The sequence below is a fragment of the Streptomyces sp. NBC_00457 genome (assembly GCF_036014015.1).
Classification (GTDB): domain Bacteria; phylum Actinomycetota; class Actinomycetes; order Streptomycetales; family Streptomycetaceae; genus Streptomyces.
In genome coordinates this window covers 8691657-8748515 of record NZ_CP107905.1, presented here as the reverse complement: position 1 = coordinate 8748515, position 56859 = coordinate 8691657, and the positions used below count along the sequence as shown (strand labels likewise).

Annotated in this window: 50 protein-coding genes and 7 tRNA genes (1 of these 57 cut by a window edge); 14 read left to right on the top strand and 43 right to left on the bottom strand. The window is 70.7% G+C overall.

All coding sequences use genetic code 11. From position 1 onward, the window contains the following. Positions 1-17: 17 nt before the first annotated feature. From OG828_RS40005 to pgsA, 15 genes are all read right to left on the bottom strand, one after another. Positions 18-2558, bottom strand: coding sequence for a RelA/SpoT family protein (locus tag OG828_RS40005; RefSeq protein ID WP_328368118.1), 2541 nt, complete (start codon positions 2556-2558; stop codon positions 18-20). Positions 2559-2876: 318 nt separating this feature from the next. Continuing rightward, complete coding sequence (locus OG828_RS40000; protein ID WP_328503912.1) at positions 2877-3425, bottom strand: adenine phosphoribosyltransferase; 549 nt, start codon at positions 3423-3425, stop codon at positions 2877-2879. Further along, positions 3422-4552, bottom strand: a complete 1131-nt coding sequence (gene secF / locus OG828_RS39995; RefSeq protein ID WP_328503911.1) for a protein translocase subunit SecF — start codon at positions 4550-4552, stop codon at positions 3422-3424. The genes OG828_RS40000 and secF overlap by 4 nt, the downstream gene beginning before the upstream one ends. A gap of 1 nt (position 4553) precedes the next feature. Continuing rightward, the gene (secD, locus tag OG828_RS39990) at positions 4554-6317 is read right to left on the bottom strand and encodes a protein translocase subunit SecD (protein ID WP_328503910.1); all 1764 of its coding nucleotides are present in this window, start codon (positions 6315-6317) and stop codon (positions 4554-4556) included. Positions 6318-6449: 132 nt separating this feature from the next. Next, entirely contained in the window at positions 6450-6941 is a 492-nt protein-coding gene (gene yajC / locus OG828_RS39985; protein ID WP_328441542.1) for a preprotein translocase subunit YajC, read from the bottom strand. 175 nt (positions 6942-7116) lie between these two features. Next, positions 7117-8187 carry a Holliday junction branch migration DNA helicase RuvB gene (gene ruvB / locus OG828_RS39980; RefSeq protein WP_210580457.1) on the bottom strand — a complete coding sequence of 357 codons (1071 nt, stop codon included), beginning with the start codon at positions 8185-8187 and terminating at the stop codon, positions 7117-7119. Positions 8188-8211: 24 nt separating this feature from the next. Beyond that, entirely contained in the window at positions 8212-8817 is a 606-nt protein-coding gene (gene ruvA, locus OG828_RS39975) for a Holliday junction branch migration protein RuvA (RefSeq protein ID WP_328441541.1), read from the bottom strand. After that, entirely contained in the window at positions 8814-9359 is a 546-nt protein-coding gene (gene ruvC, locus OG828_RS39970) for a crossover junction endodeoxyribonuclease RuvC (protein WP_328368106.1), read from the bottom strand. The genes ruvA and ruvC overlap by 4 nt, the downstream gene beginning before the upstream one ends. A gap of 120 nt (positions 9360-9479) precedes the next feature. Then, entirely contained in the window at positions 9480-10232 is a 753-nt protein-coding gene (locus tag OG828_RS39965; RefSeq protein ID WP_210580532.1) for a YebC/PmpR family DNA-binding transcriptional regulator, read from the bottom strand. Between the two features lie 75 nt (positions 10233-10307). Continuing rightward, positions 10308-10913: a pyridoxal 5'-phosphate synthase glutaminase subunit PdxT gene (gene pdxT / locus OG828_RS39960; RefSeq protein ID WP_328441540.1), complete on the bottom strand. Its 606-nt coding sequence runs from the start codon at positions 10911-10913 to the stop codon at positions 10308-10310. Further along, positions 10913-11827, bottom strand: a complete 915-nt coding sequence (pdxS, locus tag OG828_RS39955; RefSeq protein WP_328441539.1) for a pyridoxal 5'-phosphate synthase lyase subunit PdxS — start codon at positions 11825-11827, stop codon at positions 10913-10915. The genes pdxT and pdxS overlap by 1 nt, the downstream gene beginning before the upstream one ends. A gap of 114 nt (positions 11828-11941) precedes the next feature. Further along, on the bottom strand, positions 11942-12484 hold the full coding sequence (locus OG828_RS39950; RefSeq protein WP_328503909.1) for a hypothetical protein: 543 nt from the start codon (positions 12482-12484) through the stop codon (positions 11942-11944). 77 nt (positions 12485-12561) lie between these two features. Further along, on the bottom strand, positions 12562-13728 hold the full coding sequence (locus OG828_RS39945; RefSeq protein WP_328368094.1) for a glycosyltransferase family 4 protein: 1167 nt from the start codon (positions 13726-13728) through the stop codon (positions 12562-12564). Further along, the gene (locus tag OG828_RS39940) at positions 13725-14642 is read right to left on the bottom strand and encodes a phosphatidylinositol mannoside acyltransferase (RefSeq protein ID WP_328503908.1); all 918 of its coding nucleotides are present in this window, start codon (positions 14640-14642) and stop codon (positions 13725-13727) included. The genes OG828_RS39945 and OG828_RS39940 overlap by 4 nt, the downstream gene beginning before the upstream one ends. Then, complete coding sequence (gene pgsA, locus OG828_RS39935; RefSeq protein WP_328503907.1) at positions 14639-15316, bottom strand: phosphatidylinositol phosphate synthase; 678 nt, start codon at positions 15314-15316, stop codon at positions 14639-14641. The genes OG828_RS39940 and pgsA overlap by 4 nt, the downstream gene beginning before the upstream one ends. Positions 15317-15587: 271 nt before the next feature. Here pgsA and OG828_RS39930 point away from each other — a divergent pair, with 271 nt between their 5' ends. Together OG828_RS39930 and OG828_RS39925 are read left to right on the top strand one after the other, a co-directional pair. Further along, positions 15588-17786, top strand: coding sequence for an elongation factor G-like protein EF-G2 (locus OG828_RS39930; protein ID WP_328505020.1), 2199 nt, complete (start codon positions 15588-15590; stop codon positions 17784-17786). A 299-nt stretch (positions 17787-18085) separates the two neighbouring features. Then, positions 18086-19747: a hypothetical protein gene (locus OG828_RS39925; RefSeq protein ID WP_328368086.1), complete on the top strand. Its 1662-nt coding sequence runs from the start codon at positions 18086-18088 to the stop codon at positions 19745-19747. A 112-nt stretch (positions 19748-19859) separates the two neighbouring features. Here OG828_RS39925 and OG828_RS39920 read toward each other — a convergent pair whose 3' ends face one another. Beyond that, complete coding sequence (locus OG828_RS39920; protein ID WP_210580517.1) at positions 19860-20420, bottom strand: HIT family protein; 561 nt, start codon at positions 20418-20420, stop codon at positions 19860-19862. 67 nt (positions 20421-20487) lie between these two features. Here OG828_RS39920 and OG828_RS39915 point away from each other — a divergent pair, with 67 nt between their 5' ends. Then, positions 20488-21150, top strand: a complete 663-nt coding sequence (locus OG828_RS39915) for a potassium channel family protein (protein WP_328441536.1) — start codon at positions 20488-20490, stop codon at positions 21148-21150. Positions 21151-21179: 29 nt separating this feature from the next. On the opposite strand, the gene thrS is transcribed toward OG828_RS39915, so the two are convergent. From thrS to OG828_RS39900, 3 genes are all read right to left on the bottom strand, one after another. Further along, complete coding sequence (gene thrS, locus OG828_RS39910; protein WP_328441535.1) at positions 21180-23156, bottom strand: threonine--tRNA ligase; 1977 nt, start codon at positions 23154-23156, stop codon at positions 21180-21182. A gap of 91 nt (positions 23157-23247) precedes the next feature. Beyond that, entirely contained in the window at positions 23248-24501 is a 1254-nt protein-coding gene (locus tag OG828_RS39905) for a hypothetical protein (protein WP_328503906.1), read from the bottom strand. Further along, positions 24498-25064, bottom strand: coding sequence for a DUF4365 domain-containing protein (locus OG828_RS39900; RefSeq protein ID WP_328503905.1), 567 nt, complete (start codon positions 25062-25064; stop codon positions 24498-24500). The genes OG828_RS39905 and OG828_RS39900 overlap by 4 nt, the downstream gene beginning before the upstream one ends. Before the next feature lie 170 nt (positions 25065-25234). On the opposite strand from OG828_RS39900, the gene OG828_RS39895 reads away from it, so the two are divergent. Next, entirely contained in the window at positions 25235-25960 is a 726-nt protein-coding gene (locus tag OG828_RS39895; protein WP_210580506.1) for a 3'-5' exonuclease, read from the top strand. A gap of 57 nt (positions 25961-26017) precedes the next feature. Here OG828_RS39895 and OG828_RS39890 read toward each other — a convergent pair. After that, positions 26018-26089: transfer RNA gene (locus tag OG828_RS39890), tRNA-Val, on the bottom strand. 39 nt (positions 26090-26128) lie between these two features. After that, a complete protein-coding gene (locus OG828_RS39885; RefSeq protein ID WP_328503904.1) occupies positions 26129-26575 on the bottom strand; it encodes an SRPBCC family protein in 447 nt (148 codons plus the stop codon). 68 nt (positions 26576-26643) lie between these two features. On the opposite strand from OG828_RS39885, the gene OG828_RS39880 reads away from it, so the two are divergent. Then, positions 26644-28998, top strand: coding sequence for an SCO7613 C-terminal domain-containing membrane protein (locus tag OG828_RS39880; RefSeq protein ID WP_443062471.1), 2355 nt, complete (start codon positions 26644-26646; stop codon positions 28996-28998). Between the two features lie 101 nt (positions 28999-29099). Here OG828_RS39880 and OG828_RS39875 read toward each other — a convergent pair whose 3' ends face one another. The 7 genes from OG828_RS39875 to OG828_RS39845 form a co-directional block, all read right to left on the bottom strand. Further along, positions 29100-31838, bottom strand: coding sequence for an exo-rhamnogalacturonan lyase family protein (locus OG828_RS39875; protein WP_328503902.1), 2739 nt, complete (start codon positions 31836-31838; stop codon positions 29100-29102). Positions 31839-31942: 104 nt separating this feature from the next. Further along, the gene (locus OG828_RS39870) at positions 31943-32533 is read right to left on the bottom strand and encodes a hypothetical protein (RefSeq protein WP_328503901.1); all 591 of its coding nucleotides are present in this window, start codon (positions 32531-32533) and stop codon (positions 31943-31945) included. A 10-nt stretch (positions 32534-32543) separates the two neighbouring features. Continuing rightward, positions 32544-33437, bottom strand: coding sequence for a carbohydrate ABC transporter permease (locus tag OG828_RS39865; protein WP_210580497.1), 894 nt, complete (start codon positions 33435-33437; stop codon positions 32544-32546). Beyond that, positions 33434-34435, bottom strand: coding sequence for a carbohydrate ABC transporter permease (locus OG828_RS39860; protein ID WP_328368060.1), 1002 nt, complete (start codon positions 34433-34435; stop codon positions 33434-33436). Before OG828_RS39860 ends, OG828_RS39865 begins: the two co-directional genes overlap by 4 nt. Beyond that, positions 34435-35724, bottom strand: coding sequence for an ABC transporter substrate-binding protein (locus OG828_RS39855; protein WP_328503900.1), 1290 nt, complete (start codon positions 35722-35724; stop codon positions 34435-34437). Before OG828_RS39855 ends, OG828_RS39860 begins: the two co-directional genes overlap by 1 nt. A 382-nt stretch (positions 35725-36106) precedes the next feature. After that, positions 36107-36178 (bottom strand) — tRNA-Val (locus OG828_RS39850). A gap of 78 nt (positions 36179-36256) precedes the next feature. Then, complete coding sequence (locus OG828_RS39845) at positions 36257-36709, bottom strand: TIGR02611 family protein (protein WP_210580491.1); 453 nt, start codon at positions 36707-36709, stop codon at positions 36257-36259. Between the two features lie 191 nt (positions 36710-36900). Between OG828_RS39845 and OG828_RS39840 the strand changes: the two genes are divergently transcribed. Further along, positions 36901-37314, top strand: a complete 414-nt coding sequence (locus tag OG828_RS39840; protein WP_004002642.1) for an SsgA family sporulation/cell division regulator — start codon at positions 36901-36903, stop codon at positions 37312-37314. Between the two features lie 240 nt (positions 37315-37554). Further along, complete coding sequence (locus OG828_RS39835; protein ID WP_210580489.1) at positions 37555-38115, top strand: CGNR zinc finger domain-containing protein; 561 nt, start codon at positions 37555-37557, stop codon at positions 38113-38115. 60 nt (positions 38116-38175) lie between these two features. On the opposite strand, the gene OG828_RS39830 is transcribed toward OG828_RS39835, so the two are convergent. Together OG828_RS39830 and OG828_RS39825 are read right to left on the bottom strand one after the other, a co-directional pair. Continuing rightward, positions 38176-38328: a hypothetical protein gene (locus tag OG828_RS39830; protein ID WP_004002639.1), complete on the bottom strand. Its 153-nt coding sequence runs from the start codon at positions 38326-38328 to the stop codon at positions 38176-38178. A gap of 153 nt (positions 38329-38481) precedes the next feature. Next, positions 38482-38925: a hypothetical protein gene (locus OG828_RS39825; protein ID WP_328442573.1), complete on the bottom strand. Its 444-nt coding sequence runs from the start codon at positions 38923-38925 to the stop codon at positions 38482-38484. Between the two features lie 189 nt (positions 38926-39114). Here OG828_RS39825 and OG828_RS39820 point away from each other — a divergent pair, with 189 nt between their 5' ends. Then, the gene (locus OG828_RS39820) at positions 39115-39630 is read left to right on the top strand and encodes a DsbA family protein (RefSeq protein WP_328503899.1); all 516 of its coding nucleotides are present in this window, start codon (positions 39115-39117) and stop codon (positions 39628-39630) included. Between the two features lie 3 nt (positions 39631-39633). On the opposite strand, the gene OG828_RS39815 is transcribed toward OG828_RS39820, so the two are convergent. From OG828_RS39815 to OG828_RS39805, 3 genes are read right to left on the bottom strand one after another with little or no spacing between them, the layout of a single operon-like run. Continuing rightward, positions 39634-40458, bottom strand: a complete 825-nt coding sequence (locus tag OG828_RS39815) for a GNAT family N-acetyltransferase (RefSeq protein ID WP_328503898.1) — start codon at positions 40456-40458, stop codon at positions 39634-39636. A 37-nt stretch (positions 40459-40495) separates the two neighbouring features. After that, a complete protein-coding gene (locus tag OG828_RS39810) occupies positions 40496-41326 on the bottom strand; it encodes an aminotransferase class IV (protein WP_328503897.1) in 831 nt (276 codons plus the stop codon). A gap of 52 nt (positions 41327-41378) precedes the next feature. Next, positions 41379-42419 carry a chorismate-binding protein gene (locus tag OG828_RS39805; RefSeq protein WP_328441527.1) on the bottom strand — a complete coding sequence of 347 codons (1041 nt, stop codon included), beginning with the start codon at positions 42417-42419 and terminating at the stop codon, positions 41379-41381. A gap of 178 nt (positions 42420-42597) precedes the next feature. Between OG828_RS39805 and OG828_RS39800 the strand changes: the two genes are divergently transcribed. From OG828_RS39800 to OG828_RS39780, 5 genes are all read left to right on the top strand, one after another. Next, positions 42598-42670, top strand: a tRNA-Gly gene (locus OG828_RS39800). A gap of 40 nt (positions 42671-42710) precedes the next feature. Then, positions 42711-42784, top strand: a tRNA-Cys gene (locus OG828_RS39795). 1 nt (position 42785) lies between these two features. Further along, positions 42786-42857, top strand: a tRNA-Val gene (locus tag OG828_RS39790). Between the two features lie 34 nt (positions 42858-42891). Beyond that, positions 42892-42963, top strand: a tRNA-Val gene (locus tag OG828_RS39785). Between the two features lie 34 nt (positions 42964-42997). Next, positions 42998-43069 (top strand) — tRNA-Val (locus OG828_RS39780). A 53-nt stretch (positions 43070-43122) separates the two neighbouring features. Here OG828_RS39780 and OG828_RS39775 read toward each other — a convergent pair. From OG828_RS39775 to OG828_RS39760, 4 genes are all read right to left on the bottom strand, one after another. Beyond that, positions 43123-43422 carry a TFIIB-type zinc ribbon-containing protein gene (locus OG828_RS39775; protein ID WP_210580475.1) on the bottom strand — a complete coding sequence of 100 codons (300 nt, stop codon included), beginning with the start codon at positions 43420-43422 and terminating at the stop codon, positions 43123-43125. An 80-nt stretch (positions 43423-43502) separates the two neighbouring features. After that, positions 43503-44441: a phosphotransferase family protein gene (locus OG828_RS39770; protein WP_328503896.1), complete on the bottom strand. Its 939-nt coding sequence runs from the start codon at positions 44439-44441 to the stop codon at positions 43503-43505. 631 nt (positions 44442-45072) lie between these two features. Continuing rightward, entirely contained in the window at positions 45073-45282 is a 210-nt protein-coding gene (locus OG828_RS39765; protein WP_328368037.1) for a hypothetical protein, read from the bottom strand. A 198-nt stretch (positions 45283-45480) separates the two neighbouring features. Then, positions 45481-45756 carry a hypothetical protein gene (locus OG828_RS39760; RefSeq protein ID WP_301978390.1) on the bottom strand — a complete coding sequence of 92 codons (276 nt, stop codon included), beginning with the start codon at positions 45754-45756 and terminating at the stop codon, positions 45481-45483. Positions 45757-45952: 196 nt separating this feature from the next. Here OG828_RS39760 and OG828_RS39755 point away from each other — a divergent pair, with 196 nt between their 5' ends. After that, positions 45953-47407 carry a serine/threonine-protein kinase gene (locus OG828_RS39755; protein WP_328505019.1) on the top strand — a complete coding sequence of 485 codons (1455 nt, stop codon included), beginning with the start codon at positions 45953-45955 and terminating at the stop codon, positions 47405-47407. A 146-nt stretch (positions 47408-47553) separates the two neighbouring features. On the opposite strand, the gene OG828_RS39750 is transcribed toward OG828_RS39755, so the two are convergent. The 6 genes from OG828_RS39750 to OG828_RS39725 form a co-directional block, all read right to left on the bottom strand. Continuing rightward, positions 47554-48372, bottom strand: a complete 819-nt coding sequence (locus OG828_RS39750) for a TrmH family RNA methyltransferase (RefSeq protein ID WP_328368029.1) — start codon at positions 48370-48372, stop codon at positions 47554-47556. Positions 48373-48436: 64 nt separating this feature from the next. Continuing rightward, positions 48437-49669: a uroporphyrinogen-III C-methyltransferase gene (gene cobA, locus OG828_RS39745; RefSeq protein ID WP_328368026.1), complete on the bottom strand. Its 1233-nt coding sequence runs from the start codon at positions 49667-49669 to the stop codon at positions 48437-48439. A gap of 224 nt (positions 49670-49893) precedes the next feature. After that, positions 49894-54270, bottom strand: a complete 4377-nt coding sequence (cobT, locus tag OG828_RS39740) for a nicotinate-nucleotide--dimethylbenzimidazole phosphoribosyltransferase (protein WP_328503895.1) — start codon at positions 54268-54270, stop codon at positions 49894-49896. Positions 54271-54637: 367 nt separating this feature from the next. Further along, positions 54638-55846, bottom strand: coding sequence for a precorrin-6y C5,15-methyltransferase (decarboxylating) subunit CbiE (gene cbiE, locus OG828_RS39735; RefSeq protein WP_328368020.1), 1209 nt, complete (start codon positions 55844-55846; stop codon positions 54638-54640). 115 nt (positions 55847-55961) lie between these two features. After that, a complete protein-coding gene (locus OG828_RS39730) occupies positions 55962-56585 on the bottom strand; it encodes a GNAT family N-acetyltransferase (RefSeq protein WP_210575020.1) in 624 nt (207 codons plus the stop codon). A 142-nt stretch (positions 56586-56727) separates the two neighbouring features. Beyond that, on the bottom strand, positions 56728-56859 hold the 3' end of the coding sequence (locus OG828_RS39725) for a MetQ/NlpA family ABC transporter substrate-binding protein (protein WP_328368017.1). The gene runs 699 nt beyond the window's last position; the window shows 132 of its 831 coding nt (coding positions 700-831); its start codon lies off the right edge, out of view; the stop codon is at positions 56728-56730.

The window sequence follows — 56859 nt, the reverse complement described above, 5'->3', positions numbered from 1 at the left end:
TCGTGCTCGTACGGCGGTTACGCCCGGCTGCGCGCCGACGTCACCCGGTACACGTCGTACACGCCTTCCACTCCCCTGACCGCCTTCAGGACGTGGCCGAGATGCTTCGGGTCGCCCATCTCGAAGGTGAAGCGGGAGGTGGCGACGCGGTCGCGGGAGGTCTGGACGGCCGCGGAGAGGATGTTGACGTGCTGGTCGGACAGGACCCGGGTCACGTCCGACAGCAGCCGGGAGCGGTCGAGGGCCTCGACCTGGATGGCGACCAGGAAGACCGAGGACTGCGTGGGCGCCCACTCGACGTCGAGGATGCGCTCGGGCTCACGGGACAGCGAGTCGACGTTCACACAGTCGGTGCGGTGAACCGATACGCCACTGCCGCGCGTGACGAAGCCCATGATGGGGTCGCCGGGGACCGGCGTACAACAGCGGGCGAGCTTGACCCAGACGTCGTCGACGCCCTTGACCACCACACCGGGGTCCTGGCTGCTGCGCCGCTTGCGGCCGCGACCTCGGGGGGACGGTACCGCCTCGTCCATCTCCTCGGTGGCGGCCTCCTCCCCGCCGAGGGCCTGAACGAGCTTCTGTACGACGTTCTGCGCGGCGACATGTCCCTCGCCGATCGCGGCGTACAGCGAGGAGATGTCGGGGTAGCGCATCTCGTGCGCCAGGGTGACGAGGGAGTCGCCCGTGAGGATGCGCTGGATCGGCAGGTTCTGTTTGCGCATCGCGCGTGCGATGGCGTCCTTGCCCTGTTCGATGGCCTCGTCCCGGCGTTCCTTGGAGAACCAGGCCCGGATCTTGTTGCGGGCGCGCGGCGACTTGACGAAGCCGAGCCAGTCGCGGGACGGTCCGGCGCCGGCCGCCTTGGAGGTGAAGACCTCCACCAAGTCGCCGTTGTCCAGGGTGGATTCGAGCGGTACGAGACGGCCGTTGACCCGTGCCCCTATGGTGCGGTGGCCGACTTCGGTGTGGACCGCGTACGCGAAGTCGACGGGCGTCGCACCGGCCGGGAGCGCTATGACGTCGCCCTTCGGCGTGAAGACGAAGACCTCGTTGCGCGACAGGTCGAAGCGCAGCGACTCCAGGAACTCGCCCGGGTCCTCGGTCTCCTTCTGCCAGTCGAGCAGTTGGCGCAGCCACGCCATGTCGTTGAGATGGTCGTCCTTGCCCTTGCCGGACGACTTGGGCACATCGGTACGGATCTTGGAGGCGCCCGCGACGGCCTCCTGCTTGTACTTCCAGTGCGCGGCGATGCCGTACTCGGCGCGGCGGTGCATGTCGAACGTACGGATCTGGAGTTCGACCGGCTTGCCGTTGGGCCCGATCACCGTCGTGTGCAGCGACTGGTACATGTTGAACTTGGGCATCGCGATGTAGTCCTTGAACCGGCCGGGGACCGGGTTCCATCGCGCGTGCACGGTGCCGAGGGCGGCGTAGCAGTCGCGGACGGTGTCCACGAGGACGCGGATGCCCACCAGGTCGTAGATCTCCGCGAAGTCACGGCCGCGGACGATCATCTTCTGGTAGACGCTGTAGTAGTGCTTCGGGCGTCCGGTGACGGTCGCCTTGATGCGGGCCGCGCGCAGGTCCTGCTGGACCTCGTCGGTCACTATGGCCAGATACTCGTCACGCTTCGGTGCCCGCTCGGCCACCAGCCGTACGATCTCGTCGTACATCTTGGGGTAGAGGATCGCGAAGGCGAGGTCCTCCAGTTCCCACTTGATGGTGTTCATGCCGAGGCGATGGGCGAGCGGCGCGTAGATCTCGAGGGTCTCGCGCGCCTTCTTCTCCTGCTTCTCGCGCTTGAGATAGCGCATGGTGCGCATGTTGTGCAGGCGGTCGGCGAGCTTGATGACCAGGACGCGGGGGTCCTTGGCCATGGCTACGACCATCTTGCGCACCGTCTCGGCCTGCGCGGCCTCGCCGAACTTGACCTTGTCCAGCTTGGTGACGCCGTCGACGAGCAGGGCGACGGAGTCGCCGAAGTCGCGGCGGAGCTGGTCGAGGCCGTACTCGGTGTCCTCGACGGTGTCGTGCAGCAGGCCCGCCATCAGCGTGGCCGGATCCATGCCCAGCTCGGCGAGGATCGTGGTGACGGCGAGGGGGTGCGTGATGTACGGGTCGCCGCTCTTGCGCTTCTGGCCGCGGTGCCAGCGCTCGGCGACCTGGTAGGCCTTCTCGATCTGGCGGAGCGTGGCCGTCTCGATCTTCGGGTCGTTGCTGCGGACTATGCGCAGCAGCGGTTCCAGGACCGGGTTGTACGGGTTGGAGCGCTGGACGCCGAGGCGGGCGAGGCGGGCGCGGACGCGGTTGGAGGAGCCGGAGCGGGCGGGCTGGCCGGTGTTCGGGCGGACCGCAGGTGTGGCCGGGCTCTCGGACGGGGCGGGCTTGGGGCGCGACTGCTCGGCCGACTTGTCGACGGGCGCGGACTGGGCATGCTCGACCGGCCCGCGGGTGTCGTTCTTCGCGTTCGACTCGGTCGGCGCGGGCGGCTTCGCCGCGGGCGCCGAGGCGGGCTCGGGCTTGGCGGCGGTGAGTGGCTGGGCCTCGTCTGGCAAGAGGGCTCCTCGTGCGCGATCCGGGTCCCCCGGTCAGGCTCCGGAGATCCCATGGTAGCGAGCCTCAGCGGCGGGATCGCCGTCCGGACGATGTGACGGCCGTCAACCGGGGGCTGCCGCCGGCATTCCGGGAGGTGACGTGAGGGTGATTCGGGGGTGGCCAGTGAGTGTTTTCGGGGCCTGTGCGGGGGTGGCAGGGTGGATTGCCGACTGCCGGTCCGTTGTGGTTGATCGCGCAGTTCCCCGCGCCCCTGTCGGGGCGCGAAACGGCCGGCCCGGATGTAACCGGGCCGGCCGTTTGTGTGTAGTGCCTGCGCCTCAGACCTTTAGCAGCGCCTCGAGCGGTGCCCCGTCCAGTGTCGGTTCCAGGCGGGCGCGGCCGCCCAGGAAGCCGAGTTCCATGAGGACCGCGACGCCCGCGACCTCGGCGCCCGCGCTGCGGATCAGCTTCAGGGAGGCCTCGGCGGTGCCGCCGGTGGCGAGGACGTCGTCGACGATCAGCACGCGGTCGTCGGCGGCCAGGTCCTCGGCGTGGACCTCGATCTCGGCGGAGCCGTACTCCAGGTCGTACGCCTGGCTGAGGGTGGCTCCGGGGAGCTTGCCTGCCTTGCGTACGGGGATGAAGCCGAGGCCGGCGCGGACGGCGACCGGGGCGCCGAGGATGAAGCCGCGGGCCTCCAGGCCGACGACCTTCGTCGCGTTCGTCCGCTCGGCGACCCTGGCGAGGGCGTCGGTGAGGGCGGTGAACGCCGCCGGGTCCGCCAGGAGCGGGGTGATGTCCTTGAACATCACGCCCGGCTCCGGGTAGTCGGCCACATCGCGGATGCGGCTGAGCAGCAGCGCGCTGATGTCGGTGAGCTCGGTCATCGGCGCTTCCCCGACGGTCGGCCCCGGCCGCGGCCGCGGGAGGCGGGCTGGCTGCGGACCGCCTGGCCCTGCGGGCCGACGACCGCGGGAGCGGCATCCGCGGGCTCGGCTCCGAACGGCTCCCCGACGGCCTGGTCCTCCGCGGCCTCGCCCTGTGCGCCTGCCTGCGCCCGCTTGGCGAGGACGCGCTTCCTGAGCGCCTTCATCTGCGGCTCGCGCTCCTTGAGGTCGGCGACGAGCGGGGTGGCGATGAAGATCGAGGAGTACGCACCGGCCGCGAGGCCGACGAACAGCGACAGCGAGATGTCGTTGAGCATGCCCGCGCCGAGGAAACCGCCGCCGATGAACAGCAGTCCGGCGACCGGGAGCAGCGCGACCACCGTGGTGTTGATGGAACGCATCAGGGTGCTGTTGATCGAGTTGTTGGCGACGTCGCTGTACGTCAGACGGGTCTGCTTGGTGATGTCCTTCGCCTGCTCCTTGAGGCTGTCGAAGACGACGACCGTGTCATAGAGCGAGTAACCGAGGATGGTCAGCAGACCGATCACCGTGCCCGGTGTCACTTCGAAGCCGACGAGGGCGTAGATGCCGACCGTGATGGTGATGTCGTGGATCAGAGCGACCAATGCGGCCGCGGCCATGCGCCATTCGAACGCGATCGCCAGGTAGATCACGACGAGCACCATGAAGATCGCCAGACCCTGCCAGGCCTTGTTGGCGATCTGTTCACCCCAACTGGGGCCGACGAGCTCGGCGTTGATCTTCTCCGAGTCGACGCTCAGGTCCTTGGAGAGATCGGCCTTGATCTGGTCGGCCTTGGCGGTGTCGATACCGGCGATCTGGATGCGCAGGCCGCCGCTGCCGAGCTCCTGGACGATCGCGTCGTGGCCGGACGCGGTTTCCGCGTACTCCTCGGCCTGGGAGACCGAGACGCTGGACTTCGGGGTGGTGAAGACCGCGCCGCCCTGGAACTCGATGCCCATGTTCAGGCCGCGCACCGCCAGGCCGGCGATGGCCACGATGGTGATCAGGATCGAGACGCCGTACCAGATCTTGCGGTTGCGGACGAAGTCGTAGCCGACCTCGCCACGGTGCAGTCGGGCGCCGAGGTTGCCGAGCTTCGACATCTCACGCCTCCTTCGGGTCGACAGGGCCGGCGGTGGGGCGGACGGGACGGCGGGTACGGCGCAGCGGAGGTTTGGCGCCCAGGCCCTTCGGGTCGAGGCCGGACCACTTGTGGCCGTTCGCGAAGAACTTCTTGCGGGCGAGGATCGTCATCAGCGGCTTGGTGAAGAAGAAGACGACGACCACGTCGAGCACGGTCGTCAGACCGAGGGTGAACGCGAAGCCCTGGACCTTGCCGACGGTGACGATGAACAGGACCGCGGCGGCGAGGAACGACACGAAGTCGGAGACCAGGATGGTGCGCCGGGCGCGCGGCCAGCCCCGCTCCACGGCGGGGCGCAGCGTGCGGCCCTCGCGGATCTCGTCCCGGATCCGTTCGAAGAACACGATGAACGAGTCCGCTGTGATGCCGATCGCGACGATGGCACCGCACACGGCCGGCAGGTTCAGCGCGAAGCCGATGGTCGGGCCGAGCAGCGACATGATCACGTAGGTGAGGATCGCGGAGACCAGCAGCGAGGGGATGGCGATGATCGACAGGCCGCGGTAGAAGGCCAGCAGGTAGATGATGACCAGGGCGAGACCGATCGCGCCCGCGATCAGGCCGGCCTGCAGCTGCTCGCCGCCGAGGGCCGCGGTCACCGTGGTGACGCTGTCCTCCTTGAAGGTCAGCGGCAGGGCGCCGTACGACAGCATGTTGGAGAGGCTCTGGGCCGACTCCTGGTTGAAGTTGCCGGAGATCTCGGCGTTGCCGCCGGTCAGCGCCTGGCGGACGTACGGGTCGGAGACGACCTCGCCGTCCAGGACGATGGCGAACTGGTTCTGCGGGGACTGGTTCTGGGCCAGCTTGCCGGTGATCGCGGCGAACTTCTTGGTGCCGGCGGACGTGAAGTCCATCGTGACGGTCCAGCCCGCGCCGGTCTGGGTGTTGAAGACGGCCTGGGCCTTGTCGACGTCGGTGCCGTCGACCTCGGCGGGGCCGAGGATGTACTTCTGCCACTGGCCCTGCGCGTTCTGGCCGCAGGCGACCGTCGGCGCGGTGGGCTTCGAGCCCTCGCCGGCCGTGGCGCGGACCGCCTTCTTGGTGCAGTCGAGCGCGGCGTACTGCGCCTGGAGCTTGCTGGTGGCGTCGTCCGGGGCGCTGCCGCTCGGAGAGGGGGAGGCGCTGGCGGAGGGCGAGGCGGAACCGCTCGGGGTGGCGTCGGCCTTGAGCGCGTCGGTGACCGCGCGTCCCTGCGTGGTGGCGGTCGCCGAGGGAGTGCCGGACGGGGACGAGGACGAGGTCGCCTTGTCCTTGTCGGCGTCGCCCGAGGCGCTGCTGGAGGCGCTGGGCGACGGAGTGGCCCCGGCTCCGGCGCCGGCGACCTCGGTGGTGAGGACGGGACGGAAGTAGAGCTTGGCGGTGGTGCCGACCTGCTTCCGGGCCTCCTCGGAGTTCGTGCCCTTGGGGATGTTGACGATGATGTTGCGATCGCCCTGGGTCTGGACCTCTGCCTCGGAGACACCGAGACCGTTGACACGGCGGTTCATGATGTCGACCGCGGTGTCCATGTTCTTCTTGTTGATCGCGGACTGGTCGCCGTCCTCGGGCTCCGCGCGGAGCGTGATGCTCGTACCGCCGGCCAGGTCGATGCCGAGACGCGGAGTGGTGTGTCCGGAGGCGAACATTCCCCCGGTGAGCGCCACGATGGCGATCAGGATCAGGACCAGCGAGCGCCCTGGCTTGCTCTGGGCGCTCGCGCTCCGGCCCTTCTTAGGTGCTGCCACCTTCTCGTACTCCCTCTCGGGCCGCCTCGCGCCCGTGCGGCGGGCGGGCGGCCATGACATGGTGTCGGGATCCCCGTCGAGCTTCGCATGTTCCGGGGCGCGCGGGAGCGGCCCGCGCACCCGGGTGCATGACTACTTCGCGTCGGAGTCGCCGTCGGTCTTCTTCGGCTCGTCGTCAGCCTTCGCCTCGGCGGCCGCGGGCTCGTCGGCCGGCTCCTCGTCAGCGTCCTTCTTGCCCAGGTCGACCGGCGTGTCGTCGGAGTCGGCGGCGGTCGCGCCGGACTCCGGCTCGGTGAGGGAGGAGGCGTCGTCCGGGACGACGTCGCTCTTCAGGTCGTGCTCGACGCCGTGGACGATGCGGTTGTACTCGTCGTCGGTCAGGACGGCACCGATCGCGTTCTTGGCGAAGAGGAGGTCGACACCCGGGCCTGCGTCGAGGAGGACCGTGTCCTCGTTGACCTCTTTGACCGTGGCGTACATGCCCCCGATCGTGCGGACGCCGCTGCCGGGCTGCATTTCGTTCCGCATGTTCGCGGCCTGCTGCTGCTTCTTCTTGGCCGAGCGGGTCATCAGGAACATGGCCCCGATGAGCACGATGAACGGGAGGAGGGTCACGAGACTCACGGGTCGGTACTTCCTTCACGCGACCGCGATGGTGAGCGGCCTGATGGTTGGGGGTATGTGTGCCGCCGACAAAGGCGGCATCGGCGGAGTCTAAGCGAGTCCGCGCGCAAGGAACAACGCTCAGCATGGCACCGGGGTTCCTGGTCCGGTCAATGCCCTCGCCGTCGGGCCTCCCTCACGTCCCGAACAGGTCCTGTTGTCCGTTTCCGGCACCGGACGAGCGGGGCGGGGTGAGGCCGAGATGTGCCCATGCGGCGGGCGTGGCCACCCGGCCGCGCGGGGTGCGGGCCAGCAGCCCCTCCCGTACGAGGAACGGCTCGGCGACCTCTTCCACGGTCTCCCGCTCCTCCCCCACCGCGACGGCGAGCGTCGACAGTCCGACCGGACCGCCGCCGAAGAGCTTGAGCAGGGCTTCGAGGACGCCCCGGTCGAGCCGGTCGAGCCCGCGGGCGTCGACTTCGTACACCTTCAGTGCCGCCGACGCGATGTCGCGGGTGATGATCCCGTCGGCCTTGACCTGCGCGTAGTCGCGGACGCGGCGCAGCAGGCGGTTGGCGATACGGGGTGTGCCGCGGGAGCGGCCGGCGATCTCGGCGGCGCCGTCGGCCCCGATCTCGACGTCGAGGAGGTGCGCGGAGCGGTGGATGACGCGCTCCAGCTCGGCGGGCTCGTAGAACTCCATGTGCGCGGTGAAGCCGAAGCGGTCGCGCAGCGGGGGCGGCAGCAGGCCCGCGCGCGTGGTGGCGCCGACCAGGGTGAAGGGCGGAAGTTCGAGCGGGATGGCGGTGGCGCCCGGGCCCTTGCCGACGATGACGTCGACGCGGTAGTCCTCCATCGCCATGTAGAGCATCTCCTCGGCGGGCCGGGACATGCGGTGGATCTCGTCGAGGAAGAGGACCTCGCCCTCCTGGAGCGAGGACAGGATCGCGGCGAGGTCGCCGGCGTGCTGGATGGCGGGGCCGCTGGTGATGCGGATCGGGGCGCCCATCTCGGCCGCGATGATCATCGAGAGGGTGGTCTTGCCGAGGCCGGGGGCGCCGGAGAGCAGCACATGGTCGGCGGTGGCGCCACGCGCGCGTGCGGCCCGCAGGACGAGGTCGAGTTGCTCGCGGACCTTCTCCTGGCCGATGAACTCGTCCAGGTCCTTGGGGCGCAGGGCGGCCTCGACGGCCTGGTCCTCACGGTCGGCGACCGACCCCACCAGCCGCTCGGCGGCGGGGGTGTCGGTCGGGTCGTCCCAGTTCATTGCGTATGCCTCGAGGTCGGGGGGTCAGCGGGCGCGGTTGAGGGTCTGGAGAGCGGCCTTCAGCAGCTGGCCCACTGGCGGGGTGCCCTCTGCCGCCTCGGCCTGCGGGGCCACGGCGGCCACGGCCTCTTCGGCTTCGCGGGTGGCGTAGCCCAGTCCGATCAGCGCGGCGTGCAGTTGGTCTCGCCAGCCGCTGCTGATCGCCGTTCCCATCGCGGGGGCGCCGATCGGCTCGCCGAGGCGGTCCTTCAGCTCCAGCAGCAGCTTCTGGGCGCCCTTCTTGCCGATGCCGGGGACGGCGGTGAGTGCCTTCTCGTCGGCTGTCGTGACGGCTCGGCGCAGGGCGTCCGGGCTGTGTACGGCGAGCATGGCCTGGGCCAGGCGGGGGCCGACTCCGCTGGCGGTCTGGAGCAGTTCGAAGGTCTGCCGTTCGTCGTCGTCCGCGAAGCCGTACAGGGTGAGCGAGTCCTCTCGGACCACGAGCGAGGTGTGCAGCTTGGCGGGCTGACCGAGCCGGAGCGTGGACAGGGTGTTCGGCGTGCACTGGACGGCCATGCCGACACCGCCGACCTCGACCACCGCAGCGTCGGGGGCGAGGGCGGCGACCGTGCCGCTGACGAAGGCGATCATGCCGGGCGACCTTTCGATGCGGTTGTTTTTGCCGCGTGCAGGGCGACAGCCTGCTGGAGGCGGTTCTGGGCGGGGGCCCGCCAGATGTGGCAGATGGCGAGCGCGAGCGCGTCGGCGGCGTCGGCGGGCTTGGGGGGCGCGTCGAGCCGCAGCAGTCGGGTGACCATCGCGCCGACCTGCGCCTTGTCCGCGCGGCCGCTGCCGGTGACGGCGGCCTTGACCTCGCTGGGGGTGTGCAGGGCGACGGGGATGCCTCGGCGGGCGGCGCAGAGCATGGCCACGGCGCTGGCCTGGGCCGTGCCCATCACCGTCCGCACGTTGTGCTGGCTGAACACCCGCTCCACGGCGACGAATTCGGGCCGGTGTTCGTCCAGCCACTGCTCGATGCCCTGCTCGATGGCGACGAGACGGTGCCCCAGGTCCGCGTCCGCGGGCGTGCGGACGACTCCGACGCCGAGCATGGTGAGGGGCCGGCCCGCGACACCTTCGACCACGCCGACACCGCACCGCGTCAGCCCCGGGTCCACCCCCAGTACGCGCAACCCCGCACCGTCCCTTCGATCGCCTGTTTGTGCAGGCTATCGGGTACCACTGACAACAACGGCGGGCCGGGTGGGACGTGTCCCACCCGGCCCGCCGAATCCGCTCGGCTCGCGGCAGCGTTACGCGTCGACCTTCTCCATGATCTCGTCGCTCACATCGAAGTTGGCGAAGACGTTCTGGACGTCGTCGCTGTCCTCGAGCGCGTCGATCAGCTTGAAGATCTTCTTGGCGCCCTCCTCGTCCAGTTCGACCTGCATGGTCGGGACGAAGTTCGCGTCGGCGGACTCGTAGTCGATGCCGGCGTCCTGGAGGGCCGTGCGGACGGCGACCAGGTCGGTGGCCTCGCTGATGACCTCGAAGTTCTCGCCGAGGTCATTGACCTCCTCGGCGCCCGCGTCGAGCACGGCACCGAGGACATCGTCCTCGGTCAGCTCGCCCTTGGGGACGATCACGACGCCCTTGCGGTTGAAGAGGTACGACACGGAGCCGGGGTCGGCCATGGAGCCGCCGTTGCGGGTCATGGCGACGCGGACGTCCGAGGCGGCGCGGTTGCGGTTGTCGGTGAGGCACTCGATGAGCACGGCGACGCCATTCGGGCCGTAGCCCTCGTACATGATCGTCTCGTAGTCGGCGCCACCGGCCTCCAGGCCGGCGCCGCGCTTGACCGCGGAGTCGATGTTCTTGTTCGGGACCGACGACTTCTTCGCCTTCTGGATGGCGTCGTACAGCGTCGGGTTGCCATCGGGGTCGGCGCCACCGGTGCGGGCCGCGACCTCGATGTTCTTGATCAGCTTCGCGAAGAGCTTGCCGCGCTTGGCATCGATCACGGCCTTCTTGTGCTTCGTCGTGGCCCATTTAGAGTGGCCGGACATCTGCCTGTCTCCTTCGCGTAACCCATCTCCGAACGAACTCCCCCAGATCTTAAGGGCCTGGGAGACCTCCAGATCCTACAAGGACTCCGTCGTCCGGTACGCGCGCACCATGTCGACGAACAGGCCGTGCACGCGGTGGTCGCCGGTCAGTTCCGGGTGGAACGACGTGGCCAGCGCGTTGCCCTGACGGACCGCGACGATGTGGCCGTCGTGCTCGGCGAGTACCTCGGCCGCGGCGCCGACGGACTCCACCCAGGGGGCGCGGATGAAGACGCCCTCCACAGGATCGCCCGCGATGCCCCGCACCTCGACGGCCGCTTCGAAGGACTCGTTCTGCCGGCCGAAGGCGTTGCGACGCACGATCATGTCGATGCCGCCGATCGTCTCCTGGCCCGAGCGCGGGTCGAGGATCTTGTCGGCGAGCATGATCATGCCCGCGCAGGTGCCGTAGACGGGCATGCCGTCCCGCACGCGCGCGCGGAGGGGGTCCATCACGCCGAAGAGGACCGCCAGCTTCGAGATGGTGGTGGACTCGCCGCCGGGCAGGACCAGGCCGTCGATCCCGGCGAGCTCTTCGGGGCGCCGCACCGGCCTGGCCACGGCACCGGCCGCGGCCAGGGCGACGAGGTGCTCCCGTACGTCGCCCTGGAGCGCGAGCACTCCGACTACGGGAGCGGTCATCACCAGCCCCGGTTCGCGTAGCGCTCGGCCTCGGGGAGGGTGTCGCAGTTGATGCCGACCATGGCCTCGCCGAGGTTGCGGGACGCGTCCGCGATGATCTTGGGGTCGTCGTAGAAGGTGGTCGCCTTCACGATGGCGGCGGCACGCTTGGCCGGGTCGCCGGACTTGAAGATGCCGGAGCCGACAAAGACGCCCTCGGCGCCGAGCTGGCGCATCAGCGCGGCGTCGGCCGGGGTGGCGACACCACCGGCGGAGAAGAGGACCACCGGCAGCTTGCCCAGCTCCGAGACCTCCTTGACGAGCTCGTACGGGGCACGCAGCTCCTTGGCGGCGGCGTACAGCTCGTTGTTGTCGTAGCCGCGCAGACGGGCGATCTCGTTCTTGATCTGGCGCAGGTGGCGGACGGCCTCGACGACGTTGCCGGTGCCGGCCTCGCCCTTGGAGCGGATCATGGCCGCACCCTCGGCGATGCGGCGCAGGGCCTCGCCCAGGTTGGTGGCACCGCAGACGAAGGGGGTCGTGAACGCCCACTTGTCGGAGTGGTTGACCTCGTCGGCCGGGGTGAGCACCTCGGACTCGTCGATGTAGTCGACGCCGAGGGACTGCAGCACCTGGGCCTCGACGAAGTGGCCGATGCGGGACTTGGCCATGACCGGGATGGAGACGGCCTCGATGATGCCCTCGATCATGTCCGGGTCGGACATACGGGCCACGCCGCCGTCCTTGCGGATGTCGGCCGGGACCCGCTCCAGCGCCATGACGGCCACGGCGCCGGCGTCCTCGGCGATCTTCGCCTGGTCCGGCGTGACGACGTCCATGATCACGCCGCCCTTGAGCTGCTCGGCCATGCCGCGCTTCACGCGCGCGGTGCCGGTCTCGGGCGTCTGGGCGGAGTGGGGAAGCGTGCTGGACACGTGTGACCTCGCTCGGTGAAAGAGGGTTTCTGCGAATACCGAGGAAACGCGAGGGGACCAGGCCACAGCAAGGGCCAATGAGGAGCCGGTGGATCGTTTTGGGTGCGGGCGCGGCTAAGCGGCCCGCACCATCAGGGCCGCCGGGGGCTCGTCGTCCATCTCGAAGGCCAGCGGGAAGGGCGCATGACCGGCCAGCCGGAACCAGCGCACCTTGCGGTGCTCCCGGAGCCTGCGGGCCGCTCCCACGGCGTCGTTGTGGAAGCGGCGGGCCATCGGCACCCGGCGTACCGCCTCGGTGAGTTCACGCGTGGCCGCCTCTCCCCCGGGCGCCTCCCGTACCGCCTCCACCTGCTGCGCCTCGGCGAACACGGCCCTGAGCGCCTGGCTCAAATCGCTCTCGGCGACCTCGCGTTGCTCCTCCTCGGCCTGCCGCGCGGCGTGCGCGGCCTCGTACAGGACGATCGAGGCGGCCGGATCGAGCACACCGGAGGTCGCCAGTTCCTGGGCCACCGAGGCGCGGCGCAGCAGTTGGGCGTCGAGCGCGGCGCGGGTGGCGTCGATGCGGGCGTGCAGCCGGTCGAGCCTGCCTGCGGTCCAGCTCAGGTAGAGGCCGATCACCACGAGGGCGACGAGGATCCAGATGAGGGTTGCGGTCACGGGCGGCAAGGTTAGCCGGGCCGTGTGGAGCACCTGTGGTCAGCGTCCGACCGGCAGGCCCACGCGCGCGTGCCGGGTCAGTCGCGCGCCAGCCCCAGCCGTGCCCGCAACCCCGGCGAGCGCTCGTCGGCGGCCGCCACCGCCGTCGTCCCGTCCGTCACCGTCTCGTAGACCGACAGGATGTCCGCGCCGACCGTGGACCAGTCGAACCTCCGGACGTGGGCGCTGCCGCGTGCCCGCAGCTCGGCCCGGCGCTCGGGGTCCTCGAGGAGGCGTACGGCGCGCTCGGCGAGGGCGTTCGCGTCCTCGTTGGCGAACAACTCGCCGGCGGCGCCCTGGTCGAGTACCTGCGCGAACGCGTCCAGATCCGAGGCGAGCACCGGCGCTCCCGCCGACATGGCCTCGACCAGGATGATCCCGAAGCTCTCGCCGCCGGTGTTGGGGGCGACGTACAGGTCGACGCTGCGCAGCAGACGGGCCTTGTCCTCGTCGCTGACCATGCCGAGGAACTCGACCCGGGAGCGCATCTCCTTGGGCAGCTTCTCCACGGCCTCCTCCTCGTCGCCGCGCCCCGCGACCAGCAGCCGGGTCTGCGGACGGGCGGCGAGGATCTTCGGCAGCGCCTTGATCAGCACCGGCAGCCCCTTGCGGGGCTCGTCGATGCGCCCTATGAAGCCGATCGTGTCGCCCTGCCACTCGGGCTTGGGCTCGGCCTTGGCGAAGAAGTCGACGTCCACGCCGTTCGGGATCACCACCGCGTCGCCGCCGAGGTGTTCCACGAGGGTGCGGCGGGCGTACTCGCTCACGGCGATCCGCGCGCTGATCTTCTCCAGCGCGGCCTGGAGGATCGCGTACGCGGCGAGCATCGCCCGGGAGCGCGGGTTGGACGTGTGGAAGGTCGCGACGATCGGGCCCTGCGCCGCCCAGCAGGTGAGCAGGCCGAGCGAGGGCGAGGACGGCTCATGGATGTGGACCACGTCGAAGGCGCCGTCGTGCAGCCAGCGCCGTACCCGCGCGGCCGACAGGAAGCCGAAGTTCAGCCGGGCCACCGAGCCGTTGTACGGCACCGGGACCGCGCGGCCCGCCGAGACGACGTACGGCGGGAGCGGGGTGTCGTCGTCGGCGGGTGCGAGGACGGACACTTCGTGGCCGAGGCGGATGAAGTACTCGGCGAGGTCGCGGATATGGAACTGGACGCCGCCCGGCACGTCCCAGGAGTACGGGCAGACGATGCCGATTCTCACGGCCGCTCCCCGTCGGACGGTCGGGGTTCCAGGTCGGCGAGCCACAGTCGCTGCAGCATGTGCCAGTCCTCCGGATGGTCGGCGATCCCGCCGGCGAAGGCATCCGCCAACGCCTGTGTCATGACAGACGTCTTCTCGGACTTCGTACCTGCCTCGGGTACCTCGATCGGCGGGTGAACGCGACCCCGCATGACGGGCGAGCCGTCGTACCAGAGCGTCACCGGCAGCAGAAGCGCGCCCGTCTGCTGGGCGAGCAGTGCGGGTCCGGCGGGCATCCGGGCCGTGTCGCCGAAGAACTCGACCTCGACACCGGAGGCGGACAGGTCACGGTCGGCGACCAGACAGACCAGCCCGCCGTCACGCAGCCGCCGGGCCAGGGTGCCGAAGGCGGTGCCGCCGGTGTGCGGCAGGACCTCCATGCCGAGGCCTTCGCGGTAGGCGACGAAACGGTCGTACAGCGTCTCGGGCTTCAGGCGCTCGGCGACCGTGGTGAAGGGCGTCTTCAGCTGGGTGGTGACCCAGGCGCCGGCCAGGTCCCAGTTGCCCAGGTGGGGCAGGGCCAGGACGACGCCGCGGCCGGCGGCGAGGCCGTCCGTGAGGTGGTGGATGTCCTTGACCTCGAAGCCGTTCCTGATGCGCTCGGCGCTCCAGGCCGGCAGCCGGAACGACTCCATCCAGTACCGCAGATACGAGCGCATGCCCGCGCGCGAGAGCTCGGCGAGGCGCTCCGGGCTCGCGCCCGGCACCACGCGCGCGTAGTTGCTCTCCAGCCGCAGTACGCCCTTGCCGCGCCGCTTCCAGGCGGCGTCGGCGATCGCGTTCCCCAGTCGTACGGCGACCGGCTCGGGGAGCTTCTTGACCGTGCTCCAGCCGATCCCGTACAGCGCGTCCGTCAGCCGATCCTGGGCGCTCACTTCGCCGCCTCACTCCCTTGGGAGGCATTTTCCCGCGCGGCGGCCTCGTCCGCCTCGGCCGACTCCCGGCGGACCGTGACGACCCGCTGGATCAGCGTCACCAGGCTGCCGACGGCGACGACCCACAGGGCGACCGGCAGCAGGTACTGGATACCGGGCACACCGAAGTCGTGCAGGCCCGCGAGACCGGCGGCGACCAGGGAGATCACCAGCCGCTCGGCACGCTCGACCAGCCCGTTGACCGCGACCGGCAGGCCGATCGACTCGCCGCGGGCCTTGGTGTACGACACCACCTGGCCGCTGGCCAGGCAGAAGATCGAGACGGCGCACAGCACGAGGTCGTCGCCGCCCCCCGCGTACCAGAGGATGAAGCCGCCGAAGATCGCGCCGTCGGCGACCCGGTCGAGCGTGGAGTCCAGGAAGGCGCCCCAGCGGCTGGAGCGGCCGAGCTGGCGGGCCATATTGCCGTCGACGAGGTCGGAGAACACGAACAGCGTGATCACGACCGTGCCCCAGAAGAACTCGCCCATCGGGTAGAAGACCAGCGCTCCCGCGACCACTCCGGCGGTGCCGAGGAGCGTCACCGTGTCGGGGCTGACCCCGCGACGGATGAGAAACGCGGCGAACGGTGTGAGGACACGCGTGAAGAATGCACGCGCGTACTTGTTCAGCATGGCCTTCCCGAGGGCTCGGTGTCGCCGGACGGCCCCTGCTGGCCACCGGCTGGCCCATCGTAGCCACGCGCGCGTGTCGGCGACGTCCGGGCACCCGCCACCGGCCACCGTCCGCAACAGACGGCGGGCGGCCAGATCGCGTCCCTCGTATGGACGCACCGTGACGGGAGTGGAAAGCTCGAAGGACCGCGGGCGTCGCCGGAGCCGCCACCGCACGTGGAGCCGCGTGTCCGCGCCCACAGAGACCTCACCGTGCACGGGAGGCAAGGCCATGGGCGACAAGGCGAACGCACACCCCGGAGCCGCCGGCAGGGCAACAGCGGCCGACCACCCCGCGTCCGTACGGAATGTGGTGCTGGTCGGCCACAGCGGATCGGGCAAGACCACGTTGGTGGAAGCCCTCGCACTCACAGCGGGGGCAGTGAACCGGGCGGGCCGTGTGGAGGACGGCGGCACCGTTTCGGACTACGACGAGATCGAGCACCGGCAGCAGCGTTCGGTGCAGCTCTCCCTGGTGCCCGTCGAATGGGACGGCATCAAGGTCAACATCCTCGACACCCCCGGATACGCCGACTTCGTCGGAGAGCTGAGGGCCGGTCTGCGAGCGGCGGACGCGGCCCTTTTCGTCGTCTCCGCGTCGGACGGGGTGGACGGCTCGACCCGCATGGTGTGGGAGGAGTGCGCTGCCGTCGGCATGCCCCGCGCGATCGTCGTCACGCACCTGGAGGCCGCGCGCGCCGACTACGAGGAGATGACGCGGATCTGCGCGGAGGCCTTCGGCGGGGACGACCCCGACGCCGTCCTGCCGCTGTATCTGCCGCTGCACGGTCCGCAGGGGCCCGACGGGCACGCGCCCGTGACCGGGCTGATCGGGCTGCTGTCGCAGAAGCTGTTCGACTACTCGACCGGCGAGCGCAAGGAGTCGGATCCGGATCCGGAGCGGCTGCCGCTGATCGAGGAGGCCCGCAACCGGCTGATCGAGGGGATCATCTCGGAGAGCGAGGACGAGACCCTCATGGACCGGTATCTCGGCGGCGAGAGCATCGACGTCAAGACGCTGATCGACGACCTGGAACGGGCCGTCGCGCGCGGGGTCTTCTTCCCCGTCCTGGCCGCCGCCCCCGCGGCCGACGGCGCCCGGCAGGGACTCGGCACGGTCGAGCTGCTGGAACTGGTCACACGCGGCTTCCCGACCCCCCTGGAGCGCGAGGCACCCCGGGTCACCACCGTCGACGGCAAGCCGCGCGAGCTGAAGCTCTGCGACCCGGACGGGCCGCTGGTCGCCGAGGTCGTGAAGACGGCGTCCGACCCGTACGTCGGCCGGGTCTCCCTGGTGCGCGTCTTCTCCGGCACCCTGCGCCCCGACGCGACCGTGCATGTCTCCGGGCACGGACTCGCCGACCGGGGGCATGAGGACCACGACGTCGACGAACGGATCGGCGCCCTGTCCGCACCGTTCGGCAAGCAGCAGCGCACGCTCACCCACTGCATCGCCGGGGACCTGGCGTCCGTGGCGAAGCTGAGCCGCGCGGAGACCGGCGACACGCTCTCGGCCAAGGACGACCCCCTCCTGATGGAGCCCTGGCAGATGCCCGACCCGCTGCTGCCGCTGGCGATCCAGGCGCACAGCAAGGCCGACGAGGACAAGCTCTCGCAGGGCCTGTCCCGGCTGGTCGCCGAGGATCCGACGATGCGGCTCGAGCAGAACCAGGACACCCACCAGGTGGTGCTGTGGTGCCTGGGCGAGGCGCACGCGGACGTCGCGCTGGAGCGGCTGCGCAGCCGGTACGGCGTGCAGGTCGACGTGATCGGGCACAAGGTCTCCCTACGGGAGACGTTCGCGGACAAGTCCGCCGGGCGCGGCCGGCATGTGAAGCAGTCCGGCGGGCACGGGCAGTACGCGATCTGCGAGATCGAGGTGGAGCCGCTGCCGGGCGGCTCGGGCATCGAGTTCGTGGACAAGGTGGTCGGCGGTGCGGTGCCGCGGCAGTTCATCCCGTCGGTCGAGAAGGGCGTAAGGGCCCAGGCCGCCAGGGGAGTTGCGGCCGGACACCCGCTCGTCGACATCCGGGTGACGCTCCTCGACGGCAAGGCGCACTCCGTGGACTCCTCCGACGCCGCGTTCCAGACGGCGGGCGCGCTGGCGCTGCGGGAGGCCGCGGCCGACACGAAGATCCATCTGCTGGAGCCGGTGGCCGAGGTGACCGTCCTGGTCGGCGACGACTATGTGGGCGCCGTGATGAGCGACCTGTCGGGGCGGCGCGGCCGGGTACTGGGCACCGAGCAGACGACCGGCGCGCGGACCCTCGTACGGGCCGAGGTGCCGGAGATCGAGATCGGCCGGTACGCCGTCGACCTGCGGTCCCTGTCGCACGGCACAGCGCGCTTCAACCGTTCGTACGCCCGGCACGAGCCGATGCCGCCGCAGATCTCCGAAAGGATCCGTGAACAGGAGCGCGCCGCCTCATAGTTGGAGACATCGGCAGGCTGCACGGAACGCTCCCCTCCGCGTCGGCGACGCGAGTGAGCCGTAGGGGCGTGCCGGTGTCGAGAGTCCGAGCGCGCGGAGGCGCGAAGCGCTGAGCACGGTCGGACTCTCGACACCGGCTGGAGCGCCCCGGAGGCGAACGAGCCTAAAAGAGGGGCTTTCGACCGTCCGCCGACGGGTGTCAGTGCCTGCGGATACGCTGAAGACCTGATCAACAGGTGTGCAGGGCAAGGAAGTCGGGAAGGCCGCAGAAGCGAGAATCGCGGCGATCGGGGGCGGGAATGACCTTTGACAGCGGCTACGCGGACATCTTCGGTCCGCAGGTGCCGCGCACGGGCGACGGGGACCAGACGGCGACGTTCGCGCTGGCCTCGGCGGCCTATCGGGACAATCTGGTCGGCGACATCAAGAAGGCCGACAACGAATGGCACCAGACCACCGTCAAGGAAGGCCTCAAGTGGGCGAAGATCTTCCGGCCCAACCTGGGTGAGGCCTTCTCGCGGGCCGTGGTGGACCGCATGCTGGGCCCCGGCCGCAAGCCGCTCATCCAGTCCTTCGGCAGCGAACCGCAGGTCGTCGTCGAGCACTGCCTGGCCGCGAACAACATCCGCAAGGACCGCGACAGACTGCTGAGCCTGGTCATGGTGCTGTGCGGTGTGCTGTTCCTGCCCGGGCTCCTGGTCTGGCTGCTGATCTTCACGCTCCGCACCATCATCGCCAAACGGGACGACAAACAGGCCGGCGCGTTCGCCACCGGGCTGCTCGTCGCGGCGGGCGCCCTCGCCGTGATCTTCCTGATCCGTACGCCGTTCTCCGGCTTCTGGCTCTGGTATGCGCGGGCCTGTGTGGTCATGCCGGTGGTCGGCTGGTTCTGGGCCAAGCAGATCTGCGAGGGCACGGCGAAGGACCTGCGGGGGCGGTGGGACAGCCTGCTGGCCGGCAGCAGCGTCGGCGCGAAGGTGCCGGAAGCGGTGCCGAGCAGCCCCGGCGAGACCGCGGCCGAGCAGCTGCGCCAGTCCCTGGCCAAGCTCAGCGCCGAGCAGCAGTCCAACTCCGTGTTCTACGCCGGGCCCAAGGGCATACTCGGCATGGGCACGCGCTGGGGCGCCTGGCAGCTCGCCGAGGATCTGATCCCCGCCGACGCGGACCGGGAGATCCACCCCTTCCGCAGCTGGGACGTCGTCCGGTCCATCCACGACCAGTTGCGCATGCTGGAGCGGAACACGCTGAACACCGGCGGCTTCCCCAAGGCGTCCATACGCCACTGGATCGTCACGCCCATCGCGGAGAACGCCAAGGCGGTGTCCCGGCCCGAGGGCACCGACGTGGACGCCTACCAGATCAAGTCGCACGCGATACAGGACATCTGCAACAAGCAGCAGTTCGGCAGCGGTGACCGGCACTACCTGGGCGTCCAGTGGGTGCTCTGGGACGGGCAGTTGGTCATCACCATGCTGATCACGGTGACGGTGCTGCACCAGACGCTGCGCATCGAGGTCACCGGCCACGCCCTCGGCCCGGTGAACGGGCTGTTCACCAGCAAGCCCGAGGCGCCGACGAAGGAAGTCGCCAAGTCGTTCAAGCCGTGGGAGACCCGCAAGGTGAAGCTTCCCCTGGTCGACAGCGACGAGGTGGTACGGCTGGCGGTGCGGGCCCCGATCTCCTGGTATCCGCCCCTGCTGAACTGGCTCGGCGGCACCATCATCCTCCCCGAGCCCTTCGGCCTGCGGCACGCGTGGGCGGATCAGCCGTGGCGCCACCGCTTCATGGCCGACGACGCCCTGCGCGCCGCCACACCGGTGCTGCGGGTCGTGCACTCGGCGGCGATCAAGGTGCTGGAGGAGAACGGCGTGGACACGGAGAAGTTCGGCAACAGGTCGGCGTTCCTCAGCACGGCGGTGCAGGATCCGATGCCGAGGAAGGCGGACCTCTACGACGCGTGAGCGCTCCGCTGGAAGCCCGGTGTGTTGGCTGCGGGTCCGTCGTGGCTGGTCGCGCGGTTCCGCCGCGCCCCTTCGGGGCGCGGCGGAACCGCACCTGACTCCGGCCGAATGGTCAAGCCGCCGGCCAGGCCTCCGCCAGCATCTTGCGGGTGTCGGCGAGGAGCTGGGGCAGGACGCGGGTGTGGCCGACGACCGGCATGAAGTTCGTGTCGCCGCCCCAGCGCGGGACGATGTGCTGGTGCAGATGGGCGGCGATGCCCGCGCCCGCCACGGAGCCCTGGTTCATGCCGATGTTGAAGCCGTGCGCGCCGGAGGCGGTCCGCAGTGCCGTCATCGCCTGCTTGGTCAGCGCGGCCAGCTCGACGGTCTCCGGACCGGTGAGGTCCGTGTAGTCGGCGACGTGGCGGTAGGGCACGACCATCAGGTGCCCGCCGTTGTACGGGTACAGGTTGAGCACGACGTAGACCTGCTCGCCGCGCCTGACGACCAGACCGTCCTCGTCCGACTTGGCCGGGATGGAGCAGAAGGGACAGCCGTCCTCGGCACCGGGGCCGGTCGGCTTGCCCTCACCCTGGATGTAGGCCATCCGATGAGGCGTCCACAGGCGCTGGAACGCGTCCTGCGTCCCCACTCCCCACTGCTGCTCCGGCTCACTCGTCATGCAAGGAAGCATATGACTTCGCCCGTTCGCGGCGTGTCGGCGGGGTTGCGCGGCCGGCGTCCCGGGCGAAGCTGAGCCGGTGGATGCCGACAGTCCCCAGGGCCGCTGGGAGCAGCGCACCGAAGTGCCCCTCGCGATCACGTCGCTGATCTATCTCGCCGCGTATGCGGTGCTCGTCCTGGCCCATGGTCTGCCGGGCGTCTGGCGGGACGTCTGCCTCGCCGTGCTGGCCGGCACCTGGGCCCTGTTCGCCGTCGACTACGGGGTGCGGTGGCGGCTGAGCGGGCGGCGGCTGGGCTTCGTACGGTCGCACCTGCTGGACACCGTGGTGCTGGTGCTGCCTCTGCTGCGGCCGTTGCGGGTGGTGCGGCTGTATGAGGCCGTGCAGCGTCGGCACGGCCGGCCGCGGCTCGCGCTGCACGCGCGGGTGATCGCCTACGCCGGACTGTCGACGGTGTTGCTCGGATTCGCCGGGGCCCTCGCCGTCTACCAGCAGGAGCGTGCGGCGTCGGACGCGACGATTCGGACTTTCGGGGACGCCGTCTGGTGGACCTGTGAGACGTTCTCAACGGTCGGGTACGGCGACGTCACCCCGGTGACGCCGGTCGGACGGCTGATCGCGGTCGGGATGATGGCCTGCGGGCTGGCACTGCTCGGCGCGGTCACCGGGTCGTTCTCGTCGTGGCTGTTGCAGGTCTTCGCGTACGAGGACGAGGCCAAGGAAAGGCCCCCGGAGAGCTGAACTCCCCCGGGGGCCTTCTCACATGCGCGTCAGACCTGCGCCCGCTCCTCGACCACCTTCGTGATCTTCGCGATGGCCTCGTCGAAGGGGATGCCGTTCTCCTGCGAACCGTCGCGGTAGCGGAAGGAGACCGAGCCGTTCGCCATGTCCTCGTCGCCCGCGATGACCATGAAGGGCACCTTCTGCTTCTGGGCGTTGCGGATCTTCTTCTGCATCCGGTCGGAGGACGAGTCGACCTCGATCCGCAGCCCCTGCTTCTTCGCCGCCGCGGCGAACTTCTCCAGGTACTCCACGTGCGCGTCGCCGATCGGGATGCCGGTCGCCTGCACCGGGGCCAGCCACGCCGGGAAGGCGCCCGCGTAGTGCTCCAGGAGCACCGCGAAGAACCGCTCGATGGAGCCGAACAGGGCGCGGTGGATCATGACCGGGCGCTGCTTGGAGCCGTCGGGCGAGGTGTACTCCAGGTTGAAACGCTCCGGCAGGTTGAAGTCGAGCTGGATCGTCGACATCTGCCAGGTGCGGCCGATGGCGTCCTTGGTCTGCACGGAGATCTTCGGGCCGTAGAAGGCGGCGCCGCCCGGGTCGGGGACCAGGGGCAGGCCTTGCTTCTCGGCCACCTCGCGCAGCGTCTCGGTCGCCTCCTCCCAGACCTCGTCGGAGCCGACGAACTTCTCCGGGTCCTTGGTGGACAGCTCCAGGTAGAAGTCGGTCAGACCGTAGTCGCGCAGCAGGCCGAGGACGAAGGTGAGCGTCTTGTCGAGCTCCTCCGACATCTGCTCACGCGTGCAGTAGATGTGCGCGTCGTCCTGCGTGAAGCCACGCGCGCGCGTAAGGCCGTGCACGACGCCCGACTTCTCGTACCGGTACACGGTCCCGAACTCGAAGAGGCGCAGCGGCAGTTCACGGTAGGAACGCCCGCGCGCGTCGAAGATCAGGTTGTGCATCGGGCAGTTCATGGGCTTGAGGTAGTAGTCCACGCCCTCGTCGAGCTGCATGGGCGGGTACATGCCCTCGGCGTACCAGTCCAGGTGGCCCGACGTCTCGAAGAGCTTCCCCTTGGTCGCGTGCGGGGTGTAGACGAACTCGTAGCCCTCTTCCTCGTGACGTCGGCGCGAGTAGTCCTCCATCACCCGGCGGATGATGCCGCCCTTGGGGTGGAAGACCGCGAGGCCGGAGCCGATCTGCTCCGGGATGGAGAAGAGGTCCAGCTCGTTGCCGAGCTTGCGGTGGTCGCGCTTCTCGGCCTCGGCGAGGAAGTCGAGGTGTGCCTTGAGCTCGTCCTTGGTGGGCCAGGCGGTGCCGTAGATGCGCTGGAGCATCGGGTTCTTCTCGCTGCCACGCCAGTAGGCGGCCGCGTTGCGCATCAGCTTGAACGCCGGGATGTTCCGGGTGGTGGGCAGGTGCGGGCCCCGGCAAAGGTCCTTCCAGCACAGATCGCCGGTCTTGGCGTCCAGGTTGTCGTAGATCGTCAGCTCGCCCGCGCCGACCTCGACGTCCGCGCCGTCGTCCGACGAAGCCGAGCCCTTCAGCCCGATGAGCTCCAGCTTGTACGGCTCCGAAGCCAGCTCCTCACGCGCGGCCTCGTCGGTCACCACACGCCGCGAGAAACGCTGCCCGCGCTTCTGGATCTCCTGCATCTTCTTCTCGATGGCCTTGAGATCCTCGGGCGTGAACGGCTTCTCGACGTCGAAGTCGTAGTAGAAGCCGTCCTTGACCGGCGGGCCGATGCCCAGCTTGGCCTCGGGGAACAGCTCCTGCACGGCCTGCGCCATCACATGCGCGGTGGAGTGGCGCAGGATGTTCAGACCGTCCTCGGAGGAGATCTCGACGCCCTCGGCCTCTTCCCCGTCGGAGAGCACGTACGACAGGTCCTTGAGCTCGCCGCCCACGCGCGCGGCGATGATCGAGCGCTCGCCGGCGAAGAGCTCCGCGGCCGTAGTGCCCGTCGTCACCGTGCGCTCTTCCCGCTCGGAATCGCGTTGGATGATCACACGGACGTCTGACACCGGTCTCTCCTGACTGAAGGTGGGTGCGGGCGCCGTACCTGGAGCGCGCGCAATACCGGATCGTACCGACCCGGGACGTCCCACCGCGAAATCATTCCCCGAAGCCGGCGTCCAGGCCCGCGTCGTGATCGTCGCTCCCGCAGGCATCCTCAAAGAAGTCCAGGTTCTCTTGGAGCGACTTCATCAGCCGGTCCCGCTCGGCGTCGTCCACCTGCACCGGTACAACGCCGGAGGCGCCGGTGAGCCTGCGGAAGCCGCCCCGGCTCTCCAGCCGGCCGTGCACCCGCACCGGCAGTCCGACGAGATGGGCGTGCCCGGCGACGCGGTACGCCTCCTCGTCCAGGGTCAGCCGGATGTGCGGCACCTCGGCGCCCGCGATCACCCGCAGCCGTACGGCGCCCTCGCCGCGCGGCCCAGACCGGCGCATCCGGGTCACCGTCCCGGTGATCCGCACCGCCATGGACGGCTCCTCGCGCAGATATCGGGCCCCGGCCTCGCGCAGCACGGGCAGGTCGCCGGGCGAGAACTCGACGGCCTCGGCGCCCGCGGCACAGCCCTCGGGGACCCCGGCGCCGGGCGCCCACTCGACGGCGACGCGGGCGCCCTCGGTGCCACGGACCAGGGTGACGAGCGCCTCGGTCAGTTCACGGCTGACGCCCGCCTCGACGGCGCCGTCGAAGGCGTCCATGCCGCCGGTGGCCCGCTGGTAGTCGATGGCCTCGCGGGCGGCGTACAGGGCCTGGTGCAGGCGTACGGCGAGCAGGCGGCCGGTGTCGACGGGCACGAACGCGGTCAGCTGACGGCCGCCGGTCGCGGCGCCGACGAGGACGTTCTCCAGGGACGCGGCGGCGGGGCGGCGGTGCCGGGCGCCGTAATAGCCGGCACGCGCGCGTGTGGCGAGAGCGCCCGCCAGAAGCATCTGACGGGCGGCGGTGCGCAGTTGTTCCTCGGCCATCCATGGCGCGGCGCCGGCCGGCCCGGTCGGTACATCGCGCCACCAGCGGATCTCGTCGCTGGGCACGGTGAGGCCGACCAGGACCTCGCGCGCGGAGGGCGAGCCGCTGCGGGACAGCGCGACGAGGGCCTCGCCGAGCAGGTCGTCGCTGTCGGGGAAGGCACGGTTCTCCGGCACGAGCAGGCTCGTACCGGCGCCGCCGGGCCCCGGCGGGGTCCAGCGGCCGTAGCGTCCGGCGGCTCCGCCGCGGCGCTGCCAGCCGTGGCGGTGCAGCAGGGCGCTGAGCACGGCGGGGTCGACCTCGCCGGGCTCGGGCGGCCGGTTCCACTGCGCGTCCACGGGATGCGGCCGCCCTGGTCGTACCGGCTCCTCCAGCGAGCGGTGTGTCATGGCCTGCCTCCCGTCCCGACCCGCGTCATGATCTCGCACAGCGCCCGGTCGTCGAAGATGCGTGAGGTCGGAATCCGCACGGTGGTCCGGCGCCGACCGGTGATGGCCTGGCCGGCCAGGTTGACCCAGTAGCAGCAGTGCCTGAGGTCGAGCCGGTCGTGGCTGGCGCGCAGCCAGTCGTCCTGGGACCGCGGGACGAGCATCACGACCAGGATCTTGTGCACGGACACCGGCGTGCGGGCGAGCTTCGCCAGGTGGTCGTTGTCGAGCGTGAAGGAGAAGAAGCGCCCGGGAGGGTTCGGCGGGACTTGGTACGTCGCCTTGAGCTGCACCTTGATGGTGACTTCGTCGTCGACGGTGTGCCCGGCGGCGCTGTGGCTGACGTGCCAGTCGATGCCGTTGTCCGGAAAGGGCTGGGACAGCGAACAGCCCGCCGCGGCGGCGACGGCGTGCAGATAGCCCACCTGCAGTGTCTCCATGCAGGCGGTGGTGGCGAGTGAACCGCGATGGGGGCCCGTCCGAGCGGGCAGCAGCCCGCCCCGTTCGGGCTGCGCTATCGCCATGACCAACAGCCTTCCGAGCAAAGTGAATCCCCGTGAATGGGCCCGCTGAACTGCAAAGACCCGCACTCCTGTTGTGTCCGGCCCGCGTACGCCGCAAACAGCCCGGGTATCACCAAACGGGCAGAAGACGGTACGTCAGCTGCCGTGGGTGAACGAGGAGTTGTGTAGGTATGACGTGCTGGTACGAGGGCCCTCTGGCCGCGTTCGACACGGAGACCACGGGCGTGGACGTCGAGACCGACCGGATCGTGTCGGCCGCCGTCGTCGTCCAGGATGCCCCGGGTGCCCGGCCGCGGGTGAGCCGGTGGCTGGTCAACCCGGGTGTGCCGGTGCCCGAGGGGGCGACGGCGGTACACGGACTGACGGACGAGCATCTGCAGCGCAACGGCCGCTGGCCTGCGCCGGTGATGCATGAGATAGCCAGTGAACTGGCCGAGCAGGCGGCCGCGGGCCGTCCGCTCGTGGTGATGAACGCACCCTTCGATCTGACCATCCTGGACCGCGAGTTGCGGCGCCATCGGGCCTCGTCCCTGGACCACTGGTTCGAGACGTCGCCGCTGCTGGTGCTCGACCCACGGGTCCTCGACAAGCATCTCGACCGCTACCGCAAGGGCCGCCGCACGCTCACCGACCTGTGCGCGCACTACGGCGTCGTCCTGGACGGCGCGCACGACGCGTCGGCCGATGCCGTGGCCGCACTGGATGTCGTACGGGCGGTGGGGCGCCGTTTCGCCGCCCGGCTGGAGCGTCTCTCCCCCGCCCAACTGCACACCCTGCAGGCCGTGTGGCACGCGGCACAGGCACGCGGCCTGCAGGCATGGTTCGCCCGCAGCGGCACCGAGGAGGCGGTGGACCCGGCGTGGCCCCTGCGTCCGGACCTGCCGGCGGCGGCGTGAACGGAACCACGAGCGCACAAAAAAGCCGGTCCGCTCTGGCGGACCGGCCTTTCCCGGTGGGCGATACTGGGTTCGAACCAGTGACCTCTTCGGTGTGAACGAAGCGCTCTCCCACTGAGCTAATCGCCCGGGAACGGACTGAACAATACAGGTCCCCGCGGGTTTCCATCAAACTGCTTCCAAGTAGGCCGCCAGCCCCCGCCGTCCGGCCCGCATCATCAGCCGGTGGTTGGCCCGGAAGACCGGCCGCCCCGGCACGGCGAAGCGTCTGAGCAGCGGCTTGCTCACATCGACGACCTGGTCGTAGCGGGCGTGGGTACCCGCGCCGTGCGCACGGACCGTCCAGCGCGCCCAGCCGTCCAGGTCACCGGACATCTCGATCTCCAGCACCCCGGCCGCACGGTCCCGCACCACCTCACGCGCGGTGAAGGTCAGCTCGTACGGCAGCACGGACCGCACCCTGACGATGCCGCTGACGTCGTCGATCGCGTCGACCTGCCGGACCTGCGGCCACCAGTCGGGGTAGTCCTCGGCCCGCTCCAGCGCGGTGTACACGGCGGCGGGCGGCGCGCGCAGGACCCACACGCTGCGGAAGCGGTAATGGGACCAGTCCATACTCCGAGTCTGCCCCGGTCATGGGCACGAGGTGAACACATCTGAGTACGTTCTGAGTATCCGCACTCATGCCGTACGACGTGACGCGGACCACACTCCAAGACATGACGCACATCCCACCGCCGGCCGAGGAACTGCGGCTCCTCGACTGGGAGCTGTGGCAACTGGACGCCCGCCGGGCGCAGTTGCTGGCTCGCAGGGCCTGGCTGGTCGCCACGCTGCACCCGGCCCAGCAGCCGCCCGCCGCACCGCCGCGCCCCGAGGCCACCGCCCCGCGGGTCCAGAACGTCCTCCTGCTGCTCGGCGGCATCCTGCTCACCCTCGCCGCGACGGCGTTCACGCTGGTCAGCTGGCAGCACCTGGGAGTCACCGGGCGGGCACTCGTACTCGCCGCGGTCACGGCGGCCGTCCTCGCCGCACCGCTGCCCCTGCTGAAGCGAGGGCTGCGCTCCACGGCCGAGTCGGTGGCGGGCCTGGGACTGGCGCTGACGGTGCTGGACGCCTACGCGCTGTACGAGGTCGCCTTCGCGGGGGCCGACGGCACGAGGTTCGCGGCGGCGTCAGCGGCGCTGCTGGCGGGCCTCTGGGCGGCGTACGGGTCCCTGCCACGCACGCGTGAGATGCGTCTGCCCCTTGCCGCCGCGCTGACGACGGCCCAACTCCCCCTGTTCCTCTGGGCCATCGCGGTCGACGCGAGTTGGTTCACGATCACGGCCGCGCTCCTCGCGACGGCCGGGTCCGACACGGTTGTCGCGCTCCGGGCGAGCGCCAGGCCCGTACGTCTCGTCGCCCTCGGCGGCGCGTACGGCCTCGGCGGCTGGAGCGTCATGACGGCCGGCTGGCTGTGCTGGACGGCCACCGGCCCGAGCGCCGCCGCCCGTGCGGCGGCGCTCCTCCTCCTGGCCGCGACCCTCGCACTCGGCGCGGCCTCGCAGGCGCCGAGCGAGAAGCAGGCGAAGGGACTAGCACTCACTTCGGGCCTGCTCGTCGTCGCCGCGGTCGGCGGCGCACTGCGCCCCGCGCTGCCGGACGCGTGGACGGTGCCGGTCCATCTCGCTTGCGGGCTCGCCCTGTTGGCGGCCACGACAGCGGGTCGGCTCCGGGAGGCCGTACGGCGGGGCATGGCGTGGGCCTCCGTCGCCGTACAGTCCCTTGCCGTGCTGTGGGCGCTGCCCGTCGTGGCCGTCGCCCTGCTGGGGCCGGTCGGCTGGGCGGAGCAGGTGTGGTCGGGTGCGCCGGACTCGGCACGGGACGCCGTCACGGTCGAGACGCCGTGGCCACCGGACACGGCCACCGCGCCCCTCGTCCTCGCCGCGGTCGCCGGGGTCCTGACACTGGCGGTCCGGGAGGCCGCCTGGCGGTCACGGGCGCTGGACGCGTCCCTCACTCTGGCATGGGCGAGCGCACTCGCCGTCCCCGCCACACTCCAACTGCCGTACGCCGCAACCCTGTTGATCCAGGGGGCCCTCACCGCCGCCCTCCTGCTCCTCCGGCGGCCCACGGCCACCGTCCTCGCCCTCGTCACCTCCCTGAGCCTCACCTTCCTCGCCCTGGCCTCGGAACCGGCCACCCTGGCAACGCTCGCGTCCCTGACGGCGCTCTTCGCGACGGCCGTACGCAAGCCACTCCCCGCCGCCGCAACGCTCGCGTACGCCACCGCGCTCGCCGTCGCGTCGGGAGCGGCACTGGAGCTGCGGCCGGAGCACACGGCGCTGCTCGTGCTGCTGGTCCCGGCGGCAGCCGCACTGCTGGCGGCGCACGTCGACGAGAAGACGACGACGGCCGTGGAAGTGACCGGCACGGTCGCGGGCCTGGTCGCCGTCGCCCTTTCAGCCAGCGAACCGCCGATGCTCGCCCTGGTACTCGCGCTGGCGGGCGTGATCGCGGCCGCCACGGCCCTCCGCTCCGACCGCCGCGCCGCCGGCTACGTCGCCGCCGCCCTCTTCGTCCTGGCCACCTGGGTATGGCTGGCGTCCTGGGACATCACCACCCCCGAGGCATACACACTGCCGGTCACCGTCCCCGCGCTCCTCATCGGCGCCCTACGCAGGCAACGCGACCCACAGACCTCCTCCTGGACGGCGTACGCCCCCGGACTCACCGCCACCCTCGTGCCGAGCCTCTTCGCGGTCTGGGCCGGCCAACACGGCCCACGCCCCCTCCTCCTGGGCACGGCGGCACTCCTCATCACCCTCCTGGGCGCCCGCAACCACCTCCAGGCCCCCCTACTCCTGGGCGGCACGGTCCTCACCCTGGACGCCTTCCACGAACTGGCCCCGTACATAGTCGAGATGACCACCGCTCTCCCCCGCTGGGCCCCTCCCGCCCTCGCCGGCCTCCTCCTGCTCGCCCTGGGCGCAACGTACGAGCGACGGATCCGTGATGTCAGGCGAGTGCGGGAGGTCCTGGGAAAGATGAACTAAGCAGAGCAGCTGAATTCCGCCGCGGACAGCGCCCCGATAGGGGCGCGGGGAACTGCGCGACCAGCCCCCACCGCCCCGCAGCCAACGAACCACCCAACCAGCTACGGCATCTTGTTACCTACCAGCGCCAGATTCTGAATCGCCGCCAACCCATACAACGCCGTGGAGTTCGTAGACACCCACGTCGCCTCACTACCGGGCACCAACCCGGTCGGCCCCTCAATCTTCTTCGTGGACCAGTCCGTGGACTCCTTGTAGTCCCAAACATCCGCACTGCTGTAGAACTGCCGCCACGCCCGCGCCGCCAACTTGTCGTCGCCGGTCTGGACGGCCGCGTACGCGTCCTGCCGCGAATGCCCCTGGAAGAGCAGCAGGGAGCCGAAGTCGGAGCCGTAGCGTGCCCGCTGCTCGGCCTTGGTGGCGTTGAAGTAGCGGCAGTAGTCGAGCCACGCTTCCTTGAACTTCGGCATGTCGATCTGGTCGATCAGCTCGGCGCAGAGCTCGACCAGGCCGAACATCGCGGAGAGGTGGGACACCCCGACCTTGGGCTCGGCCTCGACGGCGAACCTGCCGGTGTCCAGGTCGTACAGCGCGCTGCCCTGGACGAAGCCGTTGGGCTGGGCGGCGATGGTCTCCATGGTGGACAGGACGCGCGCCTTGGCCTTCTCCCACTTGGGGCCGCGCCGCTCCCACTCGGTCAGCCAGGCCGACACCAGCCCCGACCAGTCTGTGCCGAAACCGATCGACAGCGCGTTCCGGTCGGGCGTGTACGGCTCGGTGCGGATCTTGCGGATGGGGTCGAGGACGAGGAACGTCTCGTCGGAGTCGACGTTGGCGTGCATGAGGTCACCGACGCGTTCGTCCGCGGTGAGGAAGTAGTAGTAGCGCCGGTAGGTGGTGTTGGCGATGCGCTGCTGCTTGGCGCTGTCCGCGTAGTGCTGGACGCCGTGGCGGGTGCCGAGGCCGGCCCACTTGCCCAGGTGGTAGACGTCGACCTCGCCGGTGTGCCGGGTCATCGCCTCGGCGAAGCGGAAGATGTCGGCGCGGCCGGAGCGCATGTACGCGAACCAGAGCCAGAGGTCGGGCGAGAGTTCGGAGTTGTCCCAGGCGTAGCCGCCGACGTCGTAGCACCACTGGTGGCGGCTGGGGTCGTAGCTGTGCATGATGTCGCCGTAGTCCCAGAAGCCGTACCAACGGCGCATCTCCACCTGGTCCTTGTAGTAGGTGAAGAGGAAGTCGAGGTGGTCCTCGATCTTCGCCTTGGCGGCCGTGGAGCGGTCGGGCTCGGAGAACAGCTTTCCGAAGACGCCCGCCTTGATGAGCTGCTGGGGCGGGGCGGCGAGCTGCGGGAGTGTCCTGACGGCCTTCACCTGCTCGGCCATCACCTCGGCGCTCGGCGTGGAGTCGTGGGCCCAGAAGAGGAGTTCGCTGGTGCGGGCGATGCCGTAGGGCGTGCCGAAACCGGGCTCGTAGTCCTCGTAGGTGATGTTGAGGCCTTCGAGCTGTTCGGGGTAGGTGTCCTGGCCCATGCCGTCGTGGTAGAAGCGCAGGTCCATGGGCTGGGCCTCGGGTGACCAGAGCCAGAGGGTGACCTCGGCCTCGTCGGTCTGGGCGTCGCGGATGTCGAGCTGGGCGGGGAACTTCTCCCAGAAGTCCCGCAGCCCGAAGGCAAATCCACCGCTCGCGCCGCCGACGTACCCGAAGCCGCTGGCCCGTCGGCCGCCTCCCGCGGGGATCCAGCCGTGGCCCTTCTTGGTGCGCTTGCGCACGCCGAAACCGTCGGCGGAAAGCTGCGAGAGGGTGTAGTCGCCCCACTCGGGGATGTATTGCAGCCGAGTAGTCACCCGCTGGTCCCAAGTGGACGGGTCAGGCAGCTTCTTGCCCTCGAACTGGGCTGTCCGCACCGCCGCCCCCGGGTCGCGCCGCAGCCCGGTGATGCCCTTGACCGCCTCGCGCAGCAGCCCGGTGCCCTCGCCGCCGATGCGGATGTGGCGGTCGTACGACTCGTCGCGCATCGGCACGGAGAAGCGCACTCCGATACCGCGGATGAAGTCGCCGCTCGCCTTGCCCGGCTCCTGCGTGCCGTCGTAGGTGATCGTGTGCACCATGCGGAAGGAGTCGGCGCCGGCGTAGAAGTACAGACGGATGGAGAACGGCAGCCAACCGCGCTTCCCCTTGCGGTGCTTGCCGTCGATGCGGACGACCGCGCGGACCGGGCCCTCCTGCTCCACGGTCACCTCGCCGATGGCGCCCTCGAACCGCTCGTACTTCACCGTGCCCTGGTCGCCGTCCTCGATCTCCGGCTGGCGGAGCAGCACGAGCCGACCGTTGCGCGCGATCTCTGTCGATCCCCGGGTGACGGACTTGACCAGCGTGGCGCCCGACGTGCCGATCTTGGCGGTGATGACGCCGGTCGATATGTCGATGGTGCCGCCGCGCTTGTCGACGGTGACCTTGTGCTCGGGGGCGGTGGGTTCGCCGGCAGTGAGGGTGAGCTTGCCGTTGCCCGAACTCACCGCGTGCGCGGACCACTTGAGGGAGCCGTCGGGCCAGTAGGCGATCGGCCAGGACTGGAGGGGTACGGCCTTGCCGTCGGCGTCGGTCAGCGCGAAGGTCTGGTCCGCCTGGTAGGCGCCTTTCGGCCAGGGGACGCCGACCGTGGAGCCGGGTGCGGCGCCGAGGCCGCCGTCCTCCAGCCAGTCCAGGGTCACCGGGTCCGCGTCTGCGGCTTCGGCTCTGGGAGCCGCCGCCGCGTTCGTGCCGAGTGCCCAGCTGAACTGGGCGGCGGCTCCGGCGACGGCGGCAGCCTTGAGGAGGGACCTGCGAGGGATGGGAGACATGAGAGTTTCCGCCTTTCCTTTCCGTGCGGGTGCAGGGTGGTCAGGGGCATGACAGAGAGAGGTACGACGCCCAGGGCGCCGACCCGGTGCGCGGGCACCGCATGTCAGCGGTGCCGATACCGCTCCTCCACGGCGATGGCCGCCGCCGCGACGGCCCCCAGGACAGGGACCGCCAACGGCGCGATGAACCAGGCGGACAGGGCCACGACCGCCAGTCCGGCGATGACCAGGAAGGAGCCGGCGGGGTCCAGGACGGTCCGGCGTCCGGCGGCGGCCAGCAGTTCCCGCCAGCGGGCGCCCGGCGTCCAGACCGCCGCAGCACGCAGCCCGGCGACGGTGAGCCCGATCAGCGCGAACACCCCGACGGCTCCCACCAGCGGCCCCCCGGGAATCCCGGCGCGCACGGCCTGGACGTCCACCCAGACGGCCGCCGCCGCGAGCCACCCGGCGAGCCCGACGGCCCACCCGCGCCGCACCGCCGCCCGGAAGTCCGCGACGAACTCCCGCCATCCGCCGCTCTCGTGTGCTGTGAGGCGCCGCAGATGCCGGGCACCGGCGGCGAAGGCGGCGGGGTAGGTGACGACGCCGAGCGAGGCGACTGTGATCCACACGCCGGTGAGGAGACACTCCGCGAAGACGGCGAACCGCTCGGCGAACACCGACTCCTTGCGCGGCTTCACCCGTACCTGGGCCATCGTGACCGCCTCAGCCCTTCAGTCCGGACGTCGCCATGCCGTCGATCAGATAGCGCTGGAAAGCCAGGAAGAAGGCGAGCACCGGCAGCAGGGCGACGAGCGACATCGCGATCATCCCGCCGTAGTTGGCCACGCCCTCCTGGTCCACGAACATCTTCAGGCCGAGCGAGACCGTGTACTTGTCGGGCTCGTTCAGATAGATCAGCGGCCCCATGAAGTCGTTCCAGGAGTTGATGAAGGTGAAGATCGCGCTGGTGATCAGGGCCGGGCGGCACAGCGGGAGCACGATCGACCAGTAGATGCGCAGATGCCCGCAGCCGTCGAGACGGGCCGCCTCGTCCAGTTCCTTGGGCAGGTTGCGCATGAACTGCATCATCAGGAAGACGAAGAACGCCTCTATCGCCAGGTACTTCCCCAGCAGCAGGGGGGTGTACGTGTTGATCATCCCCATGTTGCGGAAGAGCACGTACTGCGGGATCAGCAGCACGTGATATGGCAGCAGGAGGGTGCCGATCATCAGCGTGAACAGCAGATTGCGGCCCGCGAAGCGGATCCTCGCGAAGGCGTACGCCGTCAGCGAGCAGGACACGAGGATCCCGACCACGGAACCGATCGCCAGCGTGAGCGAGTTGACGAAGAACGTGGAGATCGAGATGTCCGCGATGCCGTCGGACAGCCGTGTGTAGTTGTCGGTGATCGGATCGGTCGGGAAGAGATCCAGACTGCCGACGATGTCCTCGCTCTTCTTGAACGAGCCGCCGATGACCCAGATCACCGGATAGAGGATCACCGCGAGAATCAGAAGGGACCCCACGTGCCACGCGAGGGAGCCCGGCAGCCTACGGCGCAGAGCCCCGGCCTTCGTGGAGGCGCCCGGCGTGATGTCGGTGGCCTGTGCGCTCATCGGGCGCCCTCCTCGTAGTGCACCCAGCGCTTCTGGGACCAGAACAGCACCGCCGTCACCAGGGCGACCGCGACCAGCAGCATCCAGGCCATGGCGGAGGCCAGGCCCATCCGGCTGTTCTCGAAGCCCTGGACGTAGAGGTAGCAGGTGTACACCATCGAACCGTCCGCGGGACCGCACGCGTTGGCTCCGGCTCCGCCGCCGACGATGTATGCCGAGCTGAAGATCTGGAAGGAGTGGATCGTCTCCAGCAGGACGTTGAAGAAGAGGACCGGGGAAATCATCGGCAGCGTGATGTTCCAGAACCGCCGCAGCTTGCCCGCCCCATCGACCTCGGCCGCCTCGTACAGCTCACGTGGGACCTGCTTGAGTCCAGCGAGGAAGATGACCATGGGGGCGCCGAACTGCCAGACGGTGAGCGCCACCAGGCTGTAGATGATCAGCTCCGGGTCGCCGGTCCAGCCGCCGACGTCGATCCCGAACAGCTTCTGCGTACGGTCGACGATCGCGTCGTCCGAGAAGATCGCCTTCCAGACGATGGCGACGGAGACGCTCGCCCCGATCAGCGACGGCGCGTAGAAGGCGGCCCGGTAGAAGGCCTGTCCGCGCCGCTTCTGCGCGAGCAGCAGCGCCACACCGAGGGCGGCGAGCAGCTTGAGCGGCGTGCCGACGACGACGTACCACATCGTCACCTGCACCGAGTGGCGCCAGCGGGGGTCGCCGAACATCTCGGAGAAGTTGTCGAGGCCGATCCACTTCGGTGAGTCGAAGAGGTTGTAGTCGGTGAAGGCGAAGTAGAGCGAGGCGATCATCGGGCCTGCCGTGAGCAGCAGGAACCCGGCGATCCAGGGGGACATGAAGAGATAGCCGGCCAGGTTCTCCCGGCGCCGCCGCCGCTTGAGGGCGGCGGGGCGCACGGGCTTCACCGGACCGTGCCGCGGCTCGGAGTCCTTGGTCAGGCCCTCCATCGCAGGGGCGTGTGTCACGGTGGTTCCCATCAGGCGACGAGAGCCGTCTTCGACTCGGTGAAGAACTGCTTGACGGCCTCGTCCACCGAGCGGGTGCCCAGGGCGAGTTCCTCGGCGATGCGCAGGAACGCGGCCTCGCAGATGTCGGCGCCGTTCGGGTGCGGGGTGATCGGCTCCAGGACGCCGGACTCGACGAGGGACTCCTCGTAGGCGGCGATCCCCTTGTTCACCTCGTCGGTCGGCTTGAACGCGTCGTACTGCGCCTGTGTCGCGGGCACACCGCGGTCATAGCCCATGATCTTGGCGACCTCGGGGTCGTGCACCATGAAGTCGATGAACTGCGCCACTTCCTTGGGGTGCCGGGTGCGCTTGGAAGCGCTCAGCATCAGGGAGCCGAGGTACTGGCCGGTCTTCTTGCCGTCGGTGGTCGGAATGGGCGCCAGGCCGTACTCGCTCTTGCCTTCGGAGGTGTAGCGAACGGTGAAGTTGTCCCAGGTGAACTCGCCGGCGGCGATCTCCGCGGAGACGGCCGACTTGGGCTTGACCTGGGCGACCTTCTTGGCGTCCGCGTAGGCGCCCTCTTCGACGCCCTTCTTGGCCTTCGTCCACCACTGGGTCAGATCCGCCTCGGTGAAGCCGAGTCCGTCCTCGGTGAAGAAGGCCTTGCCGTTCTGGCGCAGGTACAGGTCGTAGAGGTACATGACGCCGTACATGCCGCTGTCACCGGCACGCCCCGACTTGTCGCGGATCTTCTTCATCGCCGCGTCGAAGTCGTCCCAGGTCCAGCCCTGTTCCGGCTTCACGCCCGCCTTGGTGTAGACGGGCTTGTCGATGACCAGGGCCATCGAGTTGGAGCCGACCGGGACTCCGAGGAGCTTTCCGTCGATCTCGCCGAACTTGTCCAGGCCGGCCCGGAAGCCGTCCATGGAGAGGTTGCCCGCGTCGACCTGGGCCTTGAGGTCGAGGAGCACATTCTTCGCGTCGTATTTCCGCAGGAATCCAATGGCATTCTGGAAGACGTCCGGCGGATTTCCGCCCGAGGCCTGGGTGTTGAACTTCTTCCAGAAGTCGGTGTAGGGCTGGAAGTCCGTTTTCACCTTGATCTTCGGGTACTTCTTCTCGAAGAGCGCGATGGTCTTGTTGATGCGCTGGGCGCGGTCCTCGGCGCCCCACCATGCGTAACGGATCGTCACCGTCCCATCGGAGGAGGTGCCTCCGTCCCCGCCGCACCCCGTCGTCGCGGCCAGCCCGAGCGTGGCCGCCGTGGCTCCGGCCGCCTTCAGGATCGTTCGTCTCTCAACATTCCTGCTGGTTCCCACAGTCGGGCCCCTCCCCGCAGCGTCGTTGCCGCCTGCATGAATCGTTTCAAGTAAGCGCTTGCTGGCACAAGGTACGAAGGGGTTGAGGGTGCGTCAATGATTCGGACAGGAATTTCTTGGGGCCCGGACCGGCGCTCAGGCGGCGTTCGGACGGAGGCTGTCGCGGTGGGCGAGGTGACGGCGCAGGTGAGAGGCGCGGGGTCGGCCGGCCGAACGGGAAGTGGCCTGTCGCACGGGTACGGCGGGCGGCCGAAAGTCGCCACGTGAGGCCGGGAGTTGGGAGCGGGCGCAGAGGCGGGGTCGTCACGCTCGCAGCCGCGGGCCGGAGGCACACACGACGGCGGCCCGCCTGCTCTCTCGCAGACGGGCCGCCGTTCCCGGGTGGGCGATACTGGGTTCGAACCAGTGACCTCTTCGGTGTGAACGAAGCGCTCTCCCACTGAGCTAATCGCCCGGGTGCACGGAGAACATTACCCCATGTCAGGGCATACCTGTGACCGAAGGCAACCGGTCACAGGCGCCCCCGCGCGGCTCACTGGTCCTTGATCTTCCAGGGCATCACGACGCCGAACTTCCAGAGGTAGATCCCGAGGAGAGCCCCGATGATCACCAGGCCGATCGTCGTCAGGATGATGTTGCGGCGCCGCACCTTGGGATCGAGCGCGCGCTGTGCCGCCTCGGTGACCTTGCGCTTGGTCCAGCGCAGCACCAGCTGGGCCCAGACGAACTCGGTCGCCCAGATCGCCATGCCGCCGAAGATGACCACCCAGCCCGGTCCGGGCAGGGGCAGCAGGATGATGCCCACGACCACGACCGCGAGGCCCACGGCGAAGATGCCGACCTGCCAGCTCAGGTGCAGCACCCGGCGCGCCTTGATGAACTCCGGTGCTCTCGAGCCGAGCGCCTGCTCGCTCTTCGCCCCGTCCGCCTTCGTCTCGTCCGCAGCCATGGCGACCTCGCCAGGCTCGTCACTCCCCGTATTCATACGGCCAAACCCTACCGGAGAGAAACCGGTCACCGGAATGGAGGTACCTCGCGAACTGGTTCTCGGCCGGAAGAGTTACGTAAAGGCACGCAAAACACTCAGAGGGGTTTACAACGGCACCGTAGGTGGCATGTCGATTTCGCCGACGTGCGAATCCCCGAGCGCACACTGAGCGAAAGGCCCTGGCGCTTATGAACACCACGGTCAGCTGCGAGCTGCACCTGCGCCTCGTTGTGTCGAGCGAGTCCTCCCTGCCTGTCCCCGCAGGCCTGCGGTATGACACGGCCGACCCCTACGCCGTGCACGCCACCTTCCACACCGGTGCCGAAGAGACTGTCGAGTGGGTGTTCGCCCGCGACCTGCTCGCGGAGGGCCTCCACCGGCCCACGGGCACCGGCGACGTCCGCGTCTGGCCGTCGCGCAGTCACGGCCAGGGGGTCGTCTGCATCGCCCTGAGCTCTCCGGAGGGCGAGGCCCTGCTGGAGGCCCCGGCAAGGGCTCTGGAGTCCTTTCTGAAGCGCACGGACGCGGCGGTGCCACCGGGCACCGAACATCGTCACTTCGATCTGGATCAGGAGCTCTCACACATCCTGGCGGAAAGCTAGGGCGAGGCTCTCACCAAGCCGCCCGGCGCCGTCGACTCGGGGTGACGGCTCGGGCCAAGACAACCGCATATCGCATACAGCGGCACCGCCCGGCCTGTCCGGGCGGTGCCGCTGTGTCGTGCCGCTGTGTCGTCCAGGGCTCCGGAGCCCCGCACGCCGCTTCGGCGAGGGCCGGTCAGCCATTACCATCGGCCAGCATCGGCGGGCACCGGCCCGACCCCCCAGGCCAGGGAGCGAAACGTGCTGATCACCCACGACACCCGGTGTGCGCTGGACACCGTGGTGGATCTGGTGAACACCGCACCGGAGGACGATGCGACGCCGGACGGGCTGGCGGATGTCGCGGCTCTCGAGGATTTCGTACGAAACCACGAAATCAGTGACGTCGGGGTGCTCTCGGAGTTCGACCTCTCGGCGGTGCGGAAGATCCGCAGCCGGTTCGCGGGGATCTTCGCCGCACCGGACGCCCGGGCCGCGGCCACGCTGATCAATGATCTGGTCGCCGCCGCGGGCACGACGCCCCGGCTCACCGACCACGACGGCTACGACTGGCACGTGCACTACTTCGCGCCCGGTGCCTCCGTCGCCGATCACCTGGCGGCGGACTGCGGAATGGCGCTGGCGTTCTTCGTGGTGGCCGGGGAACAGGAGCGGCTGCGGCGCTGCGAGGCGCCCGACTGCCGGCACGCCTTCGTCGACCTCTCCCGGAACCGCTCGCGCCGGTACTGCGACAGCCGCACCTGCGGGAACCGTCTGCATGTCGCCGCATACCGGGCGCGACGGAAAGAGGCGGCGGGCTGAGGGCGGGGCGAGGATGCCGACGTGGCCCCGGCGGGTGGCGCCGGGGACCACGGGTACGGCTCACAGCAACAGCAGGTCGTGCAACGCGGCCATGAGCAGTAGACACCCGATCACCGCAAGGAAGATCATCAGCGGTGGCTGGGAAAGGGCGAAGAGGCATCCGCGCGGCTCATCCTGCGGCGGCGCGGCCTCGCTCTGTGTCGTGTCCAGCATCTCGCGGCGATGATGTCGCAGGTTATGGCCCTGGCGCGATCAACACGCCCGCAATGTACGGGAGTTCGCCGAATTCCGTGACGGCGGGTTCAGGCCGTGATCATTTCTGGCTGCGCGCCGGTCGACTGTGTCGTTTCAGTCGGCAGGCCGCCGTCATATGCCGTGCTTCTTGAGGATGGCCTCGATGTCGCTGAAGTCGTCCGCCTTGTCGGCACGGGGTGCGGTCGCGGAGGGCGTCTTCGAGCGGGAGGCCGGGCCCAGGGAGGGCGCCGAGGCCGCTGGCGCCACCGCCTCGCCCTGCGCGGACCGGGCGGCGGCCTTGCGCTCCTTGCGGGTGCCACCGCGCCGGCGCTCCACCGCGCGCGTGCCCGCGAACAGCAGCCAGGACGCGCCGAGCACGCCGAAGCCGGCCCAGGCCACCGGGCTGAACGCCGTGTCGGCGACCCAGTCGACGACCCCGGTCATCACCAGGCCCAGCGGGACGAGGGAGTAGGCCGCGATACGGGCGGCCGTGAGGAAACGCTTGCGGTACGCCGTGACCGCCGCGATGCCCAGGCCTGCCGCGGCGACGGCGGAACAGACGGTCTCGGCAATCATCCGGTCCTCCTGGCAGGCCTCGGTCGGGCACTTCGTCCCTTCCATCCTGCACCGTCCGACCCCCGGCGGGCCATGGTCCGGGCGGACATCAGGGACATCTCCGGGTCGCCTCCTCCGAAGGTGCCGGACGGTGGCGTACGACCCGGGCGCCGATTGGGTCGTCCGGGCCGGGGCTGGGAGACTGTGACCATGAGCGACTCCTCCTCCCCCGCCACACCCGTTCTCGACGTGTGGTGCGAGCTGCAGTGCCCGGACTGCCGTGGCGCGCTGGACGATCTCCGCGCCCTGCGGGCCCGCTACGGCGACCGGCTGGAGCTGCGGTTGCGGCACTTCCCGCTGGAGAAGCACAAGCACGCCTTCGCCGCCGCGCAGGCCGCCGAGGAGGCGCTGGAGCAGGGGCAGGGCTGGCCTTACGTCGAGGCGGTCCTGGCCAGGGTCGAGGAGCTGGACCGTAAGGGAGAACCCTTCCTGGTCGAGGTCGCGCGCGAACTCGGTCTCGATGCCGAGGAGTTCGACACCGCTCTGATCGACGGCCGGCACATCCTGATCGTCGACGCCGACCAGGCCGAGGGCAAGGCGATCGGCGTGACCGGTACCCCGACGTATGTCATCGGCGGCGAGCGGCTGGACGGCGGCAAAAGCCAGGAAGGGCTGCGCGAGCGCATCGAGGAGATCGCGGACCGGCTGCTCGCCGAGCGTGAATGAGCCTCAGAGCAGGTTCTTGTACAGGCCGTACAGCGTCGCCTCGTAGCCGAGTGACTCGTAGAGCCGCTCCGCCGCGGTGTTGCCCGCGTGCACGTTGAGCTCGAGGGCACGTCGCCCGGCGGCGATCGCCTGGCTCTCCGCCAGCAGCATCAGCGTACGGCCGTGTCCGCGTCCGCGATGGGCCGCGTCGGCCTCGACGTCGAAGACGAACGCCTTGTCGTCCCGAAGGGCCAGCCACAGGGTGCCCACGCGCACACCCTTGTGCTCCAACACGCTGAACAGCATGTTCTCGGTGGTCAGGCCCTGGGGCAGGAGCGTCTCGTGCTCGCGCCGCGACTTGGCGTACGCCTCGGCCTCGGGCACGCCCCGCTCGATCCACATGCGCGCGTACTGCTCGGACTCGTACTCGTGCCACGACGCGAACTCGGCCTCCGTCATGGTCCGCCCCCGGCTGCCGGCGGGCAGTTCGGGTGGTGTGTCGCCGAGCCGCTTCTCCATGCCGCGGTTGCGCAGGACGTAACCGAGCGCCTGGAAGAGCCGCAGCGCCGACCCGGCCTCGGCGGGGACGCCCACCTCGATCTGCCGGCAGCCCCAGCCGCGCGCCACCTCCTCCGCGGCGAGTGCGGCCACTGTCGCCCGGCCGCGGCGCCGGTCCGGCTCCTCGATGCGCAGGTCCAGGACGCGGGCCACCGTGGCGCCGAAGGAGGGAGAGGTGCCGAGGTGTATCCGGCCCACGGGACGGCTGTTCACGCACACCTGGTAGCGGCGTGAACGCGTCCCGTCCGCCTGGTGCTGAAGCGGCTCGGTCGGCCGCAGAGTCGTGGTCATCAGGGCAGTTCTACCCGTAGGGGCGGACCGGGCGCTCTCAATTTCCGATCGGATCGACGTCGGCCCGGGACCGCTCGTCGAAGATCCGCATCGCCTTGGCGGTCACCGGACCGGGAGCGCCCGACAGGATGCGGTCGTCGACCCGGTGCACGGCCTGGACGTCCCGCAGCGTGGACGTCAAAAAGATCTCGTCGGCCCGCTGAAGGACCTCCAGTGGCAGGTCGGTCTCCTTCGCCCCGGTCCACTCGATCGTCAACGCGCGCGTGATGCCCGCGAGGCAGCCGGAGGCGAGCGGCGGGGTGTGGATCTCGCCGTCCAGGACCACGAAGACGTTCGACCCGGTGCCTTCGCAGAGTTGGCCGACCGTGTTGGCGAACAGCGCCTCGGAGGCTCCCTGTTGGCGAGCGCGCGCCAGGGCGACGACGTTCTCGGCGTACGACGTCGTCTTCAGGCCGGTGAGTGCGCCGCGCTCGTTGCGGGTCCACGGCACGGTGACGACCGCCGTGGAGTCGGGGCGTCGGCTGGTCTCCCCGAGGGCGACCACCAGGGTCGGGCCGTGCTGGCCGCGGTCGGAGCCGAGCGGGCCGTGACCGCCGGTGTAGGTGATGCGCAGCCGGCCGAGCGGCATCGGGTTGGCCTCGAGAACGGCGGCGCAGGCACGTCGTACCTCGTCGTGGTCCGGGTCGGGCAGACCCAGGCCGCGGGCGGAGCGGGTCAGCCGGTCGAGATGGCGGGTGAGCGCGAACGGCTTCCCGTCGGCCGCCTTCACCGTCTCGAAGATGCCGTCCCCCACGGTCAGCCCGTGGTCGAAGACGGAGACACGGGCGGCCTCCATGTCCTGCAGCCCGCCGTCGAGCCAAAGCTTCACTGGTTCTACCTCGCAACCCTGCGCACGTGTCTGGTCGGCCGGGCCCGGCGCGTCAGACTCCCGCTCCACTGTCCTCGTACGTTCCCGACGCTACCGCGAGCAGCCGGGACGCCTTCAGCTCGGTCTCCCGCCACTCCCCCTCCGGGTCGGACCCCCACGTGATGCCGGCGCCCGTGCCGAAGCGCAGCACGCCCTCCGTCCGGTCGATCCAGAAGGTACGGATGCCGACGGCCAGCTCGCCGGTCCCCCGGTCGGCGTCGACCCAGCCGATGCCGCCGCAGTACGGCCCCCTGGGCGCCGTCTCCAGCGCTTCGATGATCCTCAGGGCACTCGACTTGGGAGCGCCGGTGACCGACCCGGGCGGGAAAGCGGCGGCGAGCAGCTCCGGCCACCCGGCGCCGGTACGCAGTTCGCCGCGGACGGTGGAGACGAGATGGACCAGGCCGGGGTGCTTCTCGACGGCGCACAGATCGGGGACGGTCACGCTGCCGGTGCCGCAGACACGCCCGAGGTCGTTGCGCACCAGATCCACGATCATCACGTTCTCGGCGTAGTCCTTCTCCAGCAGGTCCGCCTCGGTACGTCCGGTGCCCTTGATCGGCCCGGACTCGACGACCCGGCCGTCCCGGCGCAGGAAGAGCTCCGGCGAGGCCGTGGCTATTTCCACCCCGTGGCCGGGCAGCCGGATCGTCCCCGCATACGGTGCCGGGTTGCCGCGGGCCAGCAGCGCGGTGAGCGCGTCCACGTCGGCGTCGGGCGGAATCGGTGCGGAGAGCACCCGGCAGAGGTTCGCCTGATAGACCTCGCCGGCCGCGATGTGCTCACGGACACGCCGTACGCCCGCCATGTACGCGGCGCGATCGAGGGACGACGTCCAGTCACCGGTCGCCGGCCCGTGCCACCGGCCCGGCACCGGTGCGGGCACGGGCTCCTGTCGTACGTCGGCGAAGCGGGCGCAGGTCAGCCGGCCCTCGAAGTCAGCGCAAACGGCCCAGAAACCGGTGGAGTCGAGGGCCGCGGGGTCGCTGGTGACATCGAGGAGACCGGTGGCGACGCGGTCACCGAAACGCGCGAGAGGAGGCAGGTCGGACACGCAGTCGAGTCTATGGCGGGTGTCACGCAGGTGACCTGGCCATGTCGCCTCGGCTGCCCCGGCCGGGTCGGCAACCGGGTGCAGCGCAGCACGCTGCACAAACGCGTTTTTGTACTGGCCCTAGAATCCGCTAGAGTTCAACTCGTCGCCGGGCCGCGGGAGCGGTACGAAACGACAAGCGGACGTAGCTCAGTTGGTAGAGCGCAACCTTGCCAAGGTTGAGGTCGCGAGTTCGAACCTCGTCGTCCGCTCGAAGGAAGCAGGGGGTCCACCCGGATCCCCTACACTCCTGGTGGAGTGGCCGAGAGGCGAGGCAACGGCCTGCAAAGCCGTCTACACGGGTTCAAATCCCGTCTCCACCTCCAAGGACGATTAGCTCAGCGGGAGAGCGCTTCCCTGACACGGAAGAGGTCACTGGTTCAATCCCAGTATCGTCCACTGGATCTGCTGCTCCGTCGGCAAGATCCGTCTCGCGCGATTAGCTCAGCGGGAGAGCGCTTCCCTGACACGGAAGAGGTCACTGGTTCAATCCCAGTATCGCGCACGCACAGCTTGTGACCTTCGGGTCACGGTCCCGAGGACGATTAGCTCAGCGGGAGAGCGCTTCCCTGACACGGAAGAGGTCACTGGTTCAATCCCAGTATCGTCCACACACCGAAGCCCCCGGCCGTCTCGTACGGCCGGGGGCTTCGTGGTGGTCCGGTCAGCTGGAGAACAGCATGTGGCCGAAGCTCTTGTGCCGCTTGTTGCCGTAGTGACCGCCGTGGCCGCCGTGGTGGCCGCCGCCGTGCGGGGCGCCCCAGGCGGGTGCCTGCGGGGCGGGGTACGCCTGCGGGGCGGCCGGGGGTGGCGGGGCGGGCTGGGCCCACTGGGACTCGACGCGGGACAGCGCCTCCAGCTCGCCGTAGTCGAGAAAGATCCCGCGGCAGCCGCTGCACTGCTCGATCTGGACGCCGTTGCGGTTGTACGTGTGCATGGGCGCATGGCACTTCGGACACTGCATGGTCGGCTCAACTCCTCGCCGGTCGGTCCTGCTTCGCGTTTCGCCAGGACAGACTCTGTCCGGCTGCGGTCGGTTGCACACTACTTCGCCAGGTGTGTGCTCAACTCCGGTGGGGCGGAACTCATTCGGTCGCAGGCGTCCACGAGGGACTGCTCGATCTCGTCCAGTGGGCGGTCCGCGGCTGCCGCCTTGGTGATCGCGCGGGCGGCGGTCTGGACGGTGAGGGCGCGGGCGGGGACGTCCAGGGCCGGCCAGGGGTCGCCTTCGGCGGGGACGGCGGGGCCGCCGGCTGCGCGGTAGGCGGACAGGAAGCGAGTCCATTCGTCGGGTGTGAGCAGGCCGCAGGCGTACCAGGACGCGGGGCGGGCGAGGTCCCAGGCGGGGGTGCCGGTGCCGAGGTCGTCGACGTCGATGAGCCGCCACGGGCCGTTCGGGGCGGGGTGGCGGACGAGTTGGCCGAGGTGGAAGTCGCCGTGGCAGAGGGTGGTGGTGTCGGGCATGGGGGTCTCGGCGCGGGCCCAGGCGGGGAGGGCGGTCCACGCTCGGAGGACCGGGGCGACGGCCGGGTGCGGGGCGAGGGCGCGGAGGCGGGCGACGGCGTGGGCCGCTTTGGCGGGGCCGCGCATGGGGGGCAGGGCGTGGGGCGCGGGGGTCCTGTGGAGGCGGGCGAGGAGGGTGGCGGCGGCTTCCCAGGGGGCGGTGTCGGGGTCTTCCGGGTCTACGGGGGTGCCGTACGGCCAGAAGGTCACGATACGACCGTGGAGCGTGACCGGGGTCGGTGTGAGGGGGGAGAGGAGTACGTCCGGGAGGTGGGTGGCGACGGTGAGGCGGGGGGTGAGGTCGGTGGGGGTGGCGTCGGGGGCGTGTGCCTTGGCGACGGTGTCCTCGTGGCGGACGACTGTGGCGTCGGGGCGGTCGGCGAGGGTGACGGGGGCTCCGCAGGGGCAGGCGGGGGTGCGGGCGTGGGCGGCGGCCCTTGCCTTGGCGGTGAGCTCGGGGAGGAGGGGGTTGGCGGTCACGGGGCCCCTTGGTGTGCGGATGGGTCTGGGGGCGAGGGTACGGAGGGTTGGGCGGCGGGGGTGTTGGGGGGCCGGTACGTGGGTGGTCGTTGACCGTGCCCGTGGGGTGCTCGGCGTGGTGGCTGGGGCGGGGGTCGGTCGCACGGCCCGGCGCTGACGGGGTGCCGCGGGTCGGTGCCGGCCGGGGGTGGGTCGCGCAGCCCGGCGCTGACGGGGTGCCGCGGGTCGGTGCCGGCCGGGGGTGGGTCGCGCAGCCCGGCGCTGACGGGGTGCCGCCTGCGCCCACCCGTGCCGCCCTAGGCGGCACGAATGCCCGCAGCTGGGGCGGACGGACCGGCTGCCCGCAGCTGAGCTGAGCCAGCCCGCTGCCTGCCGGGTGTGCGCCGCCCCGGCCACGCGGCAACCGGCGTCAGCCGCATCGCCCCTCGCACCGCAACCATCAATTGAGGAACCACGACGGTGAGCAACCAGGTCCGCGAGAGCGGCGCCGGTTTAGGCGCAAAACGGCGCAATGCCGGCGCAGCTCCCCAGCTGCGCCGGCATTTGTGCCGTCCGCCGCACCCCCGTCCCCACGGGGTTTCATGGGTGGATGTCCCCGCCCGGACCGCTCTTCCGGGCCTGGGGTCGCCGCTCAGCGCCCCAGCACCACACCCACGGACGACGCCTGTGTGGCCACTGTCTCCCAGCCGTCGAAGACGAGCAGGAGCAGGACCGCCAGGGGAAGGGCCATTGCCGTTGCCACCAAGGGGTGGCGGCGGCCCTGGCGGCGCGGGGGGAACGCGGCGCTGTATGCCCTGCGTCCCTGTGTGCGGATCATCGTCCGCGGTGCCGTCTGGGCCATGGTCCCTCTCCTGACCGAACTCAGTTGTCGTTGGCAGCGGCGGGTGTCTGACCTCGGGGGACGAGTGCTGCACCCGCCGCTTGACTTCAAATCTAGGGGCGCGGCGAGCCGGGGGCGTCATGCCCTCGTACCGATTGCCGGGCCTCCCGGAGGATGACCGGTTCCCCGCGGAGTACTCCCCTGGGTGGAGACGGGGTTCTACGTCTCGGGGTCTTCCCTGAGGGGGTGACCGCTGTGTCCTGACTTTTCCGAGCTGTCCTCCCGGGGTATCGGCTGCTCGACCAGCGCCAGGACCCGGTTCGCCATGAAACGGGCCGTGCGCACCACGGACCCGCTTCGGGTGACTTCGCTCACTTCCACGACACCTCGGCGTACCGCCGTCTCCACCCTGCGTCCCGCCCTGCTCGCCACCACCTCGTACGTGCGCGTCGTGTCCCCGGCGTCCACGACTATCTCCACGCGATCACCCTTCACGGGTTCAATCCCCCTTCTGTGACGGGTCGTTGGGATCCGCACGCACCCGAAGTCCGCCTGCTCGCACGCTCCCTGACCACTCTTCAAGTCTCCCACCCGGCACTGACAATCCATCGGGCCGAGAGGGCGCGGCCTCTGCGCGCGGGCGGCCGTGGAAACGTAAGCTGTGCCACGTCACAGGGACCGGGCAGCGGGGATGAACATGGCGATGATGCGCCTGAGGCGCGAGGACCCGCGCGTCGTCGGCTCATTCAGGCTTCACAGACGGCTCGGCGCGGGTGGGATGGGCGTGGTCTACCTGGGCTCCGACAAGAAGGGGCAGCGGGTCGCCCTCAAGGTCATCCGGCCCGATCTGGCGGAGGACCAGGAGTTCCGGTCGCGGTTCGCGCGCGAGGTGTCGGCGGCCCGGCGGATCCGGGGCGGCTGCACCGCCCGGCTGGTCGCGGCGGATCTCGACGCCGAACGGCCGTGGTTCGCCACGCAGTACGTGCCCGGCCCGTCCCTGCACGACAAGGTCGCCGGCGAGGGCCCGTTGGTCGCCGCCGATGTCGCCGCCGTCGGAGCCGCCCTGTCGGAGGGGCTGGTCGCCGTGCACGAGGCCGGGGTCGTACACCGGGACCTGAAGCCGTCCAACATCCTGCTGTCCCCGAAGGGGCCGCGGATCATCGACTTCGGCATCGCCTGGGCGACCGGCGCCTCCACCCTCACCCACGTCGGCACGGCCGTCGGCTCGCCCGGCTTCCTCGCACCCGAGCAGGTGCGGGGCGCCGCGGTGACACCGGCCACGGACGTGTTCTCCCTCGGCGCGACGCTGGCGTACGCCTCGATGGGCGACTCGCCCTTCGGTCACGGCAGTTCTGAAGTGATGCTGTACCGGGTGGTGCACGAGGAGGCGCAGCTGCGCGGCGTTCCCGACGCGCTGGCCCCGCTCGTGCGGGCCTGTCTGGCGAAGGATCCCGAGGAGCGCCCCAGCACCCTCCAGCTGTCGCTCCGTCTGAAGGAGATCGCGGCCCGCGAGGCGCAGGGGATCGCCGAGGCGCGTCCTCCCGCGCCCCGCACCGGGGAGGCGGACCGGCCCACCGGGCGGCTCGCCGACACCTACCCCGAGCGCGGTCTCCAGCGGCGCCCGCAGGGGCAGCCGGGACCGGCGCCGGGCGCGCAGAGCGGACCGCCCGCGCCTCGGGGACCCGTCGCCGGGTCGCGCGGCTCCGCCACCGGGCGGGACACGGCGCCGCCGTCGCGGAACGGAAGTCCGCAGCGGGGTCCCGGGACTCCGCGCGGCGCCAATGGCTCACGCGGCAGCGGCACGTCGACTCCCCGTCAGGGCACCCCACGGACCACCCCCGCACGGAACTCGACGCGCTCGGGCAACGGCGGCAGGCCGACGCCACGCGGTGGCAACGGTCGTCCCGCTCCCCGGACCACGGGCACCGGGATGCGGCCCGCCAATCCGCGGCTGCTGCGACAGCGGCTGTTCGTGTTCGTCGTCGTGACCCTGCTGGTCGCGCTCGGCATCGCGGCGGCCCAGGGCTGTCAGGGGCCCTCGCGTGGGCTCGGCGGCGACGGGGACGTCGTACGACAGCAGGAGCGGATGGACGTACCACCGCATGACCCGTCGTTGGACGGGCGGCAGGTCGCGGACAGGCCCTAAGCGGGCCCGGCGAAGCCCGCTGCGGTTCGGCAGCGCCCCGAAGGGGCGCGGGGAACTGCGCGACCAGCCACGACGGTGCCGCAGGCGACCGACGGCACAGCGCGGCCCCGCGGCGGAGCCGCATATAGACACAGCCAGCGGAGCGCCTAGGGCTGAGGGCGGCCGGTCGCCACGGCGTAGAAGGCGACCGCCGCCGCCGCTCCCACGTTGAGGGAGTCGACGTCGTGGGACATGGGGATGCGGACCCATTCGTCGGCGGCGACCAGGGCCTGGGTGGACAGGCCGTCGCCCTCGGCGCCGAGCATCAGGGCCACTCGGTCCATCCGGTGCGGCGCGGCCTCGTCGAGGGTCTTGGCCTTCTCGTCCGGGGTGAGGGCGAGGAGGGTGAAGCCGGCCTCGCGGACCGATTCCAGGCCCTTGGGCCAGGTGTCCAGGCGGGCGTACGGCACGGAGAAGACAGCGCCCATCGAGACCTTCACGCTGCGGCGGTACAGCGGGTCCGCGCAGTCGGGCGACAGCAGGACCGCGTCCATGCCGAGCGCCGCCGCCGAGCGGAAGATCGCGCCGATGTTGGTGTGGTCGTTGACGGACTCCATGACCACCACCCGGCGTGCGGTCTGCAGGAGTTCGGCCGCCACGGGCAGCGGCTTGCGCTGCATGGAGGCGAGCGCGCCGCGGTGCACGTGGTAGCCGGTGACCTGCTCGGCGAGTTCGGGGCTGACCGCGTAGACGGGTGCGGGGAGTTCGTCGATGACGTCGCGCATCACGTCGACCCACTTGGCGGACAGCAGCATCGAACGCATCTCGTAGCCCGTGTCCTTCGCCCGCCGGATGACCTTCTCGCCCTCGGCGATGAACAGGCCCTCGGCGGGCTCGCGCTTCCGGCGCAGCTCTACGTCGGTCAGGCCCGTGTAGTCGTGCAGGCGCGGGTCGTCGGGGTCCTGGACGGTGATGAGATCGGCCACAGGGTGATACTGCCTTGTCGTGCGTGCGGTGCCAACGGCTCGGGACGGGTTCTGTTACCCCGGGTTACGCGGGCGTGTGCGGGCCTACGTTCACGACCTCGCCGATGACGATCACCGCCGGCGGCTTCACCTCGTGGCTGAGCACCGTCTCGCCGGCCGTGGCGAGGGTCGCGTCGACCCGGCGCTGGCCCGCTGTCGTGCCCTCCTGGATCAGGGCGACCGGCGTGTCCGGGGACTTGCCGTGGGCGATGAGCGTCTCGGCGACCTTCCCGATCGTGGCGACGCCCATGAGGATCACCAGCGTGCCGGTGAGCCGGGCGACGGACGGCCAGTCGACCAGGGAGCGCTCGTCGTCGGGGGCGATGTGACCGCTGACCACGGTGAACTCGTGGGCGACACCGCGGTGGGTGACCGGGATGCCGGCCGCGCCCGGGACCGAGATCGAGCTGGAGATGCCGGGCACGACCGTGCACGGGACGCCGGCCTCGGCCAGCGCCTGGACCTCCTCCATGCCGCGGCCGTAGACGAAGGGGTCGCCGCCCTTGAGACGTACGACCGACTTGCCCGCCTTGGCATGCTCGATCAGCGCGTTGTTGATGGCCTCCTGGGCCATGAACCGGCCGTACGGCAGCTTCGCCGCGTCGATCACCTCGACGCTCGGGGGGAGCTCCGCGAGCAGGTCGCGCGGGCCCAGGTGATCGGTGATGACCACGTCGGCCTCGGCGAGCAGGCGGCGTCCGCGGACCGTGATCAGATCCGGGTCGCCGGGGCCGCCGCCCACCAGGGCGACGCCGGGCGTGCGGGTGCGGTGGTGGGGGGCGACGAGGGTGCCGTCGCGGAGGCCCTCGACGACCGCGTCACGGATGGCGGCGGTGTGGCGGGGGTCGCGGCCGCGTGCCTCGGTCGTGAGGACGGCGACCGTGACGCCTTCGCTGTGGCCGGTGGCGGGGGTCCAGGCGGTGGCCGCGTCGGCGTCGTCCGAGCGTACGCACCAGACACGGTGGCGCTCCGCTTCGGACGAGGCGAGGTGGTTCGCCTCGTGGTCGCTGGTGGCGATGAGGGCGTACCACGCGTCGGCGAGGTCGCCTTCGGCGTACGGGCGCTTGTGCCAGGTGATCTCGCCCGCGTCTGCCATGGCTTCCACTGACGGGGTCGCCTCGGGTGATACGAGCACGATGTCGGCGCCCGCCGCGATGAGTGCCGGGAGGCGGCGCTGGGCGACCTGGCCGCCGCCGAGGACGACGACCCGGCGGCCGGTGAGGCGGAGGCCTACGGGGTAGGCGGGGTGTTCGGCCATGAGGGTGCGGCTCCTCTTTACGGCGGCGGTACGAATGCCCTGACGTGCGGATTTTACGGTGCGGCGGTTGTGATGGGTCCGGTGGTCCACTGGCTGGGCACCATCGCCCAGTGCGGGTCCGTGGGCGGTTGTGCCCACCCGTTCCGCCGTGCGGAACGCCTGCCCACAACCGCGGCGGCATGACAGGGGACCCGGGGTTGCAGTTCCCCGAGCCCCCGCCCGACCTACTTCTCAGTTACCCCCGCCGAGTCGAACGTCGCCACCTCGTGCATCGCTCTCGCCGTGCTCTGGACCAGCGGCAGGGCGAGGAGTGCGCCTGTGCCCTCGCCGAGGCGGAGGTCGAGGTCGACCAGGGGGCGGAGGCCCAGCTTGTTCAAGGCGGCTACGTGGCCGGGTTCGGCGCTGCGGTGGCCGGCGATGCAGGCGGCCAGGACCTCGGGGGCGATGGCGCGGGCGACCAGGGCGGCGGCGCCGGCGCTGACGCCGTCGAGGATGACCGGCGTGCGGAGGGACGCGCCGCCCAGCAGGAGGCCCACGATCGCCGCGTGCTCGAAGCCGCCGATCGCGGCGAGTACGCCGATGGGGTCGGCCGGGTCCGGCTGGTGGACGTCGATGGCGCGGCGGACGACCTCGGTCTTGCGGGCCAGGGTTTCGTCGTTGATGCCGGTGCCGCGACCCGTGACCTCGGCGGGGTCCGTGTCCGTGAACACCGAGATCAGGGCTGCCGATGCCGTCGTGTTCGCGATGCCCATCTCGCCCGTGAGGAGCGCCTTGTTGCCGGCCGCCACCAGGTCGCGGGCCGTCTCGATGCCGACCTCGATGGCCTGCTTGGCCTCCTCGCGGGTCATCGCGGGGCCGGTGGTCATGTCGGACGTACCGGCGCGGACCTTGCGGGGCAGCAGGCCCGGCGTGGCGGGGAGGTCGGCTGCCACGCCCACGTCCACGACGCAGACCTCGGCGCCCACCTGGCCGGCGAAGGCGTTGCAGACCGCGCCGCCGCCGAGGAAGTTGGCGACCATCTGGGCCGTCACCTCCTGGGGCCAGGGGGTGACTCCTTGCGCGTGCACACCGTGGTCGCCGGCGAAGATCGCCACCGCGGCGGGTTCCGGGATCGGCGGCGGGCACTGGCGGGACAGGCCGGAGAGCTGCGCGGAGATGATCTCCAGCATGCCGAGCGAACCGGGCGGCTTCGTCATCCGCTTCTGCCGCTCCCAGGCCTCGCCGAGCGCCTTGGCGTCGAGCGGGCGGATCTGGGCGACGGTCTCGGCGAGGAGGTCGTGCGGGTCCTCGCCGGGCAGGGCGCGGCGGCCGTACGTCTCCTCGTGCACGACCCAGGACAGCGGGCGGCGCTTGGACCAGCCCGCCTGCAGCAGCTCGGGCTCCTCGGGGAACTCGTCGACGTAGCCCACGCAGAGGTAGGCGACGACTTCGAGGTGCTCGGGCAGGCCGAGGGTGCGGACCATCTCACGCTCGTCGAAGAAGCTGACCCAGCCGACGCCGAGGCCTTCGGCGCGGGCGGCGAGCCAGAGGTTCTCGACCGCGAGCGCGGAGGAGTACGGCGCCATCTGCGGCTGCGTGTGGCGGCCGAGGGTGTGCCGGCCGCCGCGGGTCGGGTCGGCGGTGACGACGATGTTCACCGGGGTGTCGAGGATGGCCTCGATCTTCAGTTCCTTGAACTGCTTCGCCCGGCCCTTGGGCAGCGACTTCGCGTACGCGTCGCGCTGGCGCATGGCCAGTTCGTGCATCGTGCGCCGGGTGTCGGCGGAGCGGATGACCACGAAGTCCCAGGGCTGCGAGTGGCCCACGGACGGGGCGGTGTGCGCCGCCTCCAGGACACGGAGCAGCACCTCGTGCGGGATGGGGTCACTGCGGAAGCCGTTGCGGATGTCGCGGCGTTCCCGCATGACCTTGAGGACGGCCTCGCGCTCGGCGTCTTCATAGGCGGGCGCGGCCGGGCCGGTGGACTCGGGGGTTTCTGCCACTACGGCCGTGCTTTCTTCAAGGTCGGCGGCCCGGGTGTCCAGGTCCTCCGCATGCTGTACGAGTTCGAGGTCTGGCTCCGCAGCCATGGGCTCGGCGTCGCCGTCCCGCGGGGCGGGGACGACGACCGGGGGTTCCTGGTGGTGGTCGTCCGCCGGGAAGTGGAGGGCCTCCGGGGGCGTCGGCGCGAGGTGCGGGGTCGTCGGCACGGACCCCTCCACCGGGACGAACTGGCCCATCGGCTCCTCCGGCACACCGGCGGCCGGGAAGGTGCCCGTGACATCGCCGTCCTGGTAGGGGGCGCCGGCTTCCTCGAACTGCGCCTGTTCGTCGACGAGTTCAGCCGGGGTCACGTCCTCGGCGCCGAGCGGCTGAGACACCTCCGCGTCATCCATCGGCGTGCCCTGGGCCTCCGGCGTCTCCGGCTGCGTGGCGACGAGGGGCATGTGCGGTGCCGCGTGCTGCGGGCCCTGCGTGTGATGTGTGTCAGCGACCGGCTGCTCGTGCGGATCCTGCGCGGGGATCTCCACGTCGGCGGGCGGGAGGGGCTGTGCCGCCTCCGGGGCCGCCGGGAAGGGCATGGCGGATTCGGGGGTGTGCGGCGCGGGAGCGGACAGGGCCGGGTCAGGATCCGACACGGATTCGGGTACGGCCGGGTTGGGGGCGTGCGTGGTTGTGGCGGCGGCCGGGTCGGGGGCGGGAGTGGTCGTGGGAGCGGTCGGATCGGAGGCCTGTGCGGGCTCCGGGGCGGCCGGGTCGGGGGCGGGAGTGGTCGTGGCGGCGGCCGGGTCGGAGGCGTGTGCCGGCTCCGGTGCGGCCGAGTCGGGAGCGTGCGCGGGCTCCGGTGCGGGTGTTTCCGCGGTGGGTACAACCTCGGGGGCGTCCAGCGAGCCTGCGGCAACGGGGTTCTGACCGGCGTCCTGGGGGGCGACGACTTCTGCGAGGTGCCCGGCCTCGGGGAGCCCGGCGTCCGGGGCGGTCACCGTCGTCGGAGCCTGAGCGGCATCCGGGGCAACGCTCATGCCGGGCAACGATTCCGCTTCCGGAGCGGACGGAGCCTCGGCCACCTGTCCGGCGTCCGGGATGACAGAGCCATCGGGCAACTGGCCGGCATCGGGGACCGCGGCGGTCTCAAGCATCTGGCCGGCATCGGGGACCGCAGCGGTCTCAGGCAACTGCCCCGCATCCAACACCGCAGGCCCTTCCGGCACCTGCCCGGCATCCGGGACCGCGGGGCCTTCCGGCACTTGCCCGGCATCCGGAACCGGAAGGCCTTCGGTCACCTGCCCCGCATCCAACACCGCAGGACCTTCAGGCAGCACCTGCCCCGCATCCGGGACCGCAGCGTTCTCAGGCACTTGCCCCGCATCCGGGACGGCAGCGGTCTCAGGCAACTGCCCCGCATCCGGGACGGCAGCGGTCTCAGGCAACTGCCCCGCATCCAACACCGCAGAGCCTTCCGGCACCTGCCCGGCATCCGGGACCGGCAGGCCTTCGGTCACCTGCCCCGCATCCGGGACCGCAAAGCCTTCCGGCACCTGCCCGGCATCCGGAACCGGAAGGCCGTCGGTCACCTGCCCCGCATCCGGGACCGCGGGGTCTTCCGGCACCTGCCCGGCATCCGAAAGCGGAAGCCCTTCGGTCACTGGCCCCGCATCAGCTCCGGACTCGGCTCCGGCGGCCTGACCGCCCTCCGCTGCGGGCGCACCATCCTGCGCCACCCCGCCCTGCGGGCCGCCAGCGTCGCCCTCGGGAGCCGGAGCCGCCCCAGGCACCTCGCCGATCGAGCCGGCAGCCTCCGCGGACACCTGCCCGGCCTCTGGCCCAACCCCGCCCGCCGGGACCGCCGGCGCTGTCGGAATCGGACCACCGTCCGCCCCGTACCCCCCACCGGAACCCGGCACAGCCTCTCCGCCGTACGACGCCTCGGCGGCTTCCAGGCCGTCCGCGATGGGCGCAGCCTCGCCGCCCACCACGCCGTACACACCCTGCTCCGCCTCCGCCGTCCGCGCAGCTGCCACGGCGGCGTGAGCCACATCCATCGGCTCGGCTGTCGGGACAACCGTTTCCGCAGGGGATGCCTCGGTGTGCACCGGGGCCTGGACCGTGCCCGGTGCGGGGGCTCCCCAGGGGGACGCGCCCTGCGGGGCGGACTCGCGCGGTTGCGGGACGTCGAGGTACTCGGGGCCGGTCGGGTACGGGCCCGGCCGGCCGGCGGGGGTGCCGGCGGGGCCGCGGTCGGCGAGGGAGCGGACCGGGCTGGCGGACTGGTCGGGGGTCGGCGGGCCGAGGTGCAGCGGGCGGCGGTGAGTCGTCGCCGGAGCGGACGGCGGCGTCTGCGTGGGCAGGCGGACGCCGCTGAGGTCCACGTTGCCGCTGTCGCGGCCGGCGGTCTCGTGCGGGCCCGGCTCATGGACGGCCTCGACGACCGGCTCGGGAGCGGGCGGAGGTACCTCGTTGCCCCACGCGCCCTGGGCGCCCGGCAGCAGCAACAGGTCTTCGTCCTCGGCGGTGGTCTCGGAGAGGTAGGTGTACGCACCGTGCGCGGGGGCGCCCGGCTGCTCCACCATGCCTGCGCTCTCCGGCAGCCCCTCGCCCGGGACCTGGCCGGTGTCGGTCATGCGTACCCCTCGCCCATCGGTTAGTGCTTCTACGACCTGCTCACCGGGGACGGCGCACCGACCGCCCCCGTAGTGAAGAACGAGCGTGCGTGCCCAGCGGCACGAACGACCCGTCGACAAATGACGACAAAGCCATTAACTGGCATTGTCGCGGCCGTTCCCCCGTCACGACAGCATGATCGCGACGAGACCGCTGTGGACTGCGCCACGTTGCGCGTCCTCCGGTTCTGCCGTACCACAGCCACCCCAAAACGGGTGCCCTTTCCGGACATTGACCGACGAAGCGCCGGGCGACCGCGTGCGGTACAACGATCGGCCAGCCTACCGCGCGCGGTACGACAACAGGATCACGGGGACGAGATCGGGATCAGCCCGCGCGCTCCGGCAGGACCCCGCTGAGCAGGAACGCGACACTCCGTTCCCGCTCCGTCCAGGCCCGCGTGTCGAGTTCGACGGACTGCAGCAGGGCGCACTCGACCCGGTAGCCGTGTTCGGTCAGGTCGCGGCCGACGAGTTCGGCGGCGTCACGGGTGGCCGCGTGGGTGACGATGCGCTGCGGGCGGCGGTCGGCGACCGCGGAGACCACGGCCGCTCCCCCGCCGCCGACCCGGACGACGTCGGGCTCGGGCAGGTTCTCCAGGACGTGCGGGGCGCCGCCGTGCACGACCTGGAGCTGGACTCCGTGGTGGCGGGCGGCGGACTCGGTGCGGGCGCAGGCCTCGAGCGCGCTGTCCACGGCGATGACGGCGGCGCCTGCCCGGGCGGAGTCGACGGCGAAGGCGCCGCTGCCGCAGCCGATGTCCCACACGAGGTCGCCGACGCGCGGGCCGAGGCGGGCGAGTTGGGCCGCGCGGAGCGGTTCCAGTTCGCCCTCGCCCATGAGTCCGCCGTATGCCGCGGCGGGCAGGGTCCAGCCGCGCGGCCCGGCGGCCGGTTCGCGTCCGGCGATCCAGCCGCCCTCGGCTCCGCCGGCAGTTCCGCCGATGACGATGACCACATTGGGGTCTCGCCAGGTGTGGTCGGCGGCCTTGTCGGAGGTGAGGATCGTGACCTGCTCGCGGTCGGTGCCCAGTTCCTCGCAGATGACGAAGGTGCGGTGGACGCCTTCGAGAAGCAGGCCGAGTTCGGCGGGTCCGGCGCCGGGTGAGGTGAGGACGGCGACCTTGGTGTGGGCGCGGCACACATTCACCGCGCGTCGCAGGGTGCGCCGGTGGGCGACGACCACGTGGGCGTCGTCCCAGGGCATGCCGGCGCGGGCGAAGGCGGCGGCCACGGAGGACACGGCGGGGACGACCTCGACCTCCAGGCCGAACTCGGGCGCGCGCAGGGTCCGTACGACACCGAAGAAGCCGGGGTCCCCGTCGGCGAGCACCACCGCGGTGCCGCGGTGTCGGGCGATGCGGCGGGCGGCGAGGGCGACGCTGCCGAGGCGGATCCGCTCGGCGGTGTGCGGCACTTCGGGGATCGCGAGGTGGTGGGCGGTGCCGGCCACCAGCGTGGCGGCGCCCAGGGCCGCGCGTGCCGCGGCGGTCAGGGGCGAACCGTCCCAGCCGATCACCGTGACCCGGTCGGCCATCGTCGTCAGTCTCCAGAGGGTTTGCACAGGTCGTCAGGGGGTGGCCCGTACCCGGGCTCCGTGAGAGTACCTGGTGGCGTCGGGAGACCCGCGAGGGTGGTGGCCGGCCGCGGGCTCAGTTCCAGTCGGCGAGCTCGGTGAACCCGCCGTCGCCGACGCCCGCGAGGTCCTCCGGCAGAAGGCTCCACACGATCACATCGGTGCGTACGTCGGCCCAGTCGCCGCTCTCGGTTCTGCTGCGGGCTATCCAGGCGTTGCGCAGGACGCCCTCGCTGATGCACCCGATCTTCTGGGCGACCTGCTGGGAGGCGGTGTTGTCGGCGGCGGTGCGCAGCTCCAGCCGCTCGAACTTCTGGTCGTGGAACAGCCACTGGGCGGTGGCGAGGGCCGCCTCGGAGGCATAGCCCTCACCGCGGGCCCAGGGGGCGATGACGTACGCGATCTCACTGGCCCGCACCCGCCAGTCGGTGTTCTGCAGGTGCACGATGCCGACGAGACGCTGGGTGAGGAACTCGGTGACCGCGAAGACGATCCCGCGGCCGTCGGTGCGCTCGGCGGGGGCCTGTTCGGTGACCCAGGCACGTGCGTGGGCCCGGGTGTAGGGGTGCGGGGCCGAGGTCCAGGCGGTGACCATCTCGTCGTTCATCATCTCGGCCAGGGAGTCGATGTCCGGCGCCTCGAAGGGGCGCAGCACCAACCGCTCCGTGCTGATGGAGATGTCGGGGAAGGTGCTCGTCATGCGCCACTCCGTAACCTTCGGAAAACCTGCGGGGCCTGCTGAACTGCCCAGCATGCAGCATGAAAGCACTGAACCGCACCACGGGGTCCACACCAAGTGAGCGTGCGGACCCCGTGCGTGGCGAAACGCCGTATACGCGCCGTCAGAAGGCGGCCACGACCGCGCCGTCGTACTTGTCCTGGATGAACTTCTTCACCTCGGGCGAGGTGAGCAGTTCGGCCAGCTTCCGCACGCGCGGGTCGTCCTCGTCGCCCTTCTTCACGGCGAGGAAGTT

Excerpts from the sequence above, each read along its gene's own strand:
- OG828_RS40000 (WP_328503912.1), bottom strand. The coding sequence starts at position 3,425 with ATGACCGAGCTCACCGACATCAGCGCGCTGCTGCTCAGCCGCATCCGC.
- secF (WP_328503911.1), bottom strand. The coding sequence starts at position 4,552 with ATGTCGAAGCTCGGCAACCTCGGCGCCCGACTGCACCGTGGCGAGGTC.
- ruvB (WP_210580457.1), bottom strand. The coding sequence starts at position 8,187 with ATGAACTGGGACGACCCGACCGACACCCCCGCCGCCGAGCGGCTGGTG.
- ruvA (WP_328441541.1), bottom strand. The coding sequence starts at position 8,817 with ATGATCGCCTTCGTCAGCGGCACGGTCGCCGCCCTCGCCCCCGACGCT.
- OG828_RS39965 (WP_210580532.1), bottom strand. The coding sequence starts at position 10,232 with ATGTCCGGCCACTCTAAATGGGCCACGACGAAGCACAAGAAGGCCGTG.
- pdxT (WP_328441540.1), bottom strand. The coding sequence starts at position 10,913 with ATGACCGCTCCCGTAGTCGGAGTGCTCGCGCTCCAGGGCGACGTACGG.
- pgsA (WP_328503907.1), bottom strand. The coding sequence starts at position 15,316 with ATGCTGAACAAGTACGCGCGTGCATTCTTCACGCGTGTCCTCACACCG.
- OG828_RS39930 (WP_328505020.1), top strand. The coding sequence starts at position 15,588 with ATGGGCGACAAGGCGAACGCACACCCCGGAGCCGCCGGCAGGGCAACA.
- OG828_RS39925 (WP_328368086.1), top strand. The coding sequence starts at position 18,086 with ATGACCTTTGACAGCGGCTACGCGGACATCTTCGGTCCGCAGGTGCCG.
- OG828_RS39920 (WP_210580517.1), bottom strand. The coding sequence starts at position 20,420 with ATGCTTCCTTGCATGACGAGTGAGCCGGAGCAGCAGTGGGGAGTGGGG.
- OG828_RS39905 (WP_328503906.1), bottom strand. The coding sequence starts at position 24,501 with ATGACACACCGCTCGCTGGAGGAGCCGGTACGACCAGGGCGGCCGCAT.
- OG828_RS39900 (WP_328503905.1), bottom strand. The coding sequence starts at position 25,064 with ATGGCGATAGCGCAGCCCGAACGGGGCGGGCTGCTGCCCGCTCGGACG.
- OG828_RS39895 (WP_210580506.1), top strand. The coding sequence starts at position 25,235 with ATGACGTGCTGGTACGAGGGCCCTCTGGCCGCGTTCGACACGGAGACC.
- OG828_RS39885 (WP_328503904.1), bottom strand. The coding sequence starts at position 26,575 with ATGGACTGGTCCCATTACCGCTTCCGCAGCGTGTGGGTCCTGCGCGCG.
- OG828_RS39880 (WP_443062471.1), top strand. The coding sequence starts at position 26,644 with ATGCCGTACGACGTGACGCGGACCACACTCCAAGACATGACGCACATC.
- OG828_RS39875 (WP_328503902.1), bottom strand. The coding sequence starts at position 31,838 with ATGTCTCCCATCCCTCGCAGGTCCCTCCTCAAGGCTGCCGCCGTCGCC.
- OG828_RS39870 (WP_328503901.1), bottom strand. The coding sequence starts at position 32,533 with ATGGCCCAGGTACGGGTGAAGCCGCGCAAGGAGTCGGTGTTCGCCGAG.
- OG828_RS39865 (WP_210580497.1), bottom strand. The coding sequence starts at position 33,437 with ATGAGCGCACAGGCCACCGACATCACGCCGGGCGCCTCCACGAAGGCC.
- OG828_RS39860 (WP_328368060.1), bottom strand. The coding sequence starts at position 34,435 with ATGGGAACCACCGTGACACACGCCCCTGCGATGGAGGGCCTGACCAAG.
- OG828_RS39845 (WP_210580491.1), bottom strand. The coding sequence starts at position 36,709 with ATGAATACGGGGAGTGACGAGCCTGGCGAGGTCGCCATGGCTGCGGAC.
- OG828_RS39840 (WP_004002642.1), top strand. The coding sequence starts at position 36,901 with ATGAACACCACGGTCAGCTGCGAGCTGCACCTGCGCCTCGTTGTGTCG.
- OG828_RS39830 (WP_004002639.1), bottom strand. The coding sequence starts at position 38,328 with ATGCTGGACACGACACAGAGCGAGGCCGCGCCGCCGCAGGATGAGCCG.
- OG828_RS39825 (WP_328442573.1), bottom strand. The coding sequence starts at position 38,925 with ATGATTGCCGAGACCGTCTGTTCCGCCGTCGCCGCGGCAGGCCTGGGC.
- OG828_RS39820 (WP_328503899.1), top strand. The coding sequence starts at position 39,115 with ATGAGCGACTCCTCCTCCCCCGCCACACCCGTTCTCGACGTGTGGTGC.
- OG828_RS39815 (WP_328503898.1), bottom strand. The coding sequence starts at position 40,458 with ATGACCACGACTCTGCGGCCGACCGAGCCGCTTCAGCACCAGGCGGAC.
- OG828_RS39775 (WP_210580475.1), bottom strand. The coding sequence starts at position 43,422 with ATGCAGTGTCCGAAGTGCCATGCGCCCATGCACACGTACAACCGCAAC.
- OG828_RS39765 (WP_328368037.1), bottom strand. The coding sequence starts at position 45,282 with ATGGCCCAGACGGCACCGCGGACGATGATCCGCACACAGGGACGCAGG.
- OG828_RS39755 (WP_328505019.1), top strand. The coding sequence starts at position 45,953 with ATGAACATGGCGATGATGCGCCTGAGGCGCGAGGACCCGCGCGTCGTC.
- cobA (WP_328368026.1), bottom strand. The coding sequence starts at position 49,669 with ATGGCCGAACACCCCGCCTACCCCGTAGGCCTCCGCCTCACCGGCCGC.
- cobT (WP_328503895.1), bottom strand. The coding sequence starts at position 54,270 with ATGACCGACACCGGCCAGGTCCCGGGCGAGGGGCTGCCGGAGAGCGCA.
- cbiE (WP_328368020.1), bottom strand. The coding sequence starts at position 55,846 with ATGGCCGACCGGGTCACGGTGATCGGCTGGGACGGTTCGCCCCTGACC.
- OG828_RS39730 (WP_210575020.1), bottom strand. The coding sequence starts at position 56,585 with ATGACGAGCACCTTCCCCGACATCTCCATCAGCACGGAGCGGTTGGTG.